Consider the following 55837-nt stretch of genomic DNA (forward strand, 5'->3'; position numbering starts at 1 on the left):
TATGATGCCCTGAAGCTGGTTGACCACGACCTGACCCTCGAAGTCCAGCAGCAGCTGGGCGACGGCGTCGTGCGCACCATCGCCATGGGCAGCTCCGACGGTCTGAAGCGTGGCATGGCTGTCAAGAATACCGGCGCGGCGATCACCGTACCGGTAGGCAATGCCACCCTCGGCCGCATCATGGACGTGTTGGGCAACCCGGTGGACGAAGCCGGTCCGGTACAGTCCGAAGAAGTCCGCGCCATTCACCAGTCCGCACCGAAGTTCGACGAACTGTCGAGCTCGACCGAACTGCTGGAAACCGGCATCAAGGTGATCGACCTGCTGTGCCCGTTCGCCAAGGGCGGTAAGGTCGGCCTGTTCGGCGGCGCCGGCGTGGGCAAGACCGTCAACATGATGGAACTGATCAACAACATCGCCAAGGCGCACTCGGGCCTGTCCGTGTTCGCCGGCGTGGGCGAGCGTACCCGCGAAGGGAACGACTTCTACCACGAAATGAAGGACTCCAACGTCCTCGACAAGGTGGCGATGGTGTATGGCCAGATGAACGAGCCGCCGGGCAACCGTCTGCGCGTGGCGCTGACCGGTCTGACCATGGCCGAGTACTTCCGCGACCAGAAGGATGCCACCGGCAAGGGCCGCGACGTGCTGCTGTTCATCGACAACATCTACCGTTACACCCTGGCCGGTACCGAAGTGTCCGCCTTGCTGGGCCGTATGCCGTCCGCCGTGGGCTACCAGCCGACGCTGGCGGAAGAAATGGGCCGTCTGCAAGAGCGCATCACCTCGACCCGCACCGGTTCGATCACCTCGATCCAGGCCGTCTATGTGCCTGCCGATGACTTGACCGACCCGTCCCCGGCCACCACCTTCGCGCACTTGGATGCGACCGTGGTACTGTCGCGCGACATCGCCTCGCTGGGTATCTACCCGGCCGTCGACCCGCTCGACTCCACCTCGCGCCAGCTCGATCCGCTGGTTGTCGGCGAAGAGCACTACACCGTGGCCCGCGGCGTGCAGTCCACCCTGCAGCGCTACAAGGAACTGCGCGACATTATCGCGATCCTGGGTATGGACGAATTGTCGCCGGAAGATAAGCTGATCGTGGCTCGCGCCCGTAAGATCCAGCGCTTCCTGTCGCAGCCGTTCCATGTGGCCGAAGTGTTCACCGGCTCCCCGGGCAAGTACGTGTCGCTCAAGGACACCATCAAGGGCTTCAAGGCTATTCTCGGCGGCGAGTACGACCATCTTCCGGAGCAGGCATTCTATATGCTGGGCGCCATTGAAGAGGCGGTTGAGAGAGCCAAGACCCTTAACTAAGGAGAGGGCTCATGTCCAAGATGCAGGTAGAAGTGGTCAGCTCCGAGCAGCTCATCTATTCCGGTGAAGCCGAGTTTTTGGTGGCGCCGGCGCAAGAGGGTGAAATCGGTGTGTATCCGCGACACATTCCGCTGTTGACCCAGATTCGGCCGGGCATTCTGCGCCTGACCGTTCCGGGCAGCAAGGATGAAGTCCTGGTGGCCGTCTCCGGAGGCGTCATGGAAGTGCAGCCGGAACTCGTCACTGTGTTGGCCGACACGGCCATCCGCGGCGAAGACCTCGACGAAGCGCGCGCCAACGAGGCAAAGCGCAACGCCGAAGACGCGTTGAAGAAAGCCACCGACGACCAGTCGACCGCGCGCGCGCATGCCGCGCTGGCGACGGCCATCGCCGAGCTCAAGGCGCTGGACTACCTCCGTAAGCGTCACCATTAAGACCTCTGTCTGATAGAGGTCTAAAAGGAAACTCACGATTCGTGTATAGTAGGCTGTCCCGCGAGGGGCAGCCTTTTCCTATTTTTGACTCTGACCAATCCTATGCAACGTCCAAGCGTCGTAATTCTCGCTGCCGGCAAAGGCAAGCGCATGTATTCCTCCATGCCCAAAGTACTGCACCCGATTGCGGGCGAGCCGATGCTGGCGCACGTCATCCGCACCGCGCGCGCGCTCGATCCGGCACGCCTGGTGGTGGTTTACGGCCACGGCGGCGAGCAGGTGCGCGCTCGTATCGCGGATGCGGACATTCAATGGGTTGAGCAAAGCGAACAACTCGGCACTGGCCACGCGCTCAAGATGGCGCTGCCGGCCTTGCCGCAGGACGGCACCACGCTGGTGCTGTACGGCGATGTGCCGCTGACCCGGCTGGAAACCCTGCAAACCCTGCTTTCCGCGGCGGGCGAGGGAATGGCCGTGTTGACCGATATCGTCGACAACCCGAGCGGCTATGGCCGCATCGTGCGCGATGCCGCCGGCAACGCTGTCGCCATTGTCGAAGAAAAGGATTGCGACGATACGCAGCGCCAGATCCAGGAAATCAACACCGGCATCCTGGCGCTGCCCAATGCCCAACTGGCCGATTGGCTCAATAGCCTGAAAAACGACAATGCCCAAGGCGAGTACTACCTGACCGACGTGCTGGGTCTGGCGCACCGCGCCGGCGTGCGCGTCGGTAGCGCCGTGGTGCCGCATTCCTTCGAGGCCGCCGGCGTCAACAACAAGGTGCAGTTGGCCGAACTTGAGCGCATCTATCAACAGAATCGCGCACTGGCGCTAATGCAGGCCGGCGTGACCCTGCTCGACCCGACGCGCATCGACGTGCGTGGCGAGCTGGTTTGCGGCCGCGACGTCAGCATCGACGTCAACTGTATCTTCGAAGGCCAGGTCGAACTGGGCGACAACGTGACGGTCGGCGCCCATTGCGTGCTGAAGAACGTCAAGGTCGCCGCCGGCACGCAAATCGCGCCGTTCAGCCTGCTGGAAGATTCGACGGTCGGCGAAGCCTGCAAGATCGGCCCTTACGCGCGCCTGCGTCCGGGCGCCGCATTGGCCGGGCACGTGCATATCGGCAACTTCGTCGAAGTGAAGAAGAGCACGATCGGCGAAGGCAGTAAGGTCAACCACCTGACTTATGTCGGCGATGCCAGTATCGGAAGCCGAGTCAACGTCGGCGCAGGCTGCGTGACCGTCAACTACAACGGTGTCGACAAGTTCCGCACCGTGATCGAGGACAACGTCTTCGTCGGCTCCGGCACTTTGATGGTGGCGCCGGTCACGCTGGAGGCCGGCTCGACTGTCGGCGCCGGCTCGGTGGTCACCAAGAATGCCCCGGCGGGCGAACTGACCGTTGCCCGCGCGCGCCAAGTGACGATTCCAGGCTGGAAGCGTCCGCAAAAGCCAAGCAGATCATGAGATAATCGCGCCTTCCGCTAAGAAGGTAAGCAAGCAAGGAAATAGACATGTGTGGAATTGTAGGAGCCATTGCCGACCATAACGTCGTACCGCATCTGGTCGAAGGGCTGAAACGCCTTGAATACCGTGGTTACGACTCGGCCGGCATCGCCGTGCTGACCGGCGGCGCCATCGAGCGCGTGCGCCGCGTCGGCCGTGTCGCCGAAATGGAGAACGCCGCGGCGGAACAGCAACTCCAGGGCTTCCTCGGTATCGGTCACACCCGCTGGGCAACCCATGGCGGCGTCACCGAGCCCAATGCCCACCCACATGTGTCGCACGGGCAGATCGCCGTCGTGCACAACGGCATCATCGAGAATCACGAAGCGCAGCGCGAACGTCTCAAATCGCTCGGCTACACCTTCGAGTCGCAGACCGATACCGAAGTCATCGCCCACCTGGTTCACCACTATCTGCAGCAGACCGGCGAACTGTTCGCCGCCGTGCAGCGCGCGGTACGCGAATTGGTCGGCGCCTACGCTATCGGCGTGGTTTCGCTGGCGCAACCGGACGAACTGGTCTGCGCGCGCATGGGCTGCCCGCTGCTGATCGGCCTGGGCGAGGGGCAGAACTACATCGCTTCCGACGTCTCGGCCATCCTGTCCGCCACCCGCCGCGTCATCTTCCTGGAAGACGGCGATCTAGCGCTGTTGACCCGCCAAAGCGTCAAGATCATCGATGCCGCCGATCAGCCTGTCGAACGCAAGATTCACGTCTCGGATGTTTCGTTGTCCTCGCTTGAACTCGGCCCTTACAGCCATTTCATGCAGAAGGAAATCCACGAACAACCCAAAGCGCTGTCCGATACCATTGAGGCCGTGCTCGACGCCGGCTTCTGCCCGGCGCTGTTCGGCGATCGGGCCGATACGGTGCTGCGCGAGCTAGAAGGCGTCAAGATCCTGGCCTGCGGCACCAGCTACTATGCCGGCTTGACCGCCAAGTACTGGATCGAGAGCATCGCCGGCGTACTGTGCGACGTGGAAATCGCCAGCGAGTACCGCTATCGCGAAGCCTGGGTACACCCCAAGCACCTGGTGGTGACCATTTCGCAGTCGGGCGAGACGCTCGACACCATGGAAGCGCTCAAGTACGCCAAATCCAAAGGCCATTGCGCGGCACTGTCCATTTGCAACGTGGCCGAGAGCGCGATTCCGCGTGCGTCCGAACTGGTGTTCTACACCCGTGCCGGTGCCGAAATCGGCGTCGCCTCCACCAAGGCCTTCACCACCCAATTGGTCGCCCTGTTCACCTTGGCCGTGACGCTCGGCAAGCTGCGCGGCCGCGTCGATGCCGCCGCCGAAGCCGGTTATCTGGAAGCGCTGCGCCATTTGCCGGGCAGCGTGCAGCACGCGCTCAACCTGGAACCGCAGATCAAAGCCTGGTCGGAGCGCTTCGCGCCCAAGAACGATGCCCTGTTCCTCGGCCGTGGCCTGCATTATCCGATCGCCCTGGAAGGCGCGCTCAAGCTGAAGGAAATCTCCTACATCCACGCCGAAGCCTACCCGGCGGGCGAACTGAAGCATGGCCCGCTGGCATTGGTCGACCAGAATATGCCGGTGGTGGTGATCGCCCCCAACGACGCGCTGCTGGAAAAAGTGAAATCGAACATGCAGGAAGTGCGCGCCCGTGGCGGCGAGCTGTTCGTCTTCGCCGACCTCGACAGCCATTTCAGCGAATCCGAGGGTGTCCACGTCATCCGCACCCCGCGCCACGTCGGCGTGCTGTCGGCGGTTGTCCACGCCATTCCGGTTCAGCTGTTGGCCTACCATGTCGCCCTGGCGCGCGGCACCGACGTCGACAAGCCGCGTAACCTGGCCAAGAGCGTGACGGTGGAATAAGTCGCCTCGCACAGTAAAGTGTGGTGTTTACGGACAATAAAGTTGCGTCATAGACAATAAAGTTCAGTCACCGACAATATAGTTACATCGCAGCCCGGCAGGGAGACTTGCCGGGCTGTTTGTTTTTCGGGTGGATGTTTAAGTGGCTTGGTCTTGGGCTGGCACTGCAGTCGAATTTCTTCACCTGATACAAGGCGCTTTTTGCATGCAGTGAAGATTGCTTTTGCGTTCATACTCCTCGTAAAAATAGTATGATATATGGCTATATATTCTGCCAGTCTTATCAATTTCGCGATATTACAGGTATTTCAATTTGCTCATCCAAGCAACAGGGTTGAGCGTATACGGGGGGAAAAATGAAGGAAGTCGATGAGATTCGTCAAGCAGTGGTAGATCAGATGCAGGCAGCTATTAAGATGCTTATTGCGCGCTATCCCGATATCGATGAAGCGGAGGCGCGTCGGTTTGTAGTACAACAATTTGATTTCATCAATGCAGATCCGAATGAAGTTTTTACCGCCGAACGAGTTGTCGAACGATACGAAGCTACTACTGCACGTGGGGAAGCCGGTGATCACCAGATGCGCGAGAAGCTTGCAAAGCTGATTTACAGAGGGCTAAGCGAGCGTCCACGTACTCAGTCACTTCAATATTTTGAACTTATGCACGCATTCCAAACTGCCACAGGTATTTCTCTGTCCCAGCATGCCCAGGAGCTAGTAGCAATCATTGATCAGCTACAAGAGAAAGGGTACATACGGTGGGAAAACATGGGGGGGAAGATGCCTTTGATTTTTCAAGGAATTGACTTTGACGAATGGACTAGGAAGGTAAACGCAGAAAAGGACTCGGCAGTGTCAGTCACATATAATCTTTTTGGAGCTAACAATCGAGTTAATAATCACTCTGTTGATATGTCGACAAACGTTGTCAATGAAAATGGCGATGTTCAAGAGTATCTGACTGCGCTTCGTTGCGCGATCGAGGGAGCTCAACTTTCAAGTACAGAACGGCAGTCTGCTCTCGAAATCGTTGATGAGATTGACGCACAGTTCTCCTCGAAAGAGCCGAAAAAATCTGTGGTGATGGCTCTGCTAGCTGTGCTTCCGAAGGTCGCGGATATTACCACGATCGTTGGTACTATCGCGTTATTTTTAAAATAGCACCAAACAAGGTGTGGGATCGGCGCAAGTCCGTGATGAGATGCAGAACCTTTTGACTTTGCATGAATCCGGCGGACGTCTGCCCCTGTCTTCAAGTGGCTTAATCTTTTCGGACGATTTGCATGTTCGCTAAATCGAACATATCATCAGATTTTGATGAAAATGTACGGTTAAACGAACATGACATGGCCAATCATTACAGCCTCAGGTTTGGGCAAGGCATTACGCGCGGAGAGGAAGGCCCAGGGCAAGACCCAGGCTCAGATCGCCAAGATGCTTGGTTGCCGGCGCCAGGCCATCGGGGACATTGAGGCTGGGCGCAATGTCGAGTCCTACACGATATTTTCGGTACTGGCGGCGCTGGGGAAGGGACTGCAGGTCGTTCCGATTGAAATGCCAACTGTTGATGATCTGGAATCCCTGTTCGCCGAAGATGATTGAGCAATGGTTTGCGAAGAGGGGCGGCAGTTGTTGAAGGAGGCCAGAACGTGACTGATCCCTGCGCAGATGCTCGTCAACGGGCACGTTCAGAACTTCGTGAACGGGAACTGCTACGCCTTGAATATCATCAAGCAATCATCGTGCTCCTCAAGTCAAAGCGGACTCGTTCTGTTGTGTTGTCACGTTCATGGCGGGAAATCCGGCGTTGGCGACGTAGACAACTGTGTTCGGCCGATTACATCCGAGAGTGGGAGCATCTGCTTGCAGGGCCGACAGCGTTGCTGATAGCAGAGCTCTCGGTGGATACCGTTGATGCAAGACGTCTGCGGCAGAATAGTCCCGTTTTGCTGTGCCAAAAATACTTCTAGCGAAGCTCCTGGCTCGCCTCGCGGATCTTTCCTGCTGAAATTCAAAAGCAATGTAGATAAAGCGCAATAGCTATCCATTGTCATGTGGGAATGGCGGGGTTTATGATTCCCAAGTGTCATTGGGGATGTCTATGGCGAAACGGCGGTATGACTTCGATGAAAGCAAGGTACAGCGTTACCTTGCCGAAGGCTGCGGTGTAGGGAGGCTCGCCTCTTACAAACCCTGGCTCACTGTGCACGATGTTCCCTCTTCTGGCCGTGTCAGCCGTATTCAAGGCTGGCATACAGGTCGGATCCACCATTTGCTCTCCGACGGTGAAACCGGCTTATTCCTGCTGTTCGATTGGGAGGATAACGTCTCGGATATCCGCGAGCAGTTTCCGCTTGATCGTGGTGTGACGCGGCAGATCGCCGTCGAGATCGGTGTTCCGCATCCACATGGGAACCACACCTTGCCGATCTGGTGAAGACCTCTGCTTTCCTATTGTTTGTGTATTATGATATTGTAATTATGCTTTGTGGGATGTTTATGTAATACGGAATCGCGCTGTAAAGATTAAAACATATTTGTGACTGCAATGGATCTATAGATGATATCGCTTAGCATTTATCTTATTCGATCAAGCTCTGTCAAAGATATGGAGGATGCATTTCAATCTTTTCAGAGTACACCTGCCAAACTTTCTGAAGGTGTTGAAGGTAAATTTTATGCAATGCCCTCTGTTCCTGATGAGCCTATTTGGTTTTCTACTCTCAAGCCTCTTTTAGAGAATCGCCAGCCACCTTTAGAATTGAACTCGCAATCTGCTGGCGGGGTTTTGGTTTTAAAATCAAATCCACATGCGTTTGCTGTTTCTTTTGGCCTGGGTTGGCTGAGAATTAAAGATGATTGGGTTATTCCTGATTTTGGCAAGAAGGCAGCTTTAAATGCCATTGCACCAGATAAATTAGTTGAATTAAGTGCAGAACAGGTATTTGCTCACCGACATACGTCAAATGAACGAGCCCCTTCGGCAACAAATCGTAAGGTGTTTGGTGTGGACTTTGATCGTGATCTGCTGGGCACCTTGGAAGGGATTCCTGTTGATTCGAAGCTTCTTGGTAGCTCAATAAAGGGTGGAACAAGCTTTCGCTTGCGGATAGAACTCAGCACTTTAGAATCTGTTCTGAATAGCGTTGGTATTCTATATGAAAGTACTGCGTATAAAAAATTCTGGCCAGAAGTTGATAATATAGTTCGGGTGGAAGATCAGTCAATTGTAGATAATTTGGAAATTGATCTTCATTCTGAAATTATAAAAAGCACATGGCCAGCGAGTTTGTTGCTTATGAATTCTGGTTCGGCAAGAAATTCGGAGTTGAATGCTGTAAATTTTTCGATTGGCAGATTGGAGCGAAAAAAGAAAACATCTTCTCGCTCCGGCGCTCCATATTTGTTTTTGTCGGCATGGGACTCTTGGTTGAAAAAGACTGGACAGAGTCGATCTTTAGCTACAGCAAAAAATACGGCAGTTCATGGGCTTGATGCAAATTATGAACCGTTGTTTGAAACGTCCATCTTCAATTGCCTTGCGTTTGAAATGTCGAAATTAGATAAAAGTGGAATAAATATTCAATACATTTTATCTAATGGCCATTGGTACAGGTCGGAGCAAGATTTTATTGCTACTGTCAATAAAAAATTGGCCGATCTATCTTCGCGTTTGCCTGGCAAGAAACTTTCTAAGTGGGATACGATCCTCCATGAAGGAGATTTCAATCTAGCCTGCTCCAAGAAAGATGGGGTCATATTGTTTGATGCTAAGAACGTATCTTATGGCGGGGGGCATTCAAAATTTGAGTTTTGTGATTTGATGGATTTGGATAATAAAACACTATATTTTGTGAAAATTGCTGTTAATTCAAGCCATATGAGCCATTTAACAGAACAAGTGCGGCGGACTGTCGAGCTGTTCTTTGGCCAAGATCCGACTTTTCGTCAGAAGCTAGCAAATGTTGTGTCAAAACATAACCCTAGCCTTGACGTGTCGTGGGCAAAATCTAGACCAAGAAATGGTGATTGGAAATTATGTGTTGTTCCCCTTGGGAAAAAACTTGCTAAATTACCATTTTTTGCAAAATGTGGATTGTATAGATTAGCAAAAGAATTAGAAATAGCTGGCCATGAATTAGTTTGCGATGAAAATCCATAAAAATTATATAGAAAAATTTGATTGTGCAAATGGGTGAGCATATCGGTTATCGCGATTGAAATGAGTGGTGCCGATGCTCTATCAGCGATGTTGCAGCGCAGGGGGTGCGGGCCAAGTTGAGAGCGGGATGAAACTTTTTGTCTTGCCTCCAGGCGGAGCAATGCTCATCTGTGGGTCCAGGGGGAAATTGCATTTTTGAAGCTGAGAAGTAATTTTTATAATAATCAATAAATTATTGCGGTTTTAAGATTGAATTTTGATATTTGTAAACAGCTGTTTACGGCCAATGATTTGGATCGCAGCCCGGCGGGGAGACTTGCCGGGCTGTTTGCATTTTTATGCGATTAAGATAATGTGTGGCAGCGATCTAATTGTTTATTTGCGCAACTGGAGGAAGCGATGCAGAACAAAGTGGTGGACAAGCAGCCCGTGCTGTTTAGAAGTCAGCGCCTGACGATCCCCGAGATCGGCCTGTACGCGGAGAAACACTGTGCGGATATCCAGGACGAGGCCACACGACGCGGGCTTGAAATCGAGGGTCCTTGGACTTTTGTTTCCTACTCGTTGCCCGATAACCCCAGCGACGCGTTCCAGCTGGATTTTTGCCTGCCGATCGTGTTGGCGGATGCTGTGGACGATAGCGTGCCGTCGATCAAGGTCTTGCCTGCGTTTCCTTGTGCGAGTTACAGCTATCAGGGCCCTTTGGCTGGCATCTTCCCTCAGGGCTATGCGCCGTTGCTGCATGACATCGGCCAGGCAAAGCTCGCGCTGACAGGCGAAAGCCGTGAAGTCTACCTGCAATGGGATGGGCCGGACTCGTCGGAAAACCGCATCGAGATCCAGTTTGGCTGTAAAGCCTGAGGCTTCAGTTCGATTTTCGCGATGCCCTGGACAGATACATTCCCAGCAGCAGGACAGCCAAGCCCGCACAGCGTAATATCCCCGGCGCTTGCTGTTGGTGTTGCCAGTCGATCAATACGGCGGACAGCATTTGACCGCCGATCACCAACAGCGCGGCCCGTGTGGCGCCTAAGCGAATAAAGACAAAGCTATTGATGGCGACAAATAAAGCGCCGAAGACGCCTCCCAGATAAGCGCTGACCGGGAGACTCAAATCGCTTGCCCGCGGCCATCCCATCATCAGCAGCATCAAACTCAGAAACAGGAAGCCGACCACATGATTCCATTGGGACGCCCGAAATGGCCCGGCATGGGTACTCAATTGGCCATTTAGGGCTCGACTCATCCCGATCGCGATGCCGTTGATTAGCGCTAGAACGATACAGAGCATCATCCGTGTTGCCCTCCGAAAATGATCATGGCGCTGCCGGACAGCACGCACACGACGACCAACAAATCACCGGCTCGAATGCGCCGTATGGGGGTGCGAAACCAGCCAAAGTAATCCGATACCAGCCCGAACATCACTTGGCCGACCATCATCAGCGCGATGGCGCCGGATAACGATAGCGGTCCGTTGACGGCCAGTGCCGCCAAGATGACGGTGAATGCCCCGGGGATGCCGCCGAGATAAAACCACAGCGGAGAGCTCGTCGACCGTGCGCCGCTCCTGGCGTTCTTTCCCTGTGTCCGCGTCGAGAGCTGTGCCAACAGCAACGCCACGATGGCGCCTGTGCCATGGGCTACCCAGGAAGAAAAGACGGATGACGTGTATCGGGCCAACTGGCTGTTGCACACAACCATCAGGGCAAGCAATGCGCCGCCCGCGACCGCCAGCATGCTGTCCTTGAAGTGTTTGAACACGGCGTTCTCCTCGTTGCTTGTGTGACCGGGAAATTATCATGCTCGGCTTGACGCAAGTTATGACATCCGTCACAGTCGGCGGGCGGATTTGAGGAGATTGATGCGATGGGCGAACAGATCGCGGCCTACTATGAACACTTCAGGCTTGACCGTTTCATCCCGCCGGAACTGATCGGACATTTCAAATTGCAGCCCTTCGACAAAGGCGAGTCCATCTGTGAGGTTGGACAGCCCATCGACTCGCTGTCGTTTCTGGTCGAGGGACGCGCCAAAGTGTTCATGCCTATGGAGAACGCGCGCCAGCTGTTGCTGTGTTTTTATGAGCCGTTACAAATGTTGGGCGATCTGGAGCTGTTCGAAGCCGAGCCGCGTACGGTGACGGGCGTTCAAGCACTCACGCCTTGTCTTTGTCTGAAGCTGAAAAGAGATATCGTCATGACGCAGCTGGCGGATAACCCGGTCTTTCTGCGGCAGATGTGTTTGTCCTTGGGGCGAAAGCTGGGACGGGTGAATCGCAATAGCGCTCTCAATATGTTGCACCCGGTCGAAAATCGCCTGGCAAGCTACATTCTCGGCACGGCCAACCGAACAAATGGCGTCCCCGCGGAATTCTCCGGAAACCTGACGCAAATTGCGGATTTCCTGGGGACAAGCTTCCGGCACGTACACCGAACTTTGCAGAAATTCTGCACACTCGGATTCCTTGCCAAAGACCGAACGCGCTATGCGATTTTGAATGAGCCCGCGCTGCAAAAACTCGCGGTCGGGATCTTCGTGCAGCCGAGCGGACTGGGGTAGCGAGTCAACGGCGTCGGGCTGTAGCGGCACGAATGTCAGCCGGCGGTCGCGACGGCCCGCCCGGAGAAATTCGTTCATTATTCCCACCCATAGGGACTCCCTCATCTAAACTTGTGCTTATACGGCATTGCCGTATAATGAAGGCATGTTCACCGTCATTGAAACCCATATATTCAAGCGAAGCGCAGATGATGTCTGGTCGGAAGGCGAGCGCCTGCTATTCATTGAGTGGTTGACCGGCAACCCCTTGGCTGGGGATGTCATTCCCGGGGCTGGCGGCTTGCGCAAGGTGCGCTGGGGGCGTGCCGGCATGGGCAAACGTGGTGGTGCCAGAGTGATCTACTACAATTTGCTGGATGATGGATTTATTTATTTGTTAATGGTTTACACCAAAGCCAAGTTTGACAATTTACCCCCGGCATTCCTCAACCAACTGCGTGAAGAGGTGGAAAATGGATAAAGAAATGGAGCAATTCCAGATCGATTTGCTGCAATCGGTTCGGGAAATGAAAGCCGGCCAGGTGGCGCGCGTGACAAAAGTGGAGGTTTCTCCGATTGCCGAGGCACGGGTAAAAGTCGGTCTGTCTCAAACAGCGTTTGCCGCCCTGCTGGGGGTAAGCGCACGTACGTTACAAGACTGGGAGCAGGGACGCCGCCATCCTACTGGGGCGGCTAAAACGTTGTTGCGAGTGGCTGAACAGCATCCCGAGGTATTGCGAGAACTCCAGGCAGGCTGAGCGCCAAGCAGTGGCTCGGTCGTATGAACGAGAACGGCAGCTATGGCGCTGCCGTTTGATTTATGGCACTTAAGCTTTTTCGTACCACCCCTTGCTCGAATTCACTACCTTGACCACCAACAGCATGACCGGCACCTCGATCAGCACGCCCACCACTGTCGCCAATGCCGCACCCGATTCGAAACCGAACAGGCTGATGGCTGCCGCGACGGCTAGCTCAAAAAAGTTGGAAGCACCGATCAAGGCCGAGGGGCATGCGATGTTGTGTTTTTCGCCGACGGCGCGGTTTAGCCCATAGGCTAAGGCGGCATTGAAAAAGACTTGAATCAGAATTGGCGCGGCGAGCAGTGCGATGACCAACGGCTGTTTGATGATGGCTTTGCCCTGGAAGGCGAAGAGCAGGACCAGTGTGGCTAGCAGGGCACCGATCGACCACGGGCCGATTTTGGCCATGGCGGCGTCGAAGGCGGCTTGGCTTTTGGCGAGCAGCGACTTGCGCCAGAGCTGAGCCAGCAGCACCGGTATCACGATATACAGCACCACCGAAGTGATGAGGGTGCTCCACGGGACGGTGATGGACGAAATGCCCAGCAAAAGACCGACCATGGGGGCGAAGGCGAACACCATGATGGTGTCGTTGAGCGCGACCTGGGATAGCGTGAATAGCGGGTCGCCGCCGGATAGCCGGCTCCAGACGAATACCATGGCCGTACAGGGTGCCGCTGCCAGCAAGATCAGGCCGGCGATGTAGCTATCGAGTTGAGCGGCGGGCAGCATCGGCGCGAACAGGTGGCGGATGAACAGCCATCCCAGCAGTGCCATGGAAAAGGGTTTGACCAGCCAATTGACCAATAGGGTCACGCCAATGCCGCGCACATGTTGCCGCACTTCATGCAAGGCGCCAAAGTCCACCTTGACCAGCATCGGAATAATCATCACCCAGATCAGGAGGCCGACCGGCAGATTGACCTGGGCGACCGCCATCCGGCCGATGGTTTGAAAAACGGCCGGCAGCCATTGCCCCAGCGCGATACCGCTGACGATACAAATGAAGACCCACAGCGTCAGATAGCGCTCGAAAACGCTCAGCGGGCCGCCGCCGGCCTTTTGGGCGGTTGCTTCGCATTGTGCGGACATGGTCGACTCCTTTTACGGTAACAAAGCGCCAATACGATCCAGCTCCGCTTTCAGCCGCGGGCGGTCATGCTGCAGTTCGGTCAGCGGCAGCGCGAGCAAGGCTTCGATGCGCGCCCTAAGAATGCGATAGGCACGCATGAAGGCGGCATCGATTTCCGCGTCGCTGCCGGTGGCGTGGGCGGGGTCGTCCACGCCCCAATGCGTGCGCAGTGCCGACCCGAGGTAGGCCGGGCAGGTCTCGCCGGCTGCGCTGGCGCAAACCGTGATGACGATGTCCGGGGTGTTGGGCAGCTGATCCCAGGATTTGCTGCGACAGCCTTCGGTTGAAATCCCTTCGCGCGTCAACAAGGTCAGCGAGCGCGGATGGACTTGGCCCGTAGGGTGACTGCCGGCGCTCATGGCGTGCCAGCCTGCCGGTGCCAGGTGGTTGAAGGTCGCCTCGCCCAGGATGGAGCGGCAGGCATTACCGGTACACAGAAAGAGTACGTTCACGATTCGGCTTTCGGTTCGGTCGCGGATAAAGGCGGAAGCACGGCTTCAGAGCAGCAGGATGGCGATCGGCGATCCGCACACTGTTCCGGATGGCCGTTGCAGCATTCTTCCGTCAGGTAGGCAATCAGATCGAGCATCAGCGCCAAATTGGCTCGATAGCGCAGAAAGCGGCCTTCCTGAGTCACCGAGATCATGCCGGCGTGCATCAGCGCCTTAAGATGAAACGAGAGCTTGTTGGGGGCAATCTCCAGCGTGGCGGCGATTTCCCCCGCGACCATACCGTCATGCCCCATGCGCACGAGTAGGCGGAAGATGTCGAGCCGGGTCGGGGCCGACAACGATTCAAACAACTGGCTGGCGTTAGGGGTATCCATATTTCTACTGTACAACAATTATTGAAATGATGCATGAACTTTTGCGGTCGGAACCGATTAGGATAAGCAAAGTGGATTTTGTTATCTGAACGACCCCAGGGGATGAAGAAGCGTATGAGTACAACGATCAAAACCTATTCAATCGGCGATGCCAAGATTACCCGCGTCACGGACACCTTGCTGTATGGTCTGACACCATCGCTGCTATACCGCGACTGGCATGACGACATCCTGAGTGAGCAGCCGCACTTGCGCAGTCTACTGGATGCGAGCGGCGAGCAGGTGATCCTCAGCGTCCATACCTGGGTCGTCGAGTGGGCCGGAAAGATCTTCTTGATCGATACCGGGATTGGTAACGGCAAGGAACGGCCGTTTAGTCAGCTGTTTCATCGATTGCAGACGCCGTATTTGGCGCGTTTGGCTGCCGTGGGTATCGAGCCGGAGGATGTGCATCATGTATTACTGACGCACCTGCATGCGGATCATGTCGGCTGGAACACACGCATGGTCGATGGCCAGTGGGTGCCGACTTTTCCGAATGCCAAATATGTGATGCCGCAGGGCGATGTCGATTTCTATGCTACGCCAGCCGCGGATAGCCGGCGGATGGTATTCGACGATAGCGTGGCACCCGTGATCGCAGCTCGCCAGGCTATCTATATGGATGCCGATGGTGGCGACTATCTCGAGCGGTTCCGCTTTCATGCGACGCCCGGGCATTGCGCCGGCCACATGGCCATTTCTTTCGCCTCACGCGGTGAGATGGCGTTGTTCACAGGCGATGTGGTGCATACGCCGATTCAAGTGTATCGGCCAGAATGGAATTCGGTATTTTGTGCCGAGCAGGAACAGGCGCGAGCGTCACGCCGTTGGTTGCTCGACTTCGCTGCGGAACAAGATGCCACCTTGTTCACGGCCCATTTCCCCGATACCTCGGCGGGGCGGGTCTCGCGCCAAGGCCACGGCTTTCAATGGCAATTTGTTTAATCCTCGGGGGCATGGTCTCGTTCTAGTCGCCTCGATAAGGCACGCATGTCGGACCGCGGCGCCGATCCAGCCAGGCTAGAAACCGGCTGCCCAGCGTGCTGACGCGGCAGCCGCCGTGGCCGTTCGATTCGATGAACGCGCTGGCGCACAGTGCCGGGTGGCTGAATACCTTGAAATAGCAGGGTGTCGCCTGCAGCTGCCTGAGCGCCTCGATATCTGTTTGAGTCAATCTCATCGCTATTGCCTCCTCTGCCACTACATATAGAGGCTGTCTGTTGTACTAATCCATGTTCTAGTATTTATCTACAAAAAATGCAAACCGTTAAACAGGGGTGGCCAGACGGTGTGGTGACCTTTCGGTCAGAGCGCCATGCAAAGTGAGTTCCAATTTAGCTTTTGTGCTGCTATTATACCCCCATAGGGTATATGTCACGGAGCGCAACATGAGCAGTCCAACGACCTTCACCATTCCGATCAGCGGCATGAGCTGTGCCGCCTGTGCCAGCCGCATCGAGAAGCAGCTCAACAAGCAGGATGGGGTGCAGGCTTCGGTCAACTTTGCTGCCGAAACGGCGCAAATCAGCGCGGATCTGTCGCGGGTCTCGGTGGAGAATCTGCTGCAAACCATCGAGCAGACGGGCTATGGCGTGCCGGAGAACACATTGCGCGTGCGTGTGTCCGGCATGACGTGCGCAGCTTGCGCCGCCCGTATCGAGAAAGTGCTCAATCGCTTGCCGGGTGTCACGGCCGGCGTCAATTTCGCCGATGAAAGCGCCACGGTGCGCTTCCCCGCCGGCCTGACGACGGCGGATGCCGTGGTGGCAGCCATCGAGCGCGCGGGCTATGGCGCCCAGCTCGAAACCGGGGCACCGGACATGGCAGAGGAGAAGGCGCGCCAATTGCGCCGAGATCGTCGCGATTTCCTGATTGCCGCACTCCTGTCGCTGCCGTTGTTGTTGCAAATGTTCTTCATGCCGGAAAGCCTGCAGGGTGAACAGCAATACCGCTGGCTGCAATTCGCACTGGCGACGCCCGTGCAATTCTGGATCGGCGCGCGCTTCTATCGCGGTGCTTGGCACAGCCTACGAGGCGGGGCGGCCAATATGGATGTGCTGGTCGCGCTAGGCACGTCGATGGCGTATGGCCTGAGCGCGGTGGTCACCGTGTTGGGCTGGCGCACGCAGCACGTCTATTTCGAGGCCAGCGCCGTCATCATCACCTTGGTGATCCTCGGCAAATGGCTGGAGTCGCGCGCCAAGGGTAAGACCTCCAGTGCGATCGCGGCGCTGCTGAACATGCAGCCGAAGCATGCCCGGGTTGAAGTGGCGGGCGAAATTCGCGAGGTCGCCATCGAGCGGTTGCAAGTGAACGATATCGTGGTCGTGCCGCACGGCGAGGCGATTCCGGTGGACGGCGAGGTTGTGGAGGGCCGTGCTGCCGTGGATGAGAGCATGCTGACGGGCGAGAGCTTGCCCGTGGAGAAGGTCGAGGGGAGTCGGGTCTATGCCGCGACTTCCGTGCAGGAGGGGATGCTGAAGTGTCGCGCCACTCGTGTGGGGTCGGAAACCCAGTTGGCGGAAATCGTGCGTTTGGTGACGGCCGCACAGGGCTCCAAGGCGCCGATCCAGAAATTGGCAGACCGCATTTCCGGCATCTTCGTGCCGACCGTCGTCCTGATCAGCGCGTTGACGTTCTTGCTGTCCCGCTGGTTTGGCGTCGGCCTGACCGATAGCTTTATTCACGCCGTCGCGGTGCTGGTGATCGCTTGCCCGTGCGCGCTGGGTTTGGCCACGCCGACGGCGGTGATGGTCGGCATCGGCCGCGGTGCGCAGCACGGTATTCTATTTCGCAATGCCACGGCGTTGGAGCATGCCGAAAAGATCACGGCTTTGGTGGTGGACAAGACCGGCACGCTGACAGAGGGCAAACCCGCTGTAGTGGATGTGGAAGCGCTGGGAGCGCAACCGGTCGAGCGCATCGTGCAGTGGGCCGCAAGCCTGGAACAGGGGTCGGAGCACCCGCTGGCCAAGGCGATTCTCAACGCGGCGGTCGAACGGAAACTACCGTTATTGCCCATCCGGGATTTTGCCGCGACGGCAGGGCAGGGTATCGAGGGCGAGGTCGACGGCCAGCGCATCCGCGTCGGTGTGCCCGCCTGGGTGGCACCGCTCGACGATGCGGCACAGGCGATCATCGAGCGCGCCGCGACCTATGGCCATACGCTGGCGGGTGTGGCGCTCGATGGGGTACTGGTGGGGCTGATCTCGCTGGCCGATGCCATCCGTCCTTCCTCGGCAGAAGCCGTGCGTCGGCTGCACGAACTGGGTATCGAGGTGGTGATGATGACCGGCGACCATCATGCCACGGCGGCGGCAATGGCCGCACAGGCCGGGATCGACCGCTTCCAGGCGCAGGTGCTGCCGCAGGACAAGGCCGGTTACGTGCAGCAGTTGAAAAGCGCGGGCCGAGTGGTGGCGATGGTGGGGGATGGCGTCAACGACGCACCGGCGCTGGCCGCCGCCGACGTGAGTTTTGCCATGGGTGCGGGCAGCGCGGTGGCGATCGAGACGGCGGATGTGACGATCATGCATAGCGATCTGCAAGCGGTGGTGATGGCGATCTCGTTATCGCGCGCCACGCTGGCCAAAATCCGCCAGAACCTGTTTTTTGCCTTTATCTACAATATTTTGGGGATACCGCTTGCGGCATTCGGCATGTTGAATCCGGTGATTGCCGGTGCCGCCATGGCCATGAGTTCGGTCTCCGTCATCAGCAATTCACTTCTGCTGCGCCGCTGGCGCGGCCAACCTTGAAATAGGAGCCCAACGATGGAAACCGTGACCGTCAAGATCGATGGCATCAGCTGCATGGGGTGCGTTAAAACGCTGACCGGGGTGTTGACTGCCTTGCCCGGCGTCGAGACCGCAGTGGTCGACAAGGACCAAGCGCAAGCGACGATTACCTACGACCCGGCGCAGGTTCAGATGCCGCGTTTCAAGTCGGCGATCGAAGATGCCGGCTACGATGTCGTCTGAAGCTGTGGGTAGGACACTTCGGGGCGCTGATGCGCCCCGAAGCTTTTCAGCGCATAGGGCAACGGTTTAGCGCTGGGCGTAAACCGAAGTCTGACCGTCTTTGGTGAATGCGATGACTTGGTATGGCGTCGTGACGCCGGCGGCATCCATGCCCGGCGCCTTCAGCGGCATGCCGGGCACCGCCAGGCCCGCGATCTTGGGATGGGTTTTGAGCACCTTTGCCACCAGATCCGGCGGCACATGTCCTTCGAAGATATAACCCCCTGCCGTGGCGGTGTGGCACGAGCGTAAAGCCTGTGGCACGCCAAGCTTATCCTTGATGGCGGTGATGTCCGGCTGTTCCTGGGTTGTGACGTCGAAGCCGGTTTTCTGCATGGCGGCGGCCCAACGCTCGCAGCAGACGCAGCCGGTGTTCTTGACCATCGTGATGGCGCTCGAGGCGGCGAGTGCGGGCATGCTCGAAAACAGGCCAAGCGCCAGGATGGCGGCAAGCCAGGTAGTGGTGATCGGGTTTCGCATCTTGATTCAATCCATAGCATGTGTCTGCGCCGCGACGCGCGGTGCAGGACAGTTTCGTGTGTCGTCATGTCTGGCATGACGCTAAGACAAGTCAGGAAGGAATCAGGCGCGAGGTGGCGGAGAGAGCGCGTCCGGCTCGAAGGAGGTATAGCGCGCTTCGTGTCGCGAGTCCTGCGGCGACATGATCGGCACAGGGCCGAGCGCCGTGCCGAACAGGCCGACTAGCGAGGCTTGGCAACAGAAGTCGTGGTGGTGATTGACGGCCGTATCGTTCAGGCGATGGTTGTTCGGTGCTTGAGCGCAGTGTGCCGCCATCATGCTGGCGGGCATTTGATTGGCGGAGTCGATTCCCGATGGCATTGGCCCGCTCGCCCAAACCTGCAGCGGCAGGACGGCAAAGGCGAACAGGAAAAAAGCAATGCTCAGCAATCGATGCATGTTCTCGGCGTGAAACGACATGGCAATGGCGCCATACTGGCGCACCGTGGCGAGTTCGTCAAATACCCACAAGGGGTATATTTGATTTGAGGACAAATCGATCATGCACGGGTTGGCTCAATGAGGGTCTGCCGCCATCGCCTTATGGCTCGGCAGAATTGAACGAGTGGGAGCGGTAGATTGAACATGTGGCGGGGGGGAAGGTTTGATCGGGTATGAATATTTTCCTAATGCAGTTCAGGTAAATTCTGCTAGTTTCGCACGATAGTATCTTGTTATTGCATTGTATTTGCTTGGTTTTTTGCCAGAGACTGCGCAATGGCCGCAGGATGTTGCAGTAGCGCGGCTTGAGGAGGCCAGTTGGCGTGGACTGAGCGAGAAATACCTATGTAGGGTGGGGTATTGCTGTGTCCTCGGTCGGATTGGCACGGCGGCTGATAGGAAGACCAGGGGATGTGAACCGTCAGACAGGCGCATCAGTCTTTCCTATTTATCCCACACTCAAGATGGCTATGTTCAATCACTTGGTTCTACCTACAGTTCTTCGCCGCTCGCTCATCATGGTCTCGCATTTAGATCTGTCAGGCGCCAAGGAGTGGCTGCCGCGTATCGCTCTGGTCGGTTTCGCCCTGTTTCTCTGGCAGGCCTGCGGAGCGCTCCATAACATACTGGCACTGTGTTTACTGGTCGTGCTGTGCTTGCTGCAAGAAATCAATCATCAGCATAGGGTGCGCCGGTTCCGCGCCTTGCAGACCGCGCATGACCATGCCGTCGCGGCACGGCGGCAATTGCTGGCGGTGATCGAAGCCCTACCTGAAGCCTTTGCCTTTTATGACACCGAGGATCGATTGGCATTGTGCAACCAGCAGTACGCCAATCTGTTTTCGCGCGATATTCGGCCAGAGGAGTTGGTCGGCCAAACATTCGAGTCGATGAAGCGGCTTTCGCTACGATTTGCCAATGAACTGCCTGACGATGGCTACGATGCCGAGTCCTGGGTTGTGGAGCGGCGCCGGCGTCATCAAGCCGGCGAGTCTTGTTTGGTGCGCACCGGTAATCAGTGGTACTTGGAGAGCGATCATCCTGTGCCGGAGTTGGGATACGTCTGCCTGCGTTCCAATATCACTGCTTTGAAAACGCATGAGCTGTCCTTGCAGCAAGCTAAGCACCTGGCCGAGGAGGTCAGCCAGGCCAAGAGCGCTTTTCTGGCGATGATCAGTCATGAAATCCGCACACCGTTCTATGGCATTCTGGGGTGGTTGGAGCTCTTGAGCGCGACCCGGCTGGATCGCGAGCAGTCGACGATGCTCGCCAGCATGCATGAAGCGACTTCGGTGTTGCTGCGTCTGATGGACGATATTCTCGATTTTTCCGCTATCGAAGCCGGTAAATTGACGTTATCGCCTGTCGTTGCGCCATTGCGCCCGCTATTGGCCAGTGTGCTCCAGCTGTTTCAGTCCGCGGCCGTGGCACGTTCCCTTTCCTGCGAACTGATCATCGCGCCCGAGGTGGCCAGCGCCCATGTGCTCGATCCGCTGCGTGTGCGACAGATTCTGGTCAACTTTCTCAGTAATGCGCTCAAGCATACGGAGCAAGGCGGTATCCGCCTGACGGTCGATGTCTTGTCGGAAGACGGGGGGAGGCAGCATTTGTGCTTCAGTTGCATCGATAGCGGCAGCGGGCTCTCTGCCGGACAAGCGGAGCAGTTGTTCCAGCCGTTCGGGAGGGCATTCGGGCAGGTGGGGACGCAGCATGGCGGGGTCGGACTGGGCCTGTCGATTTGCCGCCATCTGGCCGAATTGATGGGGGGCAATGTCGGTTTGCAGAACGAACCGGGCGGCGGTGCCCGGGCTTGGTTGTCGCTTAGGCTAGATTGCGCATCGGTGCCAGGCGCTAGGTTGCGAACGAATGGCTCGGTGCTGCCGTTGCCTTTTGCCGGCTTGGCGCCGGTACTGTTGGTCGAGGACAATCCCTGCAACCGGCAACTGATGGCCATGCAAATGGAACAATTGGCGGTTGATTACCGAGTCGCAGAACATGGTGCCCAGGCCTTGGATCTTTGGCGCGAGCAGCGTTTCTCCCTGATTCTTTCCGACTGCCATATGCCGGTCATGGATGGCTACCAGTTGGTGCGCACCGTTCGCCAAGAGGAAATGGCTCGTGGCTTGACCCCGATCCCGGTGATCGCCTGCACCGCCAACCTGGCTGCCGATGTGGCACTACAGGCGCACGACGCAGGTATGTCGCAGGTGTTGACCAAGCCAGTCGACCTGGCGGTGCTGGCGACGACCTTGCGCCATTGGCTGAATCTGCCTGAAACGCCGACACGGGTGTCGTGCCAGCGTTTTTCGGCAGAGTCCGGCAAGGTACTCGACCGTTCGGTGCTGCGCAGTTTCACTCAAGGCGATCGGACGAAGGAATGGCGCTTGGTGCGTCAGTTCGTGATAGTCGGTGCCGAGGATCGGCAGGCCCTGCGCCAAGCCATTCATCAAGACGATAGCGAGCAGACGGTATGGTATGCGCACCGGATCAAGGGCGCGGCCCGGATGATCGGCGCGCACTGGCTGGCCGATGCGGCCGCCCGGCTTGAGCAGGCGGCACGTCAATCTTTGCCGGTGGCCGACGCCTGGCAGTCGCTGGAGCGAGGCTTTGTCGAAGTAGAGGCTTGGGTGAGCAGACAGCCGGGTCTGGTACGTCGTCCGCGGTGTCCCGTCGGTGCGGTGTCTAGTGGTAGCGGGCCAGGATCCTGTCGTATTCGCCGTTCTTCTGAATGATTTTCAGACCCTGATTGAACGTATCGCACAGGACGGAAGTACGGCAGGCCAATTGGTACTCAGTGGGCGGGAACAGATGATACATCTCGACCGGCTGGGGTTTTTCGTGAAACTGAGGTTCTAGCTTGTGATCCATCCACTGGAAGATACGACGGTCGGCCACGACGACATCGATTGCTCCCCGGTAGAGCAGCCGGTTTTGGTTCATCTGATCCGCTGCCTCGGCATAGTGCGGATTCTTGTTGGCCATGACGTGAAATTCCGGGCCTAGGTAGATTTTGGCGTTTGAATAAGCCAAGACGTTGTAATGGACCAGATCCGCGATCTGCGTCAACTTGAGCTGTCGGGATTTCAGTGTGATGGCCACGTCGTCGTAGCTGACGTAGGTGTTGGAGTAGTTGGTGCGAATGCCGGATTGGCGCCCCAGTGTGGCCACGGCGTCGATACCCGGGGATTCCAGTGCGGTGGCCAGTCTGGGTTGCGACACATACTGCGGCGTCACGGCAATACCGCGCACGGCGAACGCGGCACGGATGATGTCGACTTCGATGCCATTGTTGCTATCGGCCATGACGTACGGTTCGAGCGATTCGCCGAAGGCGACCCGGATCGATAGCTCGGCACCGGCAGCCCATCCCGCGCTGACAACCAGCAGGCACCCCAAGAGGTAATGCACGACAGACCGCATGGTTAGGATTCCAGTCGACTTATCAGTTCATCATAGGATGATAATTATGAGCTGAAAAACTTGAGTGTGCTATACGGTTATTGTTCTTTATGCCATATAAAAAACTGGCCATTTTGCTGGACAACGCGCTAGAGCACTTTGACGCAGCCGCGCCCCGCTGCTTTGGCTTGATAGAGCGCCTTGTCGGCGCGCGCGAGCAGCCGCTCGCCATCAGCGTCCTCGGGGGCGAGTGACGCGACGCCGATCGAACAGGAGAAATGGATACGGTCGTGCACTTCCGGAACCTGAACCGACATGTCCAGAATGCGTGCCAACAGTCGTCGCGCCGCTTCGGCCGCCTCCTCCACGCCGGTATGCGGCAGCATGATGGCGAATTCCTCGCCGCCGAGCCGTCCCATCAGATCCTCCTTGCGCAGCAAAGGCGCCGATTCGCGGCATAGCGTGCGTAGCACATCGTCGCCGGTCGAGTGGCCGTACTGGTCGTTGACGTTCTTGAAGTGATCCAAGTCCAGCATCAGGACGGAGAGTGGTTGCGGATAGCGTCGCGCGCGCGTGACCTCTTTCTGCAATGCCTGCAGGAAGTTGCCGCGGTTGGCTACCCCGGTCAGGCTATCCAGGCGAGCCTCGCGTAGCAGGGCGGCCTCCAATTTCTTGCGTTCGGTAATGTCGCGCGCCGAGGCCCAGATCAACGATTGACCGTCGATCTCCACCGCCGTCGCAGTGATTTCCGCATCCCATAGCGAGCCGTCCACATGGCGCATCGCGGTTTGGAAAATCAGCGGTTGATCGTGATGGCTTTGCAAGATCTTGAGGATATCGGATGGCTCAAGATTGGCGGACCAATCCCAGATGCGGGTGGCCATGATCGCTTCCGGCCCCTCGGCGCAGATCTGCTTGAGAAAGCCCTCGCTGATTTCGAGGAAGCGGCCCTCGCGATCCAAGACCACCGTACCGTCCGCGCCGTGGCGCAGCAGCATTTGATAATGCTCGCTCTTGAGCCGCAAAGCCTCCATGGTTTCATGGTGTAGCAATACTTGGCAGACCAGATCCGATACATGCTCGATCATGGCGAAGTCGTTCGCACCGGCGACACTGGGCAGGTGATGGTAGATGGCGAAGACCCCCAGTACCCGGTCGCCGCTCAGAATCGGCTGCGACCAGCAACTGTGCAGTTCGAAGCGAAGTGCTAGTTCGCGAGAGGCCGCCCAATAGGGGTGTTGCAGCGTGTCGTTGACGATCACCCGCTGGCGGCGATAGGCCGCCGCCCCACACGAGCCGATCTCGGGGCCGATCTCCACGCCATCGATGGCTGCCAAGTAGGCGGCCGGCAGGCTGGGGGCCGACAACAAACGTAAGAACCTACCCGTTCGATCCAGCGCCATGATCGAGCACAGCGTACCAGGGTGATCGATCTCGATGCCGTTGAGCAGCGTGTCGAGCACCTGTTTTAGCGGTGTATGCTGGGTCGTCAGCCGCAGGACGCGGTTGTGTAAAGCCAATTGCCGCTCAGCAGCCTCTAGGCGCGTCTGTTGTTCCATGTGCAACAGTTCCGCGCCGAGCCGAGCAGTAATCGGCTCCAGCAGCGTATCGAACCAATCGGGTAGGGTCGTGCTATCGGCAAAGAACATGGCCAAGTGGCCATAGCATTGGCCTTGATCGTCCAGAAACGGATAGCCGTGGAAGCTATCGCTGCCTGTGTCGCACAATTGCGGGAAGGTTTGTCCCAGGCCGGAAGTCTGTACCAGCCGCTGCCCTCGGTAGACTAGCTCGCACGGCGTACCGGCCAAGGCAAAACTATCGGGTGCATGGCGTTGTGTGGATGCCACGACACGCACACGCGTCACCGGCAAATCGATGGCGCGTGCGACCATGACCCGTTGCGCCCGCAGGTGCCGGGCCAGCCATTCGACGATGGCGTGCACGTAGGCTTCGCCTGCCAGCGAATAAGTCGATTGCCATAAATCGGTCTGCAGATGCTCGGGCCCCAGATTGTCGATGGCGCTGTGCATAGTATGTCGGTGGTGGTCGGCTCATACAGATTTATAGCCCTATTTGCGCAACAAGGCATGCCGAGTCGTGTGCGTGTCACACAGGGAGGGTAGTCAGGCCGATCCAGATCAAATGCGTGGCAGATCGTGCGAACAGGGTGTCGTGGGCGGGGCTAAAATCGATTGTATTTTCTTCGATTGCGCACACGTTATGTCTCATCCTGCTTCTCCGCATAGCACAACCCACTACATGGGTTTTACCCATCGGGAGTGCGAATACTTGCCTTGCCATCAAGGTGTGAAACAGGAGTTCAACTGCCTGTTCTGCTATTGCCCGCTGGTACGGCTGCAATGCCCGGGTCCATACCGGATTTACCTGGATCAGCATGGTGTCGGCCGCAAGGATTGTAGCGACTGCAAGCTGCCGCACAATGGCTATGAACGTTCCTGGCGCCTGATGATGAAGTGGTTGAGCGATCCGCAGCCATGGGATGGCTTGCCGCGCTCTTAATCGGCGCTTTGTAATATGATGTCCTCATCATATGCCAATGACAGAGGACATCATGACTTTGAATATCCGCCCGGCTACCGTCGAAGACACCGCACTGATTCTCGGCTTTATCCGCGAGTTGGCCATCTACGAGAAAGCGGAGCATGAAGTGGTCGCCCGCGAGGCTGATATTGTGCGCAGCCTGTTCGCCCATGACGGCCCCGCGCGGGCGCTGATCGTCGAGTCCGATGGCATCCACATCGGCTTTGCCGTCTACTTCTACAGCTATTCCACCTGGTTGGGTCGCAAGGGTCTGTATCTCGAGGACTTGTATATCGCGCCGGCCCATCGCGGCAACGGCGCCGGCCGGGCGGTGCTGCGTTACCTAGCGCAGTTGGCCGTCGCACAAGGCTGTGGCCGATTCGAATGGAGCGTGCTCGACTGGAACGAGCCGGCTATCCGTTTCTACCATTCCATTGGCGCCGCGCCACAGGATGAGTGGGTTCGTTATCGCATGGCGGGCGAGAGTTTGAAACGCTTCGCACAAAGCGAGGATTGAACTAACAACGGTCAGTGGCGAGCAAGCCATATTTCAGATCGTCATGCCACGCGCCGTCCATCCGGTATTCGGCGCGTAGCCGGCCTTCCAGTCGGAAACCCATACGCTGGAGCAGTTTTTCCGATGCGTGATTGCCGGCGGTGACCGTGGCCGTGGCCTTGTGGAGGCCGCAGATGTCGAAGGCGAAATCCAGCACGGCACCGGTCGCCTCCTGTGCAAAGCCTTGGCCCTGACTGTCCGGGAGGAACATATAGCCTAGCTCGGCCGGGCCGAGCGGTGGGCTGGCCAGCTTGAAGCCGTGCAGGCCGATCGGTCTGCCGCTTGTGCGCTCGATGACGGCCAGCGCGAGCCAGTGCTCGACCTCAGGTGTCCAGGACGGCATTCGTTGCTGGAATTTCCGCTCGATCACCGCATCGCTACGCGCCGGGTCGATATGGCGCATCACGGCTGGCAGGCGGTTGAGTTGGAAAAAGAAATCGCGGTCGGTTTCGATGAGTTGGCGCAAAGTCAGCCGCTGTGTCCGCAGTTCGATCATAAGAGAGCGAGCCTTTCGATCATAAATGCGCGCGCGCCAGGCGATCCATCACGCCGACGCCGCGCCGGATATCTTGTTCCGTTACGCCGGCATAGCCGATCACCAGCCCCTGCCGGTCGGGGGGCGCCTGGAAGTGTTTGCCGAGCGTGGCGAGCCAGATGCCTTCGAGCGCGGCCATCTGGCTGAGCCGTGTCTCGTCCAGGTGGGGCGGCAGCGTCGCCAGCACATGCATGCCGGCATGACCCGACGACCAGGCCCACTCGCTGGCCACGCTGTCGGCCACGACCGCGCGCAGGCAATGCTGGCGTTCTTGGTATAAGTCGCGCATGCGTCGGATATGGCGCGCGAACTGGCCGTTCTCGATGAATTCCGCCAATGCCGATTGCAGCGGGTAGTGCCCTTCCGGGTTCAAGCGGGTATTGGCGGCCCGGAAGGCATCGACCAAAGTCTCCGGCACCACGATGTAGCCGGTGCGTAAGCCCGGATACATGACTTTGCTCAGCGTGCCGAGATAGATGACCCGCGCGTCTTCCGACAGGCCTTGCAGGGCTGGCAGCGGCTGCGAGCTGTAACGGAACTCGCTGTCGTAATCGTCTTCGATGATCCAGGCATTGGCCTGCCGGGCATGATCGATCAATGTCAGCCGGCGTGCCAGCGGCATGGTGACGCCCAGCGGGTATTGGTAGGATGGCGTCGCATAGATCAGCTTGGGCGGGCGCGGGTCGGCGATCTTCTCCGGATCGAGGCCATGCTCGTCCACCGGTGCCGCGACCGTTTGCAAGCCGGCCATATGCAGTGCGACCCGGGCTCCGAGATAGCCGGGCTCCTCCATCCAGGCCACGTCGCCCGGATCGGCCAGCAATAAAGCGCATAGCGCCAGCGAGTGTTGCGTGCCCTGGGTGATCAGGATCTGATCCGGGTGACAGCGCACCGCGCGCGACATCTGCAGATAGTCGGCCAGTGCCTGGCGCAGGGCGGGCAGGCCACCGCCGGCTTGATAATTGAAGTCGAGCAGGCGCGCCTGACGCTGGTGGCGTGCCAGCAATTGCTGCCATTGGCGATGGGGAAAGGCGCGGATCTCCGGGATGCAGGGTACGAAGGCGCCGTGATAGTCATCGTCGCGCCGAGTCAGCGCTTCCAGCGTTTGGCCGCGGTCGGATAGGCCAAGGGTGGTCCTTTGCTCCGGTGCCGCGACGGTGTGGCGCTTGAACAAGGCGCAGACGAAGGTTCCCGAGCCATGGCGGGTGTCGAGATATCCCTCGGCCAAGAGCTGTTCGTAGGCGTCGATCACGGTGTTGCGCCCGATGCCGAGCTGGCGGGCCAGATCGCGGCTGGCCGGCAATCTGGTGTCGGCGGCGAGCTTGCCTTCGCCGATCCACTGGCGCAGCCAGCGCGTCAATTGCCGCGACAGGCCTTCCTTGCCGTCACGCGTCAGGGCGGCAGCCAGCGCGTCGCCGATCCATGCACTCTGCAAAAGTGGCTCCTTGTTTTGACAGGATGGTGGCTCTTTTGCCAAACCTTTGAGATTTATATCATGGTTTACCAAGCCTACCAATGACCGTGGAGCCAATATGGATCAAATCGCCTTCTACCAAGCCAAGCTGGCCTGGGAAACCGATAGTTGGGACGTGTTCGAGGCGTTACAGCGCGGAGATCCGCTAACCTTGGTCGATGGCCGCTCGGCCGAGGCCTATGCGCGCGAAACCCTGCCTGGCGCGATCAATTTGCCGCATCGAACCATCAGCGCGGCGAGTACCGCCCACTTGCCCAAAGATCGGCTATTGGTGGCGTTTTGCGATGGCATTGGCTGTAACAGTTCGACCCGCACGGCACTCAAACTGGCGCAACTCGGTTTTCAGGTGAAGGAACTGCAGGGCGGCATCGACTGGTGGAAGCGCGACGGCTATGCCACCACCGCTCAGGCAGGACAGCCGATCGTTTGCGGTTGCGAGGGCTAAGCGATGAAATACGATCATTTGGGACGCCCGCTGGGCGAGGAAGTACCGAATTGGCACGGCGCCACGCCGCCGGCACGGGTGACGTTGTCCGGCCGACTGTGCCGCGTGGAAGCGTTCGACCTGGCGCGACACGGCTCGGCGCTACGTGCCGTGTTGGCTCCCGACCTCGATGGATGGACCTATCTGGCCGTGCCGCCGCAAAGCGAGGCGGAATGGGACGCTTGGCTGACCGGATGCGCCCAGTCGAGCGATCCGTTGCGCTTCGTGATCGTCGAGCAAGCCAGCGGGGAGGTGGTCGGCACGGCGTCCTATCTGCGCATCGCGCCGCAGGAGGGGGCGATCGAAGTGGGGTGGCTGCACTTCTCGCCACGCATGAAACGCACGCCCGTCGCTACCGAGGCGATGTATCTGATGATGCGTCAGGCATTCGAATGGGGATACCGGCGTTACGAGTGGAAATGCAACCGGCTCAATGCCGCGTCGATGCGGGCGGCCGAGCGACTCGGCTTCTCCTTTGAAGGCATCTTCCGCCAAGCGCGGGTGAACTGGGGTTTGAACCGCGACACCGCCTGGTTCAGCCTGCTAGACCACGAATGGCCGTCGGCCCGTGCCGCGCTGGAAGCTTGGCTCGCGCCGGACAACTTCGACGCGCAAGGCCTGCAGCGGCGCACGTTGGAAAGTCTACGCGGCCGATAAGTCGTTATGCAAAAAGCCGGGGCTCGCCCCGGCTTTCGCTTTGCGGATACGCTGTCGATCAGGCCTGGATGCCGGCCAGTTCGGCGGTATCGCGGGCAATCATGCATTCCTCGTTGGTGTTGACCACCACGGCGACCGGGCTGCCGGCGGCGGTGATGACACCCGCCTTGCCGCGGATGGCGGCATCGTTGGCCGCGGCATCCAGCTTGAAACCGAAGATGCGCAGATGTTCCAGCGTCTTGGCGCGCAGCAGCGAGGAGTTCTCGCCGATACCGCCGGTGAACACGATGGCGTCCAGCCGGTCGAGCGAGGTGGCCAAGCCGCCGATCAGGCGGGAGAGGCGGTGAGCGAACATCTGCAGCGCCAGTTGCGCGTCCGGGTTGCCTGCGACGGCGGCTTCTTCCAGTGCGCGGCAGTCGCTCGAAACACCGGAAATGCCCAGCAGACCGCTTTGCTTGTTGAGCAGGTGGTCGATGCCGTCCAGATCCAATTTCTCGCGGCGGGCGATGTAGGTGACGGCGGCCGGGTCGATATCGCCCGAGCGGGTGCCCATGATCAGGCCTTCCAGCGGGGTCATGCCCATGGTGGTATCGACGCACTGGCCGTTCTTGACGGCGGTGGCCGAAGCGCCATTGCCCAGGTGGCAGATGATGATGCCGTGGTCGGCCGGGTCGAGATCCAGTACGCGGATCGCCTCGCCGGTGACGTAGCGGCAGCTGGTGCCGTGCATGCCGTAGCGGCGCACATGGTAGTCGGTGTAGAAGCGCTTCGGCACGGCGTAGCGGTAGACCGCCGGCTGCATGGTCTGGTGGAAGGCGGTATCGAATACCACTACCTGCTTCAGGCCCGGGAAGGCCTTTTGCGCTGCACGGATGCCGACCAGGTGGCCCGGGTTGTGCAGCGGGGCCAGTTCGCAGCATTCTTCAATGCCGGCCATGACGTCGTCGGTGACGATTGCCGAGGCGGTGAAGCGTTCGCCGCCGTGGACGATGCGATGGCCGATGGCGGCCACCTTGTCCAGCAGGCCGCGTTGGGCCAGGTCGCGCGTCAGCACTTCCATGGCTTCGGCGTGGCGGCCGCCGTTCAGCGTTTGCGTGGTCTTGTTGCCGTCGCTGTCTTTGATGATGATGCGCGCGTCTTCCAGACCCAGGCATTCGGCCAGGCCGGACAGAATCGGATCGATCGAGTCGACCGGTTGTAGAGCGAACTTCAGCGAAGAGCTGCCGCAGTTGATGACCAGAATCAGAGGAGTAGCCGTCGTCATTTTACCTACCTTGAAACGTTGAAGTCGGATGAGAATCGTTTTCGGCTTAGGTGACTTTTAGTCCCCGTGCCGCGAATAGGGCGCGCGCATGCGTCACTTGCTCGGCGGTCGGCACCGGGGTGTCGGCCAGTTGGTAGTCCATCCCGAGCTGTTTCCATTTGTCGGAACCTAACTGGTGGAAGGGCAGCACTTCTACCCGTTCGACCGTCGGGCCGAGATCGGCGACGAAATCCGCCAGCCGTTCGATATCCGCATCGTCGTCCGTCAGTCCCGGTACCAGCACGTAGCGGATCCACATTTTCTTGCCGAGCCTTTGTAGGCGGCGGGCGAAATCCAGCGTCGGTTGCAGCGGCTGGCCGGTCAGCGCCAGGTAGCGCTCCGGATCGCTGTGCTTGATGTCCAGCAGTACCAGATCGACGTTGTCGAGCCAGGCGTCATCGATGTTTTCGTGCAGAAAGCCTTGGGTATCGAGCGCAGTGTGCAAGCCGAATTTTTGCTTGATGGCCGAGAACAGTGCGCCGACGAATTCGGCTTGCATCAGCGGCTCGCCGCCGGAGATGGTGACCCCGCCGGCGAACTTGAGGAATTTGGCATAGGGCGCCACTTCGGCCAATGCCTGCTCCACGGTGACCTGGCGGCCATGATGCAGCTTCCATGTGTCGGGATTATGGCAATACAGGCAGCGGAATTGGCAGCCGGAGGTAAAGAAGACGAAACGCATGCCCGGACCGTCGACACCCGCACCGCTTTCGGTCGAATGCAAATAGCCGATGGGCGGCGTTGGGGAAGATGTACTCATGGACAGGTTCCGAAACAGTCAAAAAAGCCGGGGCGCGAGGCCCCGGCCAGGTGCTTACTTTGAATATTACATCTTGGCGTGGAAAGTGCGGTTAATCACGTCGAGTTGTTGCTCGCGCGTCAACTTGACGAAGTTCACCGCATAGCCCGACACGCGGATCGTCAGTTGCGGGTACAGCTCCGGATGTTCCATGGCGTCGATCAGCGTTTCGCGCTTGAACACGTTGACGTTGACGTGGAACCCACCGGCGGCGGCAAAGCCGTCCAGGCAGTTGGCCATATTGGCGATACGTTCGTCCGCGGTGTGGCCCAGTGCGTCCGGCGTGGCCGAAGCGGTCCAGCTGATGCCGTCGAGCGCGGCTTCGTAAGGCAGCTTGGCGACCGATGCGCCGGCAGCGACAAAGCCCTTCACATCGCGACCGTTCATCGGGTTGGCGCCCGGGGCGAACGGTTCGCCGGCACGGCGGCCGCACGGGGTGTTGCCGGTCTTCTTGCCGTACACCACGTTCGAGGTGATGGTCAGCACCGACTGGGTCGGCATGGCATTGCGGTAGAAGTACGGCTGCGCCTTGATCTTGTTCATGAAGGTTTCGGTCAACCATACCGCGATGCTGTCGGCGCGGTCGTCGTTGTTGCCGTAGGCCGGGTATTCGCCTTCGATCTTGTAGTCGACGGCCAGGCCTTCTTCATTGCGGATCACGTGCACCTTGGCGTACTTGATGGCGGACAGCGAGTCGGCGGCCACCGACAGGCCGGCGATGCCGCAAGCCATGGTGCGCAGGATGTCGCGGTCGTGCAGCGCCATTTCGATGCGCTCGTAGGCGTACTTGTCGTGCATGTAGTGGATGCAGTTGAGCGCCTTGACGTAGGTGGCGGCCAGCCAATCCATCATCTTATCGAAGTGGGCCATCACTTCGTCGTAGTTCAGCACGTCGCCCTTGATCGGTTCGAAACCGCGGGCCACGACCGCGCCGGACTTCTCGTCCACGCCGCCGTTGATGGCGTACAACATGGCCTTGGCCAGGTTGGCGCGCGCGCCGAAGAACTGCATCTGCTTACCGATGCGCATGGCGGAGACGCAGCAGGCGATGCCGTAGTCGTCGCCCCAGTGCGGGCGCATCAGGTCGTCGTTTTCGTACTGGATCGAGCTGGTGTCGATCGAGACCTTGGCGCAGAAATCCTTGAAGCCCTGCGGCAATTCGGTCGACCACAACACGGTCAGGTTCGGTTCCGGTGCCGGGCCCAGGTTGTACAGGGTATTGAGGAAGCGGAAGCTCGACTTGCTGACCAGCGGACGGCCGTCTTCACCGATGCCGCCGATGCTCTCGGTCACCCAGGTCGGGTCGCCGGAGAACAGTTGGTCGTATTCCGGGGTGCGCAGGAAGCGCACGATACGCAGTTTGATCACCAGGTCGTCGATCATTTCCTGCGCTTCCACTTCGGTCAGTTGACCGGCGGCGATGTCGCGCTGGATGTAGACGTCGAGGAAGGTGGAGACGCGGCCGAACGACATGGCGGCGCCGTTTTGTTCCTTGACTGCGGCCAGGTAGGCGAAATACACCCACTGAATCGCTTCGCGGGCATTGGCTGCCGGGCGGGCGATGTCACAGCCGTACTTGGCGGCCATTTCCTTCAGTTCTTCCAGCGCGCGGAATTGCTCGGACAGCTCTTCGCGTTGACGCATGACATCATCGGTGAAGGTGACGTCGTTCAGTTCCTTGTATTGACGCAGGCGGTCGCTTCTCAAGAAGTCGATACCGTACAGCGCCACGCGGCGGTAGTCGCCGATGATGCGGCCGCGGCCATAGGCATCGGGCAGACCGGTGATCACGCCGGACTTGCGAGCCGCCAGGATGTCCGGGCTGTAGACGTCGAACACGCCCTGGTTGTGGCTCTTGCGATAGTGGGTCCAGATATCCTTGATGACCGGGTCGAGCTTGAAGCCAAAGGCTTCCAGGCCATTTTCGACCATGCGCAGGCCGCCGTTGGGCATGATGGCGCGCTTGAGCGGGGCATCGGTCTGCAGGCCGACGATCAGCTCGCTTTGCTGGTCGATGTAGCCGGCGTCATGTGCGGTGATGCTGGAGGCGCGGTCGGCGGAAACGTCGAGGACGCCACGTGCGCGTTCTTCCTTCAGCAGTTCGCCCAACTTATCCCACAAGCGCTTGGTGCGCTCGGTGGCCGGGGCCAGAAAATCCGCATTGCCTACATACGGGGTGTAGTTGAGCTGAATGAAGTTGCGTACATCGACCGAGGTCTGCCAGTTACCGGTGGCAAAACCGTGCCAGGGGTCGGCGTCAATCGCGCTGCGAGTTATGGCTTCCATTACCGCCTCCAATTTCGAAATCGAAACAAATGTAACCTTATGAACCCAATATAAATTCGAAAACGAACATCGTGTTTGATGTGGGTCAAGCATCTGCCACGCCGGTGGCATTATTTGCCCTGGTCTTTCGACCGGCCGGCGATGCCTCAATGATGATGAAACTCCGTTCAAATCATTGATTTGCTAGCAATATCATTGCTTTCTTTTCCAGCTTTTGTGGCAGTTTTCGCGACGACTGGCGGCCTGATTCGATTCGAAACGCCAGCGTGGGAAGTCCTGCAGATTTGCGACAAATTTTTGTGCATTGCGGCAAATCCGACGATCAAATTTTCGCCGATTTTGCCCAAAGGACGCGAGAATAATTTCGTTTTTCTTCGATTTCGAACTTTTGCCGGGGCGGCGATGCAACAAGCACGATTAACTATGCGCGGCTTGCATGATGTCATGTTTTATAACTTGCGAATTTATAACAAAATTTATGGCGTCAAACCCTGTTTTCATAATTTGACGACTGTCAAATGACACCGCGAAATTTGCATTCGTTTGTGAACGAGCTGGATAGAATGGCGCCCAAGCTTTGACATGAAATTTTCCCGTTGTCGGGGGGAAGGATGTCAGCGCTTCGCGGCCGTTTTTCCTAGAGGGGGAAGGAAGGATGCCGCCGACGGGCCGCAGTGATAACCCGATCACCATTCTATTTTGCTCAGGAGAGGGCAATCATGTCCCGTTCAACTTCGCTTCCCCTTGAACAGTCGCCGCCGCGTAGAAGCGCGTGGACGCGCCAGGACACCACCTGGATGCTCGGGTTGTATGGCACGGCCATCGGTGCCGGTACGCTGTTTTTGCCGATCAACGCGGGTAGCGGCGGTCTTTGGCCGCTGCTGTTCATCGCGCTGCTGGCGCTGCCGCTGACCTTTTTCGCTCACCGCGGGCTCAGCCGCTTCGTACTGTCCGGCTCGACCGCCGACGGCGATATCACCGAAGTGGTGGAAGAACACTTCGGTTTGACTGCCGGCAAGCTGATCACCTTGCTGTACTTTTTCGCCATCTATCCGATCCTGCTGGTCTACAGCGTGGCGATGACCAATACCGTGCTGTCCTTCCTCAATCATCAACTGCATATCGAGGTCGGCACCGGCCTGGCGACGCGCGCCGTGTTCTCGCTGGCGCTGATCCTGGGCTTGATGTCCATCGTGCGGCTGGGCGGCGCGTTCATCGTCAAGGCGATGAGCATCCTGGTCTATCCGTTCGTCTGCGCGCTGATGTTGCTGGCGTTCTATCTGATTCCCAATTGGAACAACGCGATATTTACCCAGGCCGGCAGTCTGGGCGACGCGCTGAGCCATGGCGGTTTCTATCGCACGCTATGGCTGGTGATTCCGGTGATGGTGTTCTCCTTTAACCATTCGCCGATCATCTCGTCGTTCGCCGTCGACCAAAAGCGTCTGCATCCGCAGCAGACCGACGCCGCAGCCAACCGCACGTTGCTGCGCGCCCATATCCTGATGGTGGTGTCGGTGATGCTGTTCGTGTTCAGCTGCGTGCTGAGCCTGAGCCCGGCCGATCTGATGCTGGCCAAGCAGCAGAACATTTCGATCCTGTCCTACCTGGCCAACCACTTCCAGAACCCGTTGATCGAATGGGTGGCACCGGTCATCGCCATGATCGCCATCAGTAAGTCGTTCCTCGGCCACTACCTGGGCGCCAAGGAAGGCATGAACGGTTTGATGGCCAAGGCGTTGCGCAGCCGCGGCAAGGCTGTGCGCGACGAAATGCTCGACCGCTACACCGCCGTATTCATGATCCTGACCTGTTGGGTCGTGGCGACCTTCAATCCGAGCATTCTCGGCATGATCGAAACCTTGGGCGGACCGGTCATCGCGTTGCTGCTGTTTCTGATGCCGATGTATGCGATCCACAAGGTGCCGGCGATGCGCCGCTATGCCGGCGCGCCGAGCAATTTGTTCGTGACGGCGATTGGGCTGATTGCCATGACGGCAATTTTCTACAAACTATTTGTCTGATGATTTGGCGCCCCGCCCAACCGGACGGGGCAGGCGTGTCGTTAAAGGGAATGCATCATGTTCAGCATGGTAGACATCTACAAAATCGGCGTTGGCCCCTCCAGCTCCCATACCGTCGGCCCGATGAAGGCCGGCTTCGAGTTCCTGTCGGCGTTGCGCGCCACCGGGCGGTTTGGCGCCACCACGCGTGTGCGTGTCGAGTGCTACGGCTCGCTGGCGTTGACCGGCAAAGGCCACTGCACCGATAGCGCCATTATCATGGGCTTGACCGGCAGTCTTCCGGAGAATGCCGATATCGATGGCATGGCGCGCGTGGTCGACGAGGTGACGCGTACCGGGGGCATGCTGCTGGGGCCGGAACGACAGCCGGTCGATTTCTCGTTGGACTTTATCGCGGACAATCTGCCACTGCACGAAAACGGTATGCAGATTCATGCCTTCGTCGGCGATACGCCATTGTTGTCCAAGACCTACTATTCGATCGGCGGCGGTTTCATCGTCGAGGCCGAGCATTTCAACCAGAGTCTGTGCAGTAGCGTCGAGGTGCCGTACCACTTCCTGAATGCCCAGGAAATGATCGACATGTGCAACGCCAGTGGCTTGTCGATCGCCGCGCTGGTGATGGAGAACGAACGGGCGGTGCGTAGCGACGAGGCGGTGCGGGCGCATTTCCGCCGCGTGTGGGATGTGATGTCGTCCAGCATGGAACGCGGCATGCGCACCGAGGGTAATCTACCCGGTCCGATGCATATTCCGCGTCGCGCGCCGGCACTGCACCGCATGCTGGGCAGCAATCTCAACCTGGCCAACGATCCGATGTGCGTGCTCGACTGGGTCAATATGTATGCGATGGCCATGGCGGAAGAAAATGCCGCCGGGGGGCGCGTGGTGACCGCGCCGACCAATGGCGCCTGCGGCGTGGTGCCGGCGGTGTTGGCTTATTACGATCACTTCATCAAACCGCTGGACGAAGACAGCACTTTGCGTTTCTTCCTGTCCTCCGGCGCCATCGGTTGTCTGTTCAAGCTCAATGCCTCGATTTCCGGCGCGGAGGTCGGTTGCCAGGGCGAGATCGGCGTAGCCTGCTCGATGGCCGCTGCCGGTCTGACCGAGTTGATGGGCGGCAGTCCCGAGCAAGTGTGCATGGCGGCGGAAATCGCCATGGAACATAACCTGGGACTGACCTGCGACCCGGTCGGCGGTCAGGTGCAAATTCCCTGCGTCGAGCGCAATGCCATTGCGGCGGTGAAGGCCATCAACGCCGCGCGCATGGCGCTGCACCGATCCAGCCGGCCGAAGGTATCGCTCGACAAGGTGATCGCCGCCATGTACGAGACCGGCAAGGATATGAATTCGAAATACCGCGAAACCTCGTGCGGCGGCTTGGCGCGGCAACTGGTTCCGGACGAGAAGGTCATTCCGATTCAACCCGTGCGCGTGCCAGCGACGGCGTAGGAGCCTGCCGTAGGGGGCGTAGGGTGGATTCGCCGAAGGCAATCCGCCATTGCCGGTGGTGGTTGGTGCGTTGCTTCGCAAACGCACCCTACTGCCGCTCCTACTCCGATTGCATCGTCTGTATGGCTGCGTCGATGCGGCGCATGGTGGCCGGGCTGACATGCCGGCTGCACAGGATGTAGCGCTTCAGCCCGGGCGGCATGTCCGGATACGTCAGCGTCGCGATTTTGTCCGAATCGAGCAGGTTCGCTTGACGTAGATACTGGTAGTCCTCCTGATCCATCAGCATATAGTCGGCGCGATGTTGGGCCACCATATGCGCCAACCCGTCCGGCGTGACCACCGAGTCGGTGACGGCCTGGTTCGCCGAGGCGATCATCGCATCCAGCACCGGACCATACGAGACACCGAAGACTTTGCCCAACTTGAAGTCGGGGTCGGCCAACAGGCGCTTCAAGCTCTTGAAGGCGCGCAGTTGATCCGCCACCTGGCGGTTCGCCACTACGATATGCGGTTTGTCCTGATGGATCGGTCGTGAGAAGCGGGCGAAAGCTTCGCGCTCGGGGATCTTGTACCAACCGGGCGAGCAGATTGCCAGTTTGTCGTCTTGTAGGTCGTGGATGATGCGTTTGGCAGGGATTTCGCTATAAGTCGCGCGGATGTCGGCCTGCTGCAGGATGGCGATAAGACGCTGCATGAGGAAGCCGGCGGGTTTGCCATTCTGGCTGTAGGTATAGGGTGGTTTGTCGCGGTATTCGACGGTGATCGTCTGTGCCCAGCCCGTTTGCGCCAGGAACAGTAAACCCAACGTCCATGTGCATCGGCCCGCCATGTCGCCCCCAGGCTTATTATTCTGATGCGCTAGTGTAGCCGGAGGCGCCGGCGATTGCAGTTTTTTCCACTGACGCGCTGGACGGCGCTACCTCCGCCGCCCAGCGCGCAGGATCAAGCCGCGCGGGCTGGCGATAGCGCCAGAGCCTGCGGGGCGCGTGCCAACAGTTGCTTCCACTTGCTCAGCGCCGAGAGCAGGATCACCAGGCCAAGCACCAGCATGATGATGGAGATGCCCGCGTTGAACAGGCTATAGCCCTTGGCGGCCGGGTTCAGGTAGACGTGGGTCACCATCCAGTAGCCGGCATAATTGACGGTTACGTATAGATAAGCCAGCGGTACCAGGCAGGTCAGCATATAGGCCTTGTTGTGCGACAGGCGCAGAATGACGGTGGCGCCGATGATCAGGCCGATGGAAGCCATCAACTGGTTGGAGACGCCGAACAGGGCCCAGACCGAGTTGATGTCGCCGGACATCAGCAGATAGCCCCACAGCGCACAGGCCAGCACGCTGGCGCCGATCGCGCCGGGCAGCCAGTCGATACGCTTGAGCGGCGCGTAAAAGTCCCCGCCGAAATCCTGGATCAAGTAGCGGGCCACGCGGGTGCCTGAGTCGACGGCCGTCAGAATGAAGACCGCTTCGAACATCACCACGAACTGGAAGAAATACGACGCCAGGCTGGAGAACCAACTCACGCGGGTGAAGATGGCCGACATGCCCACCGCCAGAGTGACGGCACCGCCGGTACGTCCATACAAATCCAGCCCGATCTCCTGGCTCAGGCGCGGCAGATCGACCACGCTCATGCCGAGATGGCCGAAGGCCGCCGGGGTGGCGTTGATCGCGAAATAGTCGGCCGGATGCAGCGAGGTGGCGGCAATCAATGCCATGACGCCCACCACGCACTCGGCCAGCATGGCGCCGAAGCCGACCGGCAGCAGATCCTTCCAGTTATCCACCAACTTGGGCGTGGTGCCGGAGCCGATGAAGGCGTGGAAGCCGGAGATCGCGCCACAGGCGATGGTGATCGAGATGAACGGCCAGACCGGGCCGCTGATCACCGGACCGCCGCCGTGGATGAACTGCGTCAGCGCCGGAAACTGGATAGTCGGGTTGATGAAGACCACGCCGATCACCAGTGCGCCGAAAACGCCGATTTTCATAAAACTCGACAGATAACCGCGCGGCGTCAGCAGCATCCATACCGGCAGCGCCGTGGCGAAAAAGGCGTAGATCGGCAGCGCCAGCGAAACGGTCTGGGTATGCAGCGTCAGCCAGTCGCCAAGGAGGGTGCCTTGAATGTGCGGGCCGATCAGCACACAGGCCATGATGGCGCCGATGCCGACGTAGGTGGCGAGCTTGCTCGGGCCGACGAATTTTTCGTATAGGCCGAGGCAGATGGCGATCGGAATGGTCATGAACACCGCGAAGGTGCCCCATGGATTACGTTCCAGCGCATGTACCACCACCATCGACAGACCCGCCATGGTGATGGTGATGATGAACAGCATGGCGAGCCCGGTACACCAGCCGGCCACTGGGCCGAGCTCGGATTTGGCGACTTCGGAAAGCGACTTGCCTTGATGCTTCATCGAAGCGAACAGCACGACGGTATCGTGTACCGCGCCGCCGACGACGGCGCCGATCAACAGCCACAAGAAACTGGGCAGATAGCCGAATTGCGCGGCGAGCACCGGGCCGACCAAGGGGCCAGCGGCGGCGATGGCCGCGAAGTGTTGACCGAAGTTGACCCACTTGCGAGTCGGGACGTAGTTCTTGCCGTCCGCGAGCTCGTGGGAGGGGGTGGATTGATTGTCTTGGCAGCCCAGCACCTTGCGCGTGAAGAACACACCGTAGAAACGGTAGCAGATGGCAAGGATGCACAGGGTGGCAATCACAAAGGTGATGGCGTGGTTCATTAGAAGCTCCCTGGATGATCTCGCATAAACTCTAGCGCGCTGGTGTGGGGGCTCAAGCGCGTAATCGGTAAGAGGCAGCCGGGGGCGATGAACGGTCGAAAGCCGGGGGTGAGAGGTTGGGAACGATGCCGGGCGATCTTAGTCGCTCATGCCCACTCGCTGCTTGAGCGGTTTGAGGTAGCGCCGGCTGACCGGGATGAGCTGACCGTTGCGTACCACGATATCGGCGGCGCCGCCTTCGGTCAGGCGGATTTCCGTCACGGCATCCAGATTGACTAGGTATTGGCGGTGGCAGCGCACCAGTGGCGACCTTTCCTCGAGCGTACGTAGGGTCAACTCGGTGAAGTGCTCGATGCCGGCACGGTCGACGACATAAACGCCGCTCGCGCGCGAGCCGACATATTCGATGTCGGGAAGCTTGAGTAGCAGGATTTTGCCGGCGCCTTGGCAGGGGATGTAGCTGAGCGCCTGCCCCGGCGCCAGCCATTCCGGCGTTTGGCGCGTACCGAGCGCCTTGCGCAGGCGGTCGAGCGTTTTGGTCAGACGCGCCGGTTCGGACGGCTTGAGCAGGTAGTCGAAGGCGTTTTCCTCGAATGCCTTGAGCGCATAGTCTTCATAGGCGGTGAGGAACACGATGTGCGGCGCATGCTCCGGGTCGAGCATGCCCAACATTTCCAGTCCGCTGATGCGCGGCATCTGGATATCGAGAAACACCACATCCGGTTTGTGGCGATGGATGGCGGCAATGGCCTCGATGGCGTTGGCGCACTCGCCGATCACCGCGATGTCCGTTTCGGCGCTCAATTGCACGCGCAGCTCTTCGCGCGCCAGCGGCTCGTCGTCGACAATCAGTACGTTCATGCCACGTTCTCCGTCTGCAGAGGCAGATGCAGCGACACCCGGGTGAGCACCCCTGCTTCGCACGATACCGAAAGACCGTAGGGCGTGCCGAAACGCGCCTTGATACGCCGGTCGACCAGGTTCATGCCCAACCCATCCCGGTTGGCGCTGGGTTGGTACAGGCCGGCATTGTCCTCGACCCAAATCGTCAATCCGCCGTTCTGGATGGCCGAGCCGATGGCCAGCCTGCCCGGCCCGAGCAACTGCGAGGTGCCGTGCTTGACGGCGTTTTCCACGATCGGTTGCAGCGAGAAGGCCGGCAACCAGGTGTCGAGGGTGGCATCGTCGAAGGCGAAGTCGACCTGCAATTGATCGCCGAAGCGAGCCTGCTGGATCTGCAGATAAGCGTTCACGTGCTCGATCTCGTCTGCCAGCGTGACTTCCTCGGTCTGCCGCTTGAGGTTCTTGCGGAAGAAGGTCGAGAGGTGCTGCACCAACTGGCGCGCTCGTTCCGGATCGCGCCGAATGACCGCCGAGAGCGTGTTGAGCGCATTGAATAGGAAATGCGGATTGACCTGGGCATGCAGCAGCTTCAGTTCGGTCTGCGCCAGCAGTTGATGCTGTGCCTCGAACCGGCCGGCCAGAATCTGGGTCGATAGCAGCCGGGCGATGCCTTCGCCCAATGTCAGGTTGATGGCCGAGATCAGCTTATTGCGCGGTTCGTAGAGCTTGATGGTGCCGATGACGCGGTCGCTTTCGCCGCGCAACGGGATCACCAGGGTCGAGCCCAGGCGGCAATGCGGCGAGATCGAGCATTGGTACGGCACCTCGTCGCCGTCGGCGAACACCACTTGGTTTTCGGCGATGGCGCGGTGCGTGTGCGGCGAAGTGATCGCTTGGCCGGGCAGATGATGGTCGTCGCCGATGCCGATGAAGGCCAGCAATTTCTCGCGGTCGGTCATCGCCACCGCGCCCACGCCCAGTTCTTCGTAGATGATGCGCGCCACGCGCATGCTGTTTTCTTGATTGAAGCCCTGACGCAGCATCCCCTCGGCGCGCGCGGCGATTTTCAGCGCTTTGCTGGAGAAACTGCTGGAGTACTTCTCGATGATCACGCGCCGGTCGAGCAGAATGCGCATGAACATGCCGGCGCCGACCGAATTGGCGATGGTCATCGGCAGCGCGATGTGCCGAACCAGATCGAGCGCGGCGCCGAACGGATGTGCCAACAGCAAGATGATCAGCATCTGCATCACTTCGGCACAGAAGGCGGTGGCGGCGACGACCCAAGGGTTGAACAGCCGCTCGCGCCGACCGGCGCGGAACAGGTAACTGTGCACCAGGCCGCCGAGCAGCCCTTCCGCCACGGTCGAGACCATGCAGGCGAAGGCCGAGAAGCCGCCCAGGGTGTAACGATGGATGCCGCCGGTCAGGCCCACCGCGAAGCCGACCAACGGCCCGCCCAGGATGCCGCCGAGCACGGCGCCGGTCGCGCGCGTGTTGGCGATGGAATCGTTAATGTGGAAGCCGAAATAGGTGCCCATGATGCAAAATGCGGAGAACACCAAGTAGCACACCACCTTGTGCTGCAGGCGAGAGGAACCGGCAGCCAGTGGGGCGAATAGCGGTGTCTTGCTCAACAGATAGGCGATCACCAGGTAAACGCACATCTGCTGCATGAGCAACAAGATTTCGGTCAGTTGGTAGGCAAGCATCTTGGTTCCGGTACCAATCCGGGGTATGCGGATTTCTACGGTGATGTTGTCATGTTAGCCACCTTCTGTTCAAGTTATTTACCCCATCGACAAGTCCTGAGATAAAGGAGCAAACGCACCATGGCAACGGCACGACTCGCTATTCGCCAAATCGGCGACCCGATCCTCCACACGCCACCGCCTCCGGTCGATTTCGATCAGGCCGGGCGGCTCGACGAATATTCCGCCATCTTGCAAAACGCGCAGTGCTCGACCGGCGGCGTCGGCATCGCCTGCAATCAAAGCGCCGCCATTGCGGCGCCAGTGGCGATTTTCTGGGCGGGCACCGACGACGAGGCGGTGCGGGAGGCCGCACGCTTGCGCTATCCCGATGCAACGTTGCCTCCCGCCATCCTGATGATCAATCCCGAGATCCTGAGCTACGGCGCGGAAACCTATTTCCCGGAGTCTGGCGAAGGATGCTTGAGCGTGGCGGGACCGATCCGCGGCAAGGTGCGACGTCACCGCACGGTACGAGTGCGCTACCAGACCCAGGACGGCATGGTGCAGGAGCGGGAATGCACCGGCTTCGAGGCGCATATCGTCCAGCATGAGCACGATCACCTGCGGGGCGTGGTGTTTCTGCAAAGAATCTTTGCCGATTGCAGCGCAGAACAGCAGTCGGCCATCGCCAGGCTGCTGCAGGAAGAAGCGGCGCGCCGGCAGGCCGGCGGCCGAGTCGAGACCGGTATCGAACCGATCATGGTGTTCGATCGCGACGGCGAGTCGGTGGTCTTCGATCCGACACGTCTGGCCCAGGCGCTCGGCGAAGTACCCGATGCGACCTTGCTGGGCATGCAGTCGATCCTGGCCGTTAGGCTGCGCTGATTTGTGCGGCGCGGCGGTTGCCTTAGCGCGCCGGCACGGGAATAATTCGGCTTCGATTCAATGAAGGGATACGGCATATGTTGCTTGACGACTCCAGCGTGGCGCGCCTGGCGGTGCACCGGGTGGGCAATCAATCGCGCGGCGAGGTGCTGCAGTTGTCCGATCGCACCCCCGCGGTCGACGAGGCGGTGTCCGGTCTGCTGCTCAACGGCTACCTCAAGGGGATCGTTTCGGACAAGAAGAAGTACCAGTTCTTTCATGAGACCGACCTCAAGCTCAACGAGATCTATTGCTACTCGCGCCAGTTTTTCAACGGCGAGCTGGATTTTCTCGAAGTGTCGCAACGCATCGCGCGCCATCTGTACGCGCGCTCGGTGCATCCCAATATCAGTGCCGGCGACCTGTTCGTGATCCTGTTCGACGGGCTGTCGGACGGTGAGCGCAACGTGCGGGCGCTGGGCGTATTCAAGGCCGAGATCCGCGAGGACTTCCTCAGCGTGGTCGAGTCCGGCGATGTTTTCGACATTCGCCACGCCAGCGGGATCAACCCGCGGCTGATCGACAAGGGGGCGCTGATCCTGGAGAACGGCCCGATCGTGTACGCAGTCGATCGCCAGGGGCAGCAGGCCAAGTTCTGGCTGGACGATTTTCTCAAGGCCATGCGCGTGCCGGACGCCGTGTCGAAAAGCCGCATGATGGCCAGCGCCGTGCAACAGATCAGCACCGATATCGACGACCCGATGCAACAGGCTCAGTTCAAGGAGGCGTGCCTCGCGTTGTGCGAGGAAAGCCAGACGGTGTCGTCCGGACAGGTGATGGCGGTGGCCGAAAAGTTCGTGCCCTGGGAGCAGGCGACGCAGGCTTTCGACGCCGCCGCCGAGTCCTGCGGCGTGCGGCGCGACGACCATGACACCTTGCCTGGCGCCGGCATGGCCAAACGGCTGGAACGGACGTTGTCCAAATACGGCGTCGGCCATGGCATCAGTGTATTGCTGCCGGCGGGCATCACGCTGAAGAACATTCATTCCAGCGCCGATGGCGAAGGTGGGCTAACGCTGACGTTGGCGCTTCGCCAGAGGGATGTCGGCGCTTAACTGCGCGGCGTGAAGAGGCGCAAGACTGTGGCGCATGCCAACAGTGCGCTCAGCGCGCCGAGCACCCAGGTGGTTTGCAGCTTCAGCCCAATCGCGTATTCGGCGATGAAGATGGAGAACGGGATCAGTCCGCAAAGTAGCAAAGTCCGATCTGCGCCTATTTTTAGAATGCTCTTCTGATAAAAATAAATAGGAGCAATGAATGTCGCTATGGCCAGTAGAAACGTATAAAAAATTGTATTTGGCGTCGAAATTAAATCGATATACTGTTTTTCGTATACTACGATCGCCAAGGACACCGCGAACATAAGCCAAAACCGAACGGCTAGAATTTGGCTGGCATCGATTCCCGATTCGATGGCCAGACTTTGCGAGGTGTGAGCGTAAAGGTAATTGCAGTAACCCAATAAAATGGAGAAGGCAAATATGCCAAGTGCTGCTTTGATGGGGAAAGCGCTGAAAATATAGCAGTAAAATAAAAAAATAGAGAGCGCAATCAACGCGATGATTGCAATGTTTATTGCGCTTTTTTTGGTGCGATAGGTGGCAATGCTACTAAATAGTGCCCCAAGCCCCATGAATAGAAAGGCGAAAAAATTTGGGGTGATGTAATGAGCACCGGCAAAATACCCCATCCATATGACAAGAATGCTCGCCATCAGCAAGAAATACAAACGCCTGTGTGACGTGAGTAATTTTCTATAAACAGAAATGATGTTTTTCTTGTTGGCGATGTGAAAAAATACAATTGCAAATGAAGTGCAAAGCAATACCAGCAATTCATAGGAAAGGTGCCCCGCTGTCTGGAACACCATGATCGAAGAAAAAACGGTCAGTAAAATATAGATAGCGATGTGAATCATAATTAATCTGGCAAATTTTCCAATTCAAAAATACAATTCGCTGTTTCTTTCAATCTATTGCAATCTTCATCCTGTACCACAATAAAACTGAAGGCATCGCACAAACTTAATTTATGGCTGGCGTCATATGTCGTGTCGTTACCCAGCATGGTGATGTGCTTGATGCCGGGCATTGCACCGACGATTTCCGTGAATCGTTCAGGCGCGTGCATTCGGTTTGTCTTGTAAATGGCCAGAATCGTTGCGTAGCCTTGCTTGTCCGAAAATGCGCTCTCAACGAGACTTCCATGCAAATGGTCCCGCAACAGGCGGTCGTATGACTTGAAGCCGCACGCGCTGGCCGCGATGCTCAATACCCCTTTGCCGCCGCTGTTTCTGTTGTTGCACTCCAAGAGATAGAGGGTACCGTCGGCTGCCTGCATGAATTCGTTATGAGTAAAGCCGTTTTTGACTTCCAAGGCGGTCAACGTCTCTTTGGCCTGCCGGGCCAGCCGCGACCAGATTTCAGGGGTGTCGATGACTCTGGTTTGACGGTACAGCGGGGTGCCATTGAAGTCCATCTTGAGGGATTGAAAAACACAGCTGATATAGTGCACGCCATCGATACTCACTGCGTCGACGATGTATTCGACGCCATCGATGAGTCGTTGCGCCAGATACTCTGCGCCGGTTGGGTTGGCTTTGAAATATTGACGGATATCGTCGAATTTTTCAGCGCGAAAAACCCCCATGCTGCCGCATCCACCCAGCGGCTTGCAAAAGACCGGGTACGCCAACGGCAAATCGTTGATACCGTCTATCGATGCCGGCGATAGCAGACGCTGTTCGATATGAGGTAAGCCTGCTTTTTTCAGCGCCTCCTGCATGGACCATTTACATGAGCGAAAATGGGAGGTATCCGGATTGTTGGCGTAATCCGGCAGAAGCACGCCAACGACTCTGTCGGTAATGGCGGTCGACGCTTCGTTGCCGTTAATGATGAAATCGAAGCGGGTACTCGATAATTCAGGATGTTTGACAATAGGCGCGATATCCTGCGCATTTTTCATTTCGACGAAAATCTGCTTATCGAAGAAATTTTCGTCAGGCCTCATGTATTCGTCGATTTTATTCAACGGCTTGGTAAATAATGCGATAGTCCTGATTTTGTGTTTTTTGAAACTGTCTGAAAGGTACTGGCAGGATGAGATGGGGTCGATAATCAATATGGTCTTGCTGCTCTCATTCGCACTGGATGGTTTTAATTGTATTTCATGCATAATATTTATTATTGAAAGTTAAATTCGTCGCTCGCCGGATGCAATCCGGTATTGTGCGGAAAGCGGAGATGGACGAGCGGTTTGATAAAATGGGATCGAATTACAAAGCGATTGCATATTTCAATAAATCACCGCTTGCAGCAGGATGATCATCGCAAGCAGGACTAGCATCGCTTGTGGCCGTACAGGGCGAGTGCGCCGTCGGCGGCGTTGGACTTGAGGTGTGAAACAGCAATGCCCATCCGACAGCAACACGCGGCGCAATTCGCTGCGCTGCGAGGAGTGGGGCGAGCCTAGCTTGCACGGTTTGCTCATGATGGTCTCCCGTTGGGATTGACCATGTCATATTGGACGAACGCAGGGTGTTCCGACCTAGGAGCAATCTGAATATTTACTTAGGAAAATAGGCCGGCGGCGGGCGCCGCCGGCAGTCGAAAGTCAGGCCGTTTTGATGACTTCGGCGAAAGCTTGGGCGACCCGCGTGGCGTTGTCCTGGTTCAAGCCGGCGACGCACATGCGGCCGGAACCGACCAGGTAGACGGCGTGCCGCTCGCGCAGACGTTCGATCTGCGGCGGGGTCAGGCCGGTGTAGCTAAACATGCCGCGCTGGGTCAGCAGGTAGTCGAAAGAGTGATCCGGCACTTCGACGCTCAGCACATCGAACAGCGCTTGGCGCATGGCCTTGATACGGCTGCGCATGGCGCCGAGTTCGCTTTCCCACTGCTGGCGTAGCGCCGGATCCTGCAGAACCCCGGCGATCAACTGGCTGCCATGGGTCGGCGGGCTGGAGTAATTGCGTCGCACGGTGGCCTGCAATTGCCCCAGTACGCGCTGCGCCTCTTCTTGGTCGGCGCACACGACGCTCAGGCCGCCGCAGCGTTCGCCATACAGCGAAAAGATCTTGGAGAAAGAGTTGGCGACCAGGAAGGCGGCGCCGCGTGCCAGTAGGGCACGGATGGCATAGGCATCCTCTTCCAGCCCGTCGCCGAAACCTTGGTAGGCGATGTCGAGGAAAGGAATCAGCTCGCGCTCGAGCAGTACGTCGATCACCTTGTCCCACTGGGCGCGGTTCAGGTCGGTACCGGTGGGATTGTGGCAACACGGATGCAACAGAACGATGCTGTGCGACGGCAGGCTGGCCAGGCAGTCGAGCATGGCGTCGAACTTGATCTTGCTGCCTTCGGCGGCGAAGTAGGGATAGCGGCGCACCTGGAAGCCGGCGCCCTCGAAGACCGCCACATGGTTATCCCAGGTCGGATCGCTCACCCAGACGCCGGCCTGCGGAAAGGTGCGCTTGAGGAAATCGGCGCCGATCTTCAGCGCGCCGGAACCACCGAGGGTTTGAATGGTGGCGATGCGCGCGACCGGTGCCGCTGCGCCGAACAGGAGCGGCTGCAGCGCTTGGCGGTAATTGGCCGCGCCTTCCATCGGCAGGTAACTGCATGGGCCCGGTTGCTGATGCAGCCGTTCTTCCATGGCCGCGACGGCTGCCAGCCGGGGAATGCGGCCATGCTCGTCGTAGTACAGGCCGATGCCGAGATTGACCTTGCCGGCGCGCTCATCTTTCAGAAAGGTTTGCAGCAAGCTGAGAATCGGGTCGCCTGGGTAGGATTCTACGTGTTCAAACAAGAGCGTTCTCCTAAGTCGTTTGCAGAAAAGGTTATTTTTATCTGTCGACTATACCGTCAGCCCAGGATGTCGGCCAGCGCTATTGCCGCGGGCACGTCGCGTGCTCGCCGGCATCGTCGTGCAACGGCACCTCGCTGGCGAGAAAGTCGATTAAGTGACGAACGGCGGGAATCAACCCGCGCCGCGATGGATAGACCAAGTGCAGGATGCCCCAGGGGGCTTGGCAATCGGGCAAGAGCTCCTGCAGGCGACCGTCGGCGAGAAATGGCCGGCATGCCAGGCTAGGCAGCAGCGCGACGCCCATGCCGTTCGCGGCCGCTTCGGCCAAGACGATCAGGTCGTCGGTCATCAGACGCGGCGTGTCGATCTGCAACCGGATCTCATGGCCGTCGCCATCGAGCAATACCCACTGGCCGCGGCCATCCGGCCGGCTCATGGTCAGGCAGGGGTAGCGCAGCAGATCCATCGGCACGCGCGGCGGGCCCAGCTCGGCCAGCAATGCCGGACTGGCGACCAGCACCAGGCGGCTGACGCGGAGGGTGCGCGCTACCTGGTTGGCGCTGTCTTCGATGACGTTACGCACACGGATGGCGATGTCGATGCCTTCTTCGATCAGGTCGACGCGTCGATTGGCGGCATCGAGTTGAATGCGCACTTGCGGATGAGCGGCGAGAAAGCGTGGCAGCAGCGGCGCGAGCAACATCTTCGCCAGTAGCTCCGGACAACTGATGCGCACCAGGCCGCGCGGCTCGGCCTGTACTCGGGCGATGGTTTCTTCCGCCGCTTCCGCCTCGGACAGAACCGCCTGGCAATGCTGGTAGTACTGACTGCCGACTTCGGTCAGCGATAGTCGGCGGGTAGTGCGCTGCAATAGACGCACGCCGAGTCGCTCTTCCAGTTCGGCGATACGGCGCGACAGACGCGATTTGGGAATGCCAAGCGCGCGACCGGCGGCCATGAAGCCGCCGTGCTCGACCACCTTGGCGAAGTAGAACAAGTCATTCAGGTCTTGCATGGCAATTGTCCTAAAAATGGAACAATGAATCTGATTTTAACTATCTAGTTCGAATTGTTCCATGGATATACGATTCATCCATGCTCACTGCTTTTAAAAGGACAAGACCATGAAACTCCTGCATATCGATGCCAGCATTCTCGGCGACAACTCCGTATCGCGCCAACTGACCGCCGCCTTGGTGGATGCCGCGCGCCAGCAGCACCCCGGTCTGAGTGTGACCTACCGCGATGTGGCGGCGGAACCGATCGCCCACCTGTCGGGCGAGATCCTCGGCGCGGCCTTCATGCCGGAGTCGGACTGGAACGACACGCAGCGTGCCGAACGCGCACTGACCGATACGCTGATCAATGAATTCCTGGCGGCCGATGTGGTGGTGATCGCTGCACCGATGTACAACTTCTCGATTCCGTCGCAACTGAAGAGTTGGATCGACCGCATCGCCGCGGCCGGCCGCACCTTCAAATACACCGAGAACGGCCCGGTCGGCCTGGCGGGCGGCAAGAAGGTGTTGATCGCCTCGTCGCGTGGCGGTGTGTACTCGAGCGAACAAGGCAAGTCGATGGACTTTCAGGAAGACTATCTGCGCACTGTGATGGGCTTCGTTGGCATTACCGATTTGCAGATCGTACGCGCCGAAGCGGTCAATATGGGCGACGACAAGCGCGCCACCGCGATCCATGCCGCACGCGAGGCCATCGCCGCACTGGCGATTTGATGGACAGCAAACGCACCCTACGGGACTAGCGCGTAGGGTGCGTTCGCGAAGCAGCGCGCCAATCCGCCCCCGCGCCTACGGCGACACCCAATCCCGTACCGGCAGAAAACGTTCGTAGAGTGCCGCCTCGTCCGAGCCGGGCTCGGGCTGGTAGCCGTATTCCCAGCGTGCCAACGGTGGCATGGACATCAAGATCGATTCGGTGCGGCCGCCGCTTTGCAGCCCGAATAAAGTGCCGCGGTCCCATACCAGATTGAATTCGACGTAGCGCCCGCGCCGGTAGAGCTGGAATTGACGTTCGCGCACCCCCCAGGAGTGCGCCTTGCGCCGTTCGACGATCGGCAGGTAGGCGTCGAGAAAGCCATTGCCGACTGCTTGCGTGAGGGCGAAGCAACGTTCGAAGCCCCCCTCGTTCAAGTCGTCGAAGAACAGGCCGCCGATACCGCGCGCTTCTTGCCGGTGCTTGAGAAAAAAGTACTGGTCGCACCATTGCTTGTAGTTCGGGTAGACCTGTTCGCCAAACGGTCGACACACCTCGCGCGCCACCGTGTGCCAGTGCACGGCATCTTCCTCGAAACCGTAATACGGCGTCAGATCGAAGCCGCCGCCGAACCACCATACGGGTTCCGCATCGTCGCGTTCGGCGACGAAATAGCGCACGTTGGCATGGCTGGTCGGCACATAGGGGTTGTGCGGATGGATCACCAGCGACACGCCCATGGCCTGGAAACGACAGCCGGCGAGTTCGGGCCGGTGCGCGCTGGCCGAGGGGGGCAGTCGGTCGCCGCTGACATGGGAAAAATTGACGCCGGCCTGCTCGAAGACCTGACCCTGAGTCAGGACGCGGCTTTGTCCGCCGCCGCCCTCCTCGCGTTGCCATGTGTCGCAGACGAACTGAGCTGCGCCATCCGCTTGTTCCAGCGCTTGGCAGATCCGCGCTTGCAGTGCCAGCAGAAAAGATTGTACGTCGTCGGTCTGGGGGCGCTGCATGGCCATTCCTTGGGGACAGTTGATCGGGCCGCTATTCTAATGCCGAACGCATGGCGGTTCTATAACGGTTCGTCGGCTGCGCCATGCTCGGGAATGTTGAGCACGAAGCGTGCGCCGCCTGCCGGACTGTCGGTGACGAACACACTGCCGCCATGTTGTTCGGCGATCAATCGCACGAAAGACAGGCCGAGACCGTAACTATTGCTGTTGCGCTCTCTGTCGTTATCGAGACGGTGGAAGGGTTCGAAGATGCGTTCGCGCTCGGCTTGCGGCACGCCCGGACCATCGTCGTCGACCACGACGGTCAACCACCCCTCCTGCTTGTCGACCTGAAGGCGTACCTGGCTTTGGGCGAAGCGAACGGCATTGACCAGCAGGTTGCGCGTGGCAATGTACATCAACTTACGGTCGAACTCGGCATCGGCCGTCGGGCAAGCCAGTTCGAGTACGACCCCGGCCGGCGCCAACGGTTGGATCAAGGCCAGCAGGTCGGCGAACCATTCGGTCAGTTCGGTGTGCTCGCGCTGCATGACGATTTGCCCTTGGTCGAGCTGAGCATAGCTCATGCTGGCGTTGACCAGATCGTCCAGCTCCTGCATGTCGTGCTCCATGCCTGCACGATACTTCTCTCGTTCCGTCTCGCTTTCGGCTTCGAGCAACATGGTCAGGCCGAACCGCAGGCGGGCGATCGGCGTCCGCAATTCGTGCGATACGGCGTGGCTCAACGTTTGGTGGGCGTTCATTTGCCCTTCGAGGCGCTCGGCCATGGTGTTGAGACCCGCCGACAGCGGGGTCAACAGCCAGCTCTTCGCGCGCGGCGCTCGCGCGGACAACTCGCCCGCCGCCAGTTTTTCGGCTGTGCCGCGGATGGCGACCAAGTCGTTCCACAGTGGGCGCAGGAAGAAAAAGACCAGGAGGCCGAAGCCCAGGCCGGTCAGCGTCCACCACAGTGCTTTGGCGTGGGTGCCGTCGGTCAGGAGCGAGTCGCTATCCGGCACGGCGAAGTCCAGCGGACCGAACACCAGTACCCGTTGGCCGTCGCCGACGCGGGCGTAAAGCAGATTACTATTTTCGTCAAAGCGTGTGATGCCGCGCTGGATATCCAGTCGCTGGCCGTCGTCGAGCGACTGCAAGTGTTTGAGGTCGGTCAGCGCGATCTTGTAGGAGAAACCGGTCGCGAGCTTAGGCAGGGCGGTGGGCCAGTCTTGCTCGGGTTGGCTTTGCAGCTCTTGTTTGAACATCTGCACGGTCCCGCGCATGAAACTGCGTGCGTGGTCTTCGTCCACACCGGTATAGAGCTGGTCGATGACCACGCCGACGGCGCTGATGATCAGCACCAGCGCCAATAGCGCGCTTAGGTAATAGCGGAAGAACAGCGTCGCGAGCGAGGGGCGCAACAGGTCGCGCAGATAGCGTCTCATCCCAATTCCCAATCGCTTTTGGAAAACAGGTAGCCCTTGCCGCGCACGGTCTTGATGCGTGTGGGGGACATCGGATCGTCGAGCAGTTTCTTGCGCAAACGGGAAATGCGCGCGTCGATCGAGCGGTCGTTGCCGTCGAACCCGATGCCGCGCAGTTTGCCCAGGATGTCGTCGCGCGACTGGATGCTACCGGCGTGGCTGGCCAGTAACCACAGTAAATCGAACTCGGCGGTGGTCAGGTCGAGGTACTGCGAGCCCAGCCGCGCCGTGCGCGTGCCCTGGTTGATGGTGAACTGGCCGAAAGCCAATTGGTCGGTGGCGAGGGCGCCCTGGCGCGGCTCGCCGCGCCGCAGTAGCGCACGAACCCGGGCCAGCAGCTTACGTGGCTCGACCGGTTTGGCAAGGTAGTCGTCGGCGCCGAGTTCCAACCCTAGGATTTCATCGATCTCATCGTTGCGAGCGGTCATCATCAGAATGCGCCCGCCAAAGTAAGGTCGCAGATCGCGGCAAATCTCAAACCCCGCCTTGCCCGGCAGCATCAGATCCAGCACCACCAAGTCGGGACGCGCCGCCATGATCTTGGCTTCGGCTTCGTCCCCCTTGCTGCAGGTGCTGACCTGGTAGCCGTTCTTGCCGAGAAAGGCGGCAATCAATTCGGCCAGCCTGGTGTCGTCTTCGACCAGGAAAACATGTTCGCTCATGCAGGCGCTCGCATAGAAGAAGACCACCGATTTCCGGAAGTTGCACTTGTCATTGAAAGAATAACCTCAAACAATAAAACGATAACTCCAATAGACCGTCTAACGGTCTGCGCCCTTCACAATAACAGCATGGAAACCTATATGATGCCACGATACAAAGAGAAAGTGTTTTGGCTGGTCGTTGCCCTGGTCGGCGCGATGGCCTTCGCCACGCTCGCGCTCAGCCGCGGCGAGACGGTCAGTGCCGTCTGGCTGCTGGTGGCCGCGTTGTCGGTATATGCCATCGCTTATCGATTCTATAGCCGATATATCGCCACGACGGTGTTGCAACTCGAGCCGAGACGGCTCACGCCGGCAGAACGCCACAACGACGGGCTGGACTATGTGCCGACCAATCAGTGGGTGGTCTTTGGCCATCATTTCGCCGCGATTGCCGGGGCTGGGCCGCTGGTCGGTCCGGTGCTGGCGGCCCAGATGGGCTTTTTGCCAGGGACGCTGTGGATACTGATCGGTGTGATGCTGGCCGGCGCGGTACAGGATTTTCTGATTCTGTTTCTGTCGATCCGCCGTGACGGCAAGTCGCTTGGCGACATGATCCGCCAGGAGATGGGCCCCATTCCCGGCGTGATCGCCTCGTTCGGCATCCTGATGATCATGGTGATCTTGCTGGCCGTGCTGGCGCTGGTCGTGGTCAAGGCGCTGACCAATAGCCCTTGGGGAACCTTCACCATCGCCGCCACGATCCCGATTGCGCTGATGATGGGGATTTATGCGCGCTTCATCCGCCCGGGGCGGATCGGCGAAGTGTCGCTGCTGGGCTTGCTGTTGCTGCTGTTGGCCATCTGGTACGGCGGCCATGTGGCGCAGACACCGGCGTTGGCTGCCATTTTCGCCCTCAAGGGCACGACGCTCGCCTGGTGGATGATCGGTTACGGTTTCGTCGCCTCGGTGCTGCCGGTATGGTTGTTGCTGGCGCCGCGCGACTATCTGTCGACCTTCTTGAAAATCGGCACGATCGCCGGTTTGGCCATCGGCATTTTGTTGGTGGCGCCCCAACTGCAGATGCCGGCCGTGACCCGGTTCGTCGATGGTTCCGGCCCGGTATTCTCCGGTAGCCTATTCCCCTTCTTGTTCATCACCATCGCCTGCGGCGCGGTGTCGGGTTTCCACTCGCTGATTGCTTCCGGCACGACGCCCAAGTTGATCGAAAACGAGGCTCAGGCCCGGGTGATCGGTTATGGGGCGATGCTGTTGGAAAGCTTCGTCGCCATCATGGCGCTGACGGCGGCCTGCGTGCTGGATCCGGCGGTGTATTTCGCCATGAATAGCCCGGCGGGTCTGATCGGGCATAGTGCGGCCGAGGCTGCGCAGGCGATCTCCTCATGGGGCTTCGCCATCACGCCGGATGCGCTGACCCAAGTCGCGCGCGACGTGGGCGAGTCCACCATTCTGTCGCGCGCCGGCGGTGCGCCGACCCTGGCGGTCGGCATGGCGCATATTCTGTCGCGCGTGCTGGGCGGCCAGGCGATGATGGCCTTTTGGTATCACTTCGCCATTCTGTTCGAGGCCTTGTTTATTCTGACGACGGTCGACGCCGGTACGCGGGTGGCGCGCTTCATGATTCAGGATTTGGGCGGCATGGTGTACGCGCCGTTGGCCAATACCGAATCGTGGCTGGCCAATCTGGCCGCCACGGCGCTGGCGGTGGGCTGCTGGGGTTATTTCCTGTATCAGGGGGTGGTCGATCCCTTGGGGGGGATCAATACGCTGTGGCCGCTATTCGGCATTGCCAACCAGATGCTGGCGGGTATCGCGCTGACGCTGGCCAGTGTGGTGCTGATCAAAATGGGGCGTGCGCGCTATGCTTGGGTCGCGCTCGTGCCGACGGCGGCACTGCTGACGGTGACGTTGATCGCCGGCTGGCAGAAATTGTTCAGCGACAGTCCCAAGGTCGGTTTCCTGGCGCACGCCAGCAAGTTCTCGGCGGCGCTGGAGCAGGGGCAAGTGCTGGCACCGGCTAAATCGCTGATCGAGATGCAGCGCATTGTCTTTAACGATTACGTCGATGCCTCCCTGACCGCCGTATTTGTGCTGGTGGTGGTGTCCATTGCGCTGTTCGGTCTGGCCGTGGCGCGCAAGGCACTGGGGTTGCGTTGGGCGACCGCCAAGGAAACGCCGGCTGTCTATCGCGAGGAGTCGATTCATGGCTGAGCGATTGGCTCTGTGGTGGCGTCGCCTGGTGCAAACGGCGCGCTTGATGGTCGGCGTGCCCGACTACGATGCTTATTTGGCGCGCCGGCGCGGCAATACCCCGCCGCTGAGCCGCGCCGCATTTGTCCGCTATTGCGCCGAGCGCCGCCTGGGGGGGCGCCGGCCCGGCAGATGTTGCTGACTCGGTGCCGAAGCATGCCGATCGTGCCGCCCGCTTCATCAAGGAAGCGGGCGGCATTTTTACGTTATTCCGGTACGGTGGCGCGCTCGGACCGACGCGAGCGTTGTGCCTCGCCGCGCTCGCTCAATCGGTTGAAGTAATGGCGCCAAGGCTGTTCGATCCGGCGATAGGTCTGACTGGCGAGATAGATGCTGGCCAGCACGCAGAGCAGTGCCAGGCCATCGGCTTGCCAAGGGTTCTGGAAAACGATCAGACCTTTGACGCTGCCCGCCGATCCGACGCTCAGGGGGAGATGAAGGTTGTTTTCGATGAAATGGATCGAACGGTTCAGTAGGATGCCGGTGACGAAAAAGTGCACCATGTAGATCGAGTAGGACCACTGACCGAGAGACTGGCTCCACGGGGCCATCATGATGGCCGACAGGCCGCCTTGCTGTAAGGAAAAAACCAGAACGGCGATGGCGAAGACCAGTGGTGC

Annotated in this window: 55 protein-coding genes (2 of these 55 running past the window's edge); 27 read left to right on the forward strand and 28 right to left on the reverse strand. The window is 59.0% G+C overall.

Features of this window, described 5'->3' with window-relative positions; genetic code table 11:
- The 9 genes from atpD to DFP86_RS06265 all read left to right on the forward strand — a co-directional run.
- A protein-coding gene (atpD, locus tag DFP86_RS06225) for a F0F1 ATP synthase subunit beta (RefSeq protein ID WP_133679251.1) crosses the window boundary here: on the forward strand, positions 1 to 1320 show its 3' portion. The gene continues 78 nt to the left of window position 1, outside the view; only the last 1320 of its 1398 coding nucleotides appear in the window; the start codon falls outside the window, past its left edge; its stop codon occupies positions 1318 to 1320.
- A gap of 11 nt (positions 1321 to 1331) precedes the next feature.
- A complete protein-coding gene (locus tag DFP86_RS06230) occupies positions 1332 to 1754 on the forward strand; it encodes a F0F1 ATP synthase subunit epsilon (RefSeq protein ID WP_133679253.1) in 423 nt (140 codons plus the stop codon).
- Positions 1755 to 1856: 102 nt separating this feature from the next.
- Positions 1857 to 3227, forward strand: a complete 1371-nt coding sequence (gene glmU / locus DFP86_RS06235) for a bifunctional UDP-N-acetylglucosamine diphosphorylase/glucosamine-1-phosphate N-acetyltransferase GlmU (RefSeq protein ID WP_133679255.1) — start codon at positions 1857 to 1859, stop codon at positions 3225 to 3227.
- A gap of 47 nt (positions 3228 to 3274) precedes the next feature.
- A complete protein-coding gene (glmS, locus tag DFP86_RS06240; protein WP_133679257.1) occupies positions 3275 to 5104 on the forward strand; it encodes a glutamine--fructose-6-phosphate transaminase (isomerizing) in 1830 nt (609 codons plus the stop codon).
- Between the two features lie 356 nt (positions 5105 to 5460).
- A complete protein-coding gene (locus tag DFP86_RS06245; RefSeq protein ID WP_133679258.1) occupies positions 5461 to 6267 on the forward strand; it encodes a hypothetical protein in 807 nt (268 codons plus the stop codon).
- Between the two features lie 180 nt (positions 6268 to 6447).
- Entirely contained in the window at positions 6448 to 6708 is a 261-nt protein-coding gene (locus tag DFP86_RS06250) for a helix-turn-helix transcriptional regulator (protein WP_133679260.1), read from the forward strand.
- Between the two features lie 499 nt (positions 6709 to 7207).
- Complete coding sequence (locus DFP86_RS06255) at positions 7208 to 7543, forward strand: PDDEXK family nuclease (protein ID WP_133679262.1); 336 nt, start codon at positions 7208 to 7210, stop codon at positions 7541 to 7543.
- 123 nt (positions 7544 to 7666) lie between these two features.
- The gene (locus DFP86_RS06260; protein ID WP_133679264.1) at positions 7667 to 9268 is read left to right on the forward strand and encodes a DUF6119 family protein; all 1602 of its coding nucleotides are present in this window, start codon (positions 7667 to 7669) and stop codon (positions 9266 to 9268) included.
- Between the two features lie 399 nt (positions 9269 to 9667).
- Entirely contained in the window at positions 9668 to 10129 is a 462-nt protein-coding gene (locus DFP86_RS06265; protein ID WP_133679266.1) for a GyrI-like domain-containing protein, read from the forward strand.
- A gap of 4 nt (positions 10130 to 10133) precedes the next feature.
- Here the strand turns inward: DFP86_RS06265 and DFP86_RS06270 are convergent, their stop codons facing one another.
- A complete protein-coding gene (locus tag DFP86_RS06270) occupies positions 10134 to 10562 on the reverse strand; it encodes a DMT family transporter (RefSeq protein ID WP_133679268.1) in 429 nt (142 codons plus the stop codon).
- Complete coding sequence (locus tag DFP86_RS06275) at positions 10559 to 11032, reverse strand: DMT family transporter (RefSeq protein ID WP_243729320.1); 474 nt, start codon at positions 11030 to 11032, stop codon at positions 10559 to 10561. Before DFP86_RS06275 ends, DFP86_RS06270 begins: the two co-directional genes overlap by 4 nt.
- Positions 11033 to 11137: 105 nt before the next feature.
- On the opposite strand from DFP86_RS06275, the gene DFP86_RS06280 reads away from it, so the two are divergent.
- From DFP86_RS06280 to DFP86_RS06290, 3 genes are all read left to right on the forward strand, one after another.
- The gene (locus tag DFP86_RS06280; RefSeq protein ID WP_133679270.1) at positions 11138 to 11830 is read left to right on the forward strand and encodes a Crp/Fnr family transcriptional regulator; all 693 of its coding nucleotides are present in this window, start codon (positions 11138 to 11140) and stop codon (positions 11828 to 11830) included.
- A gap of 145 nt (positions 11831 to 11975) precedes the next feature.
- Entirely contained in the window at positions 11976 to 12290 is a 315-nt protein-coding gene (locus DFP86_RS06285) for a transcriptional regulator (RefSeq protein ID WP_133679272.1), read from the forward strand.
- Positions 12283 to 12567: a helix-turn-helix domain-containing protein gene (locus tag DFP86_RS06290; protein ID WP_133679273.1), complete on the forward strand. Its 285-nt coding sequence runs from the start codon at positions 12283 to 12285 to the stop codon at positions 12565 to 12567. Before DFP86_RS06285 ends, DFP86_RS06290 begins: the two co-directional genes overlap by 8 nt.
- Positions 12568 to 12636: 69 nt before the next feature.
- On the opposite strand, the gene arsB is transcribed toward DFP86_RS06290, so the two are convergent.
- Genes arsB through DFP86_RS06305 form a run of 3 tightly spaced genes read right to left on the reverse strand, consistent with a single transcriptional unit; the run spans position 12637 to position 14570 of the window.
- Positions 12637 to 13704, reverse strand: coding sequence for an ACR3 family arsenite efflux transporter (arsB, locus tag DFP86_RS06295; protein ID WP_133679276.1), 1068 nt, complete (start codon positions 13702 to 13704; stop codon positions 12637 to 12639).
- Positions 13705 to 13716: 12 nt separating this feature from the next.
- Positions 13717 to 14196, reverse strand: coding sequence for an arsenate reductase ArsC (locus DFP86_RS06300; protein ID WP_133679278.1), 480 nt, complete (start codon positions 14194 to 14196; stop codon positions 13717 to 13719).
- The gene (locus DFP86_RS06305; RefSeq protein ID WP_133679280.1) at positions 14193 to 14570 is read right to left on the reverse strand and encodes an ArsR/SmtB family transcription factor; all 378 of its coding nucleotides are present in this window, start codon (positions 14568 to 14570) and stop codon (positions 14193 to 14195) included. The genes DFP86_RS06300 and DFP86_RS06305 overlap by 4 nt, the downstream gene beginning before the upstream one ends.
- Before the next feature lie 114 nt (positions 14571 to 14684).
- On the opposite strand from DFP86_RS06305, the gene DFP86_RS06310 reads away from it, so the two are divergent.
- Entirely contained in the window at positions 14685 to 15557 is an 873-nt protein-coding gene (locus tag DFP86_RS06310) for an MBL fold metallo-hydrolase (RefSeq protein WP_133679282.1), read from the forward strand.
- A gap of 22 nt (positions 15558 to 15579) precedes the next feature.
- Here the strand turns inward: DFP86_RS06310 and DFP86_RS06315 are convergent, their stop codons facing one another.
- On the reverse strand, positions 15580 to 15792 hold the full coding sequence (locus tag DFP86_RS06315; protein ID WP_133679283.1) for a hypothetical protein: 213 nt from the start codon (positions 15790 to 15792) through the stop codon (positions 15580 to 15582).
- Between the two features lie 208 nt (positions 15793 to 16000).
- On the opposite strand from DFP86_RS06315, the gene DFP86_RS06320 reads away from it, so the two are divergent.
- Positions 16001 to 18370: a heavy metal translocating P-type ATPase gene (locus DFP86_RS06320; RefSeq protein ID WP_133679285.1), complete on the forward strand. Its 2370-nt coding sequence runs from the start codon at positions 16001 to 16003 to the stop codon at positions 18368 to 18370.
- A 15-nt stretch (positions 18371 to 18385) separates the two neighbouring features.
- Positions 18386 to 18592 carry a heavy-metal-associated domain-containing protein gene (locus DFP86_RS06325; RefSeq protein ID WP_133679287.1) on the forward strand — a complete coding sequence of 69 codons (207 nt, stop codon included), beginning with the start codon at positions 18386 to 18388 and terminating at the stop codon, positions 18590 to 18592.
- Between the two features lie 66 nt (positions 18593 to 18658).
- On the opposite strand, the gene DFP86_RS06330 is transcribed toward DFP86_RS06325, so the two are convergent.
- The gene (locus tag DFP86_RS06330; protein WP_133679289.1) at positions 18659 to 19111 is read right to left on the reverse strand and encodes a DUF411 domain-containing protein; all 453 of its coding nucleotides are present in this window, start codon (positions 19109 to 19111) and stop codon (positions 18659 to 18661) included.
- A 102-nt stretch (positions 19112 to 19213) separates the two neighbouring features.
- Positions 19214 to 19654, reverse strand: coding sequence for a hypothetical protein (locus DFP86_RS06335; protein WP_133679291.1), 441 nt, complete (start codon positions 19652 to 19654; stop codon positions 19214 to 19216).
- 455 nt (positions 19655 to 20109) lie between these two features.
- Here DFP86_RS06335 and DFP86_RS06340 point away from each other — a divergent pair, with 455 nt between their 5' ends.
- Positions 20110 to 22323 (forward strand): ATP-binding protein, encoded by a 2214-nt coding sequence (locus DFP86_RS06340; RefSeq protein WP_166642175.1) that lies wholly within the window; start codon positions 20110 to 20112, stop codon positions 22321 to 22323.
- Here DFP86_RS06340 and DFP86_RS06345 read toward each other — a convergent pair.
- Positions 22274 to 23011, reverse strand: a complete 738-nt coding sequence (locus DFP86_RS06345; RefSeq protein WP_133679295.1) for a substrate-binding periplasmic protein — start codon at positions 23009 to 23011, stop codon at positions 22274 to 22276. The two genes, DFP86_RS06340 and DFP86_RS06345, sit on opposite strands and share 50 nt — an antisense overlap.
- Positions 23012 to 23139: 128 nt before the next feature.
- Positions 23140 to 25020, reverse strand: a complete 1881-nt coding sequence (locus DFP86_RS06350) for a sensor domain-containing diguanylate cyclase (protein WP_133679297.1) — start codon at positions 25018 to 25020, stop codon at positions 23140 to 23142.
- 190 nt (positions 25021 to 25210) lie between these two features.
- On the opposite strand from DFP86_RS06350, the gene DFP86_RS06355 reads away from it, so the two are divergent.
- On the forward strand, positions 25211 to 25510 hold the full coding sequence (locus DFP86_RS06355) for a cysteine-rich small domain-containing protein (protein WP_133679299.1): 300 nt from the start codon (positions 25211 to 25213) through the stop codon (positions 25508 to 25510).
- 52 nt (positions 25511 to 25562) lie between these two features.
- Entirely contained in the window at positions 25563 to 26048 is a 486-nt protein-coding gene (locus DFP86_RS06360) for a GNAT family N-acetyltransferase (protein WP_133679301.1), read from the forward strand.
- 1 nt (position 26049) lies between these two features.
- Here DFP86_RS06360 and DFP86_RS06365 read toward each other — a convergent pair whose 3' ends face one another.
- Both DFP86_RS06365 and pdxR read right to left on the reverse strand, forming a co-directional pair.
- Positions 26050 to 26583: a GNAT family N-acetyltransferase gene (locus DFP86_RS06365; RefSeq protein ID WP_133679303.1), complete on the reverse strand. Its 534-nt coding sequence runs from the start codon at positions 26581 to 26583 to the stop codon at positions 26050 to 26052.
- 19 nt (positions 26584 to 26602) lie between these two features.
- Entirely contained in the window at positions 26603 to 28057 is a 1455-nt protein-coding gene (pdxR, locus tag DFP86_RS06370; protein WP_133679305.1) for a MocR-like pyridoxine biosynthesis transcription factor PdxR, read from the reverse strand.
- Positions 28058 to 28154: 97 nt separating this feature from the next.
- Here pdxR and DFP86_RS06375 point away from each other — a divergent pair, with 97 nt between their 5' ends.
- Entirely contained in the window at positions 28155 to 28541 is a 387-nt protein-coding gene (locus DFP86_RS06375) for a rhodanese-like domain-containing protein (protein ID WP_133679307.1), read from the forward strand.
- Positions 28542 to 28544: 3 nt separating this feature from the next.
- The gene (locus tag DFP86_RS06380; RefSeq protein ID WP_133679309.1) at positions 28545 to 29237 is read left to right on the forward strand and encodes a GNAT family N-acetyltransferase; all 693 of its coding nucleotides are present in this window, start codon (positions 28545 to 28547) and stop codon (positions 29235 to 29237) included.
- 58 nt (positions 29238 to 29295) lie between these two features.
- Here DFP86_RS06380 and DFP86_RS06385 read toward each other — a convergent pair whose 3' ends face one another.
- The 3 genes from DFP86_RS06385 to pflB form a co-directional block, all read right to left on the reverse strand.
- Entirely contained in the window at positions 29296 to 30501 is a 1206-nt protein-coding gene (locus DFP86_RS06385; RefSeq protein WP_133679311.1) for an acetate/propionate family kinase, read from the reverse strand.
- Between the two features lie 46 nt (positions 30502 to 30547).
- Positions 30548 to 31300: a pyruvate formate-lyase-activating protein gene (gene pflA, locus DFP86_RS06390; RefSeq protein WP_133679313.1), complete on the reverse strand. Its 753-nt coding sequence runs from the start codon at positions 31298 to 31300 to the stop codon at positions 30548 to 30550.
- Between the two features lie 66 nt (positions 31301 to 31366).
- The gene (gene pflB / locus DFP86_RS06395; protein ID WP_133679315.1) at positions 31367 to 33625 is read right to left on the reverse strand and encodes a formate C-acetyltransferase; all 2259 of its coding nucleotides are present in this window, start codon (positions 33623 to 33625) and stop codon (positions 31367 to 31369) included.
- 719 nt (positions 33626 to 34344) lie between these two features.
- Between pflB and DFP86_RS06400 the strand changes: the two genes are divergently transcribed.
- On the forward strand, positions 34345 to 35649 hold the full coding sequence (locus DFP86_RS06400; RefSeq protein ID WP_133679317.1) for a serine/threonine transporter: 1305 nt from the start codon (positions 34345 to 34347) through the stop codon (positions 35647 to 35649).
- A 57-nt stretch (positions 35650 to 35706) separates the two neighbouring features.
- Positions 35707 to 37104: an L-serine ammonia-lyase gene (locus DFP86_RS06405; protein ID WP_133679319.1), complete on the forward strand. Its 1398-nt coding sequence runs from the start codon at positions 35707 to 35709 to the stop codon at positions 37102 to 37104.
- A 100-nt stretch (positions 37105 to 37204) separates the two neighbouring features.
- Here DFP86_RS06405 and DFP86_RS06410 read toward each other — a convergent pair whose 3' ends face one another.
- The 4 genes from DFP86_RS06410 to DFP86_RS06425 all read right to left on the reverse strand — a co-directional run bounded on the left by DFP86_RS06410 (position 37205) and on the right by DFP86_RS06425 (position 42410).
- Positions 37205 to 37936, reverse strand: coding sequence for a substrate-binding periplasmic protein (locus DFP86_RS06410; protein ID WP_133679321.1), 732 nt, complete (start codon positions 37934 to 37936; stop codon positions 37205 to 37207).
- 113 nt (positions 37937 to 38049) lie between these two features.
- The gene (locus DFP86_RS06415) at positions 38050 to 39855 is read right to left on the reverse strand and encodes a carbon starvation CstA family protein (protein WP_133679323.1); all 1806 of its coding nucleotides are present in this window, start codon (positions 39853 to 39855) and stop codon (positions 38050 to 38052) included.
- Between the two features lie 138 nt (positions 39856 to 39993).
- Positions 39994 to 40716: a two-component system response regulator BtsR gene (btsR, locus tag DFP86_RS06420; RefSeq protein WP_133679325.1), complete on the reverse strand. Its 723-nt coding sequence runs from the start codon at positions 40714 to 40716 to the stop codon at positions 39994 to 39996.
- The gene (locus DFP86_RS06425; RefSeq protein WP_133679327.1) at positions 40713 to 42410 is read right to left on the reverse strand and encodes a sensor histidine kinase; all 1698 of its coding nucleotides are present in this window, start codon (positions 42408 to 42410) and stop codon (positions 40713 to 40715) included. The genes btsR and DFP86_RS06425 overlap by 4 nt, the downstream gene beginning before the upstream one ends.
- A 120-nt stretch (positions 42411 to 42530) precedes the next feature.
- On the opposite strand from DFP86_RS06425, the gene DFP86_RS06430 reads away from it, so the two are divergent.
- Positions 42531 to 43277 carry a peptide deformylase gene (locus tag DFP86_RS06430; RefSeq protein ID WP_133679329.1) on the forward strand — a complete coding sequence of 249 codons (747 nt, stop codon included), beginning with the start codon at positions 42531 to 42533 and terminating at the stop codon, positions 43275 to 43277.
- A 77-nt stretch (positions 43278 to 43354) separates the two neighbouring features.
- A complete protein-coding gene (locus tag DFP86_RS06435) occupies positions 43355 to 44371 on the forward strand; it encodes a nucleoid-associated protein (protein ID WP_133679331.1) in 1017 nt (338 codons plus the stop codon).
- Here DFP86_RS06435 and DFP86_RS06440 read toward each other — a convergent pair.
- From DFP86_RS06440 to DFP86_RS06460, 5 genes are all read right to left on the reverse strand, one after another.
- The gene (locus DFP86_RS06440) at positions 44368 to 45234 is read right to left on the reverse strand and encodes a hypothetical protein (protein WP_133679333.1); all 867 of its coding nucleotides are present in this window, start codon (positions 45232 to 45234) and stop codon (positions 44368 to 44370) included. The two genes, DFP86_RS06435 and DFP86_RS06440, sit on opposite strands and share 4 nt — an antisense overlap.
- 2 nt (positions 45235 to 45236) lie before the next feature.
- Entirely contained in the window at positions 45237 to 46493 is a 1257-nt protein-coding gene (locus DFP86_RS06445; protein WP_133679335.1) for an ATP-grasp domain-containing protein, read from the reverse strand.
- A gap of 120 nt (positions 46494 to 46613) precedes the next feature.
- Positions 46614 to 46808: a hypothetical protein gene (locus tag DFP86_RS06450; protein ID WP_133679337.1), complete on the reverse strand. Its 195-nt coding sequence runs from the start codon at positions 46806 to 46808 to the stop codon at positions 46614 to 46616.
- Between the two features lie 123 nt (positions 46809 to 46931).
- Positions 46932 to 48122: an amino acid aminotransferase gene (locus tag DFP86_RS06455; protein ID WP_133679339.1), complete on the reverse strand. Its 1191-nt coding sequence runs from the start codon at positions 48120 to 48122 to the stop codon at positions 46932 to 46934.
- A gap of 79 nt (positions 48123 to 48201) precedes the next feature.
- Positions 48202 to 49137, reverse strand: coding sequence for a LysR substrate-binding domain-containing protein (locus tag DFP86_RS06460; RefSeq protein ID WP_133679341.1), 936 nt, complete (start codon positions 49135 to 49137; stop codon positions 48202 to 48204).
- A gap of 109 nt (positions 49138 to 49246) precedes the next feature.
- On the opposite strand from DFP86_RS06460, the gene DFP86_RS06465 reads away from it, so the two are divergent.
- On the forward strand, positions 49247 to 49855 hold the full coding sequence (locus DFP86_RS06465) for an FMN-dependent NADH-azoreductase (RefSeq protein ID WP_133679343.1): 609 nt from the start codon (positions 49247 to 49249) through the stop codon (positions 49853 to 49855).
- Positions 49856 to 49930: 75 nt separating this feature from the next.
- Here the strand turns inward: DFP86_RS06465 and hemF are convergent, their stop codons facing one another.
- Genes hemF through DFP86_RS06480 form a run of 3 tightly spaced genes read right to left on the reverse strand, consistent with a single transcriptional unit; the run spans position 49931 to position 52967 of the window.
- Positions 49931 to 50845 (reverse strand): oxygen-dependent coproporphyrinogen oxidase, encoded by a 915-nt coding sequence (gene hemF, locus DFP86_RS06470; protein WP_133679345.1) that lies wholly within the window; start codon positions 50843 to 50845, stop codon positions 49931 to 49933.
- Between the two features lie 59 nt (positions 50846 to 50904).
- A complete protein-coding gene (locus DFP86_RS06475) occupies positions 50905 to 52266 on the reverse strand; it encodes an ATP-binding protein (RefSeq protein WP_133679347.1) in 1362 nt (453 codons plus the stop codon).
- Positions 52263 to 52967 carry a response regulator gene (locus DFP86_RS06480; protein WP_133679349.1) on the reverse strand — a complete coding sequence of 235 codons (705 nt, stop codon included), beginning with the start codon at positions 52965 to 52967 and terminating at the stop codon, positions 52263 to 52265. The genes DFP86_RS06475 and DFP86_RS06480 overlap by 4 nt, the downstream gene beginning before the upstream one ends.
- 144 nt (positions 52968 to 53111) lie before the next feature.
- Between DFP86_RS06480 and DFP86_RS06485 the strand changes: the two genes are divergently transcribed.
- Together DFP86_RS06485 and DFP86_RS06490 are read left to right on the forward strand one after the other, a co-directional pair.
- Positions 53112 to 55178, forward strand: coding sequence for a carbon starvation CstA family protein (locus tag DFP86_RS06485; RefSeq protein ID WP_133679493.1), 2067 nt, complete (start codon positions 53112 to 53114; stop codon positions 55176 to 55178).
- Entirely contained in the window at positions 55171 to 55359 is a 189-nt protein-coding gene (locus DFP86_RS06490; RefSeq protein WP_133679351.1) for a CstA-like transporter-associated (seleno)protein, read from the forward strand. Before DFP86_RS06485 ends, DFP86_RS06490 begins: the two co-directional genes overlap by 8 nt.
- 64 nt (positions 55360 to 55423) lie before the next feature.
- Here the strand turns inward: DFP86_RS06490 and DFP86_RS06495 are convergent, their stop codons facing one another.
- Positions 55424 to 55837, reverse strand: the final stretch of a protein-coding gene (locus tag DFP86_RS06495; protein ID WP_133679353.1) for an acyltransferase family protein. Its footprint extends 762 nt past the window's final position; 414 of the gene's 1176 nt are visible here — the last part of the coding sequence; its start codon lies beyond the right edge, outside the window — the gene reads right to left on this strand; it ends in the stop codon at positions 55424 to 55426.

The sequence above is a fragment of the Paludibacterium purpuratum genome (assembly GCF_004363805.1).
Lineage (GTDB): Bacteria > Pseudomonadota > Gammaproteobacteria > Burkholderiales > Chromobacteriaceae > Paludibacterium > Paludibacterium purpuratum.

Excerpts from the sequence above, each read along its gene's own strand:
- DFP86_RS06350 (WP_133679297.1), bottom strand. The coding sequence starts at position 25,020 with ATGCACAGCGCCATCGACAATCTGGGGCCCGAGCATCTGCAGACCGAT.
- DFP86_RS06365 (WP_133679303.1), bottom strand. The coding sequence starts at position 26,583 with ATGATCGAACTGCGGACACAGCGGCTGACTTTGCGCCAACTCATCGAA.
- btsR (WP_133679325.1), bottom strand. The coding sequence starts at position 40,716 with ATGAACGTACTGATTGTCGACGACGAGCCGCTGGCGCGCGAAGAGCTG.
- DFP86_RS06280 (WP_133679270.1), top strand. The coding sequence starts at position 11,138 with ATGGGCGAACAGATCGCGGCCTACTATGAACACTTCAGGCTTGACCGT.
- DFP86_RS06330 (WP_133679289.1), bottom strand. The coding sequence starts at position 19,111 with ATGCGAAACCCGATCACCACTACCTGGCTTGCCGCCATCCTGGCGCTT.
- DFP86_RS06410 (WP_133679321.1), bottom strand. The coding sequence starts at position 37,936 with ATGGCGGGCCGATGCACATGGACGTTGGGTTTACTGTTCCTGGCGCAA.
- DFP86_RS06485 (WP_133679493.1), top strand. The coding sequence starts at position 53,112 with ATGCCACGATACAAAGAGAAAGTGTTTTGGCTGGTCGTTGCCCTGGTC.
- DFP86_RS06415 (WP_133679323.1), bottom strand. The coding sequence starts at position 39,855 with ATGAACCACGCCATCACCTTTGTGATTGCCACCCTGTGCATCCTTGCC.
- DFP86_RS06290 (WP_133679273.1), top strand. The coding sequence starts at position 12,283 with ATGGATAAAGAAATGGAGCAATTCCAGATCGATTTGCTGCAATCGGTT.
- DFP86_RS06460 (WP_133679341.1), bottom strand. The coding sequence starts at position 49,137 with ATGCAAGACCTGAATGACTTGTTCTACTTCGCCAAGGTGGTCGAGCAC.
- hemF (WP_133679345.1), bottom strand. The coding sequence starts at position 50,845 with ATGCAGCGCCCCCAGACCGACGACGTACAATCTTTTCTGCTGGCACTG.
- DFP86_RS06315 (WP_133679283.1), bottom strand. The coding sequence starts at position 15,792 with ATGAGATTGACTCAAACAGATATCGAGGCGCTCAGGCAGCTGCAGGCG.
- DFP86_RS06475 (WP_133679347.1), bottom strand. The coding sequence starts at position 52,266 with ATGAGACGCTATCTGCGCGACCTGTTGCGCCCCTCGCTCGCGACGCTG.
- DFP86_RS06285 (WP_133679272.1), top strand. The coding sequence starts at position 11,976 with ATGTTCACCGTCATTGAAACCCATATATTCAAGCGAAGCGCAGATGAT.
- DFP86_RS06405 (WP_133679319.1), top strand. The coding sequence starts at position 35,707 with ATGTTCAGCATGGTAGACATCTACAAAATCGGCGTTGGCCCCTCCAGC.
- DFP86_RS06255 (WP_133679262.1), top strand. The coding sequence starts at position 7,208 with ATGGCGAAACGGCGGTATGACTTCGATGAAAGCAAGGTACAGCGTTAC.
- DFP86_RS06340 (WP_166642175.1), top strand. The coding sequence starts at position 20,110 with ATGGTCTCGCATTTAGATCTGTCAGGCGCCAAGGAGTGGCTGCCGCGT.
- DFP86_RS06425 (WP_133679327.1), bottom strand. The coding sequence starts at position 42,410 with ATGCTTGCCTACCAACTGACCGAAATCTTGTTGCTCATGCAGCAGATG.
- DFP86_RS06265 (WP_133679266.1), top strand. The coding sequence starts at position 9,668 with ATGCAGAACAAAGTGGTGGACAAGCAGCCCGTGCTGTTTAGAAGTCAG.
- arsB (WP_133679276.1), bottom strand. The coding sequence starts at position 13,704 with ATGTCCGCACAATGCGAAGCAACCGCCCAAAAGGCCGGCGGCGGCCCG.
- pflB (WP_133679315.1), bottom strand. The coding sequence starts at position 33,625 with ATGGAAGCCATAACTCGCAGCGCGATTGACGCCGACCCCTGGCACGGT.
- glmS (WP_133679257.1), top strand. The coding sequence starts at position 3,275 with ATGTGTGGAATTGTAGGAGCCATTGCCGACCATAACGTCGTACCGCAT.
- DFP86_RS06490 (WP_133679351.1), top strand. The coding sequence starts at position 55,171 with ATGGCTGAGCGATTGGCTCTGTGGTGGCGTCGCCTGGTGCAAACGGCG.
- DFP86_RS06335 (WP_133679291.1), bottom strand. The coding sequence starts at position 19,654 with ATGATCGATTTGTCCTCAAATCAAATATACCCCTTGTGGGTATTTGAC.
- DFP86_RS06385 (WP_133679311.1), bottom strand. The coding sequence starts at position 30,501 with ATGACGACGGCTACTCCTCTGATTCTGGTCATCAACTGCGGCAGCTCT.
- DFP86_RS06325 (WP_133679287.1), top strand. The coding sequence starts at position 18,386 with ATGGAAACCGTGACCGTCAAGATCGATGGCATCAGCTGCATGGGGTGC.
- pflA (WP_133679313.1), bottom strand. The coding sequence starts at position 31,300 with ATGAGTACATCTTCCCCAACGCCGCCCATCGGCTATTTGCATTCGACC.
- DFP86_RS06260 (WP_133679264.1), top strand. The coding sequence starts at position 7,667 with ATGATATCGCTTAGCATTTATCTTATTCGATCAAGCTCTGTCAAAGAT.
- DFP86_RS06430 (WP_133679329.1), top strand. The coding sequence starts at position 42,531 with ATGGCAACGGCACGACTCGCTATTCGCCAAATCGGCGACCCGATCCTC.
- DFP86_RS06320 (WP_133679285.1), top strand. The coding sequence starts at position 16,001 with ATGAGCAGTCCAACGACCTTCACCATTCCGATCAGCGGCATGAGCTGT.
- DFP86_RS06435 (WP_133679331.1), top strand. The coding sequence starts at position 43,355 with ATGTTGCTTGACGACTCCAGCGTGGCGCGCCTGGCGGTGCACCGGGTG.
- DFP86_RS06440 (WP_133679333.1), bottom strand. The coding sequence starts at position 45,234 with ATGATTCACATCGCTATCTATATTTTACTGACCGTTTTTTCTTCGATC.
- DFP86_RS06355 (WP_133679299.1), top strand. The coding sequence starts at position 25,211 with ATGTCTCATCCTGCTTCTCCGCATAGCACAACCCACTACATGGGTTTT.
- DFP86_RS06360 (WP_133679301.1), top strand. The coding sequence starts at position 25,563 with ATGACTTTGAATATCCGCCCGGCTACCGTCGAAGACACCGCACTGATT.
- DFP86_RS06230 (WP_133679253.1), top strand. The coding sequence starts at position 1,332 with ATGTCCAAGATGCAGGTAGAAGTGGTCAGCTCCGAGCAGCTCATCTAT.
- DFP86_RS06465 (WP_133679343.1), top strand. The coding sequence starts at position 49,247 with ATGAAACTCCTGCATATCGATGCCAGCATTCTCGGCGACAACTCCGTA.
- DFP86_RS06245 (WP_133679258.1), top strand. The coding sequence starts at position 5,461 with ATGAAGGAAGTCGATGAGATTCGTCAAGCAGTGGTAGATCAGATGCAG.
- DFP86_RS06480 (WP_133679349.1), bottom strand. The coding sequence starts at position 52,967 with ATGAGCGAACATGTTTTCCTGGTCGAAGACGACACCAGGCTGGCCGAA.
- DFP86_RS06400 (WP_133679317.1), top strand. The coding sequence starts at position 34,345 with ATGTCCCGTTCAACTTCGCTTCCCCTTGAACAGTCGCCGCCGCGTAGA.
- DFP86_RS06445 (WP_133679335.1), bottom strand. The coding sequence starts at position 46,493 with ATGCATGAAATACAATTAAAACCATCCAGTGCGAATGAGAGCAGCAAG.
- DFP86_RS06270 (WP_133679268.1), bottom strand. The coding sequence starts at position 10,562 with ATGATGCTCTGTATCGTTCTAGCGCTAATCAACGGCATCGCGATCGGG.
- DFP86_RS06345 (WP_133679295.1), bottom strand. The coding sequence starts at position 23,011 with ATGCGGTCTGTCGTGCATTACCTCTTGGGGTGCCTGCTGGTTGTCAGC.
- glmU (WP_133679255.1), top strand. The coding sequence starts at position 1,857 with ATGCAACGTCCAAGCGTCGTAATTCTCGCTGCCGGCAAAGGCAAGCGC.
- DFP86_RS06375 (WP_133679307.1), top strand. The coding sequence starts at position 28,155 with ATGGATCAAATCGCCTTCTACCAAGCCAAGCTGGCCTGGGAAACCGAT.
- DFP86_RS06310 (WP_133679282.1), top strand. The coding sequence starts at position 14,685 with ATGAGTACAACGATCAAAACCTATTCAATCGGCGATGCCAAGATTACC.
- DFP86_RS06380 (WP_133679309.1), top strand. The coding sequence starts at position 28,545 with ATGAAATACGATCATTTGGGACGCCCGCTGGGCGAGGAAGTACCGAAT.
- DFP86_RS06250 (WP_133679260.1), top strand. The coding sequence starts at position 6,448 with ATGACATGGCCAATCATTACAGCCTCAGGTTTGGGCAAGGCATTACGC.
- DFP86_RS06450 (WP_133679337.1), bottom strand. The coding sequence starts at position 46,808 with ATGAGCAAACCGTGCAAGCTAGGCTCGCCCCACTCCTCGCAGCGCAGC.
- DFP86_RS06305 (WP_133679280.1), bottom strand. The coding sequence starts at position 14,570 with ATGGATACCCCTAACGCCAGCCAGTTGTTTGAATCGTTGTCGGCCCCG.